Source organism: Delftia sp. WSY_10 (assembly GCF_043104705.1).
Taxonomy (GTDB): domain Bacteria; phylum Pseudomonadota; class Gammaproteobacteria; order Burkholderiales; family Burkholderiaceae_C; genus Comamonas; species Comamonas tsuruhatensis.
Window position 1 is genome coordinate 389,991 of sequence record NZ_JBICKY010000056.1, and the last position, 54,849, is coordinate 444,839.

Annotated in this window: 52 protein-coding genes (2 of these 52 running past the window's edge); 21 read left to right on the forward strand and 31 right to left on the reverse strand. The window is 68.0% G+C overall.

The genetic code is table 11. The features are described from left to right. Positions 1 to 832: the 3' portion of a class I SAM-dependent methyltransferase gene (locus ACF8ML_RS24395; protein WP_016446604.1), read on the forward strand. Its footprint begins 497 nt before the window's first position; the window shows 832 of its 1,329 coding nt (coding positions 498-1,329); the start codon falls outside the window, past its left edge; its stop codon occupies positions 830 to 832. Between the two features lie 33 nt (positions 833 to 865). Next, a complete protein-coding gene (locus tag ACF8ML_RS24400) occupies positions 866 to 1,195 on the forward strand; it encodes a DUF1840 domain-containing protein (protein ID WP_016446603.1) in 330 nt (109 codons plus the stop codon). A gap of 22 nt (positions 1,196 to 1,217) precedes the next feature. Here ACF8ML_RS24400 and ACF8ML_RS24405 read toward each other — a convergent pair whose 3' ends face one another. Further along, the gene (locus tag ACF8ML_RS24405) at positions 1,218 to 2,201 is read right to left on the reverse strand and encodes an aldo/keto reductase (RefSeq protein WP_392408210.1); all 984 of its coding nucleotides are present in this window, start codon (positions 2,199 to 2,201) and stop codon (positions 1,218 to 1,220) included. Between the two features lie 151 nt (positions 2,202 to 2,352). On the opposite strand from ACF8ML_RS24405, the gene ACF8ML_RS24410 reads away from it, so the two are divergent. Further along, positions 2,353 to 3,237, forward strand: a complete 885-nt coding sequence (locus ACF8ML_RS24410) for a LysR family transcriptional regulator (protein ID WP_392408212.1) — start codon at positions 2,353 to 2,355, stop codon at positions 3,235 to 3,237. Between the two features lie 64 nt (positions 3,238 to 3,301). After that, positions 3,302 to 3,817, forward strand: a complete 516-nt coding sequence (locus ACF8ML_RS24415) for a hypothetical protein (RefSeq protein WP_016446600.1) — start codon at positions 3,302 to 3,304, stop codon at positions 3,815 to 3,817. Between the two features lie 109 nt (positions 3,818 to 3,926). On the opposite strand, the gene ACF8ML_RS24420 is transcribed toward ACF8ML_RS24415, so the two are convergent. The 8 genes from ACF8ML_RS24420 to ACF8ML_RS24455 form a co-directional block, all read right to left on the reverse strand. Continuing rightward, a complete protein-coding gene (locus ACF8ML_RS24420; RefSeq protein ID WP_016446599.1) occupies positions 3,927 to 4,916 on the reverse strand; it encodes a tripartite tricarboxylate transporter substrate-binding protein in 990 nt (329 codons plus the stop codon). A gap of 241 nt (positions 4,917 to 5,157) precedes the next feature. Next, positions 5,158 to 6,405, reverse strand: a complete 1,248-nt coding sequence (locus tag ACF8ML_RS24425; RefSeq protein ID WP_016446598.1) for a phenylacetate--CoA ligase family protein — start codon at positions 6,403 to 6,405, stop codon at positions 5,158 to 5,160. A 198-nt stretch (positions 6,406 to 6,603) separates the two neighbouring features. Beyond that, entirely contained in the window at positions 6,604 to 7,437 is an 834-nt protein-coding gene (locus tag ACF8ML_RS24430) for an ABC transporter ATP-binding protein (RefSeq protein ID WP_016446597.1), read from the reverse strand. Between the two features lie 173 nt (positions 7,438 to 7,610). Further along, the gene (locus ACF8ML_RS24435) at positions 7,611 to 8,927 is read right to left on the reverse strand and encodes an ABC transporter substrate-binding protein (RefSeq protein WP_016446596.1); all 1,317 of its coding nucleotides are present in this window, start codon (positions 8,925 to 8,927) and stop codon (positions 7,611 to 7,613) included. A gap of 230 nt (positions 8,928 to 9,157) precedes the next feature. After that, a complete protein-coding gene (locus ACF8ML_RS24440; protein WP_016446595.1) occupies positions 9,158 to 10,222 on the reverse strand; it encodes a branched-chain amino acid ABC transporter permease in 1,065 nt (354 codons plus the stop codon). Positions 10,223 to 10,242: 20 nt separating this feature from the next. Next, complete coding sequence (locus ACF8ML_RS24445; RefSeq protein WP_016446594.1) at positions 10,243 to 11,172, reverse strand: branched-chain amino acid ABC transporter permease; 930 nt, start codon at positions 11,170 to 11,172, stop codon at positions 10,243 to 10,245. Between the two features lie 10 nt (positions 11,173 to 11,182). Further along, entirely contained in the window at positions 11,183 to 11,968 is a 786-nt protein-coding gene (locus tag ACF8ML_RS24450) for an ABC transporter ATP-binding protein (RefSeq protein ID WP_013804350.1), read from the reverse strand. A gap of 14 nt (positions 11,969 to 11,982) precedes the next feature. Beyond that, the gene (locus ACF8ML_RS24455) at positions 11,983 to 13,920 is read right to left on the reverse strand and encodes an AMP-dependent synthetase/ligase (protein ID WP_392408213.1); all 1,938 of its coding nucleotides are present in this window, start codon (positions 13,918 to 13,920) and stop codon (positions 11,983 to 11,985) included. A gap of 320 nt (positions 13,921 to 14,240) precedes the next feature. On the opposite strand from ACF8ML_RS24455, the gene ACF8ML_RS24460 reads away from it, so the two are divergent. The 3 genes from ACF8ML_RS24460 to ACF8ML_RS24470 all read left to right on the forward strand — a co-directional run bounded on the left by ACF8ML_RS24460 (position 14,241) and on the right by ACF8ML_RS24470 (position 16,778). Then, positions 14,241 to 14,969, forward strand: coding sequence for a Crp/Fnr family transcriptional regulator (locus ACF8ML_RS24460; protein ID WP_016446592.1), 729 nt, complete (start codon positions 14,241 to 14,243; stop codon positions 14,967 to 14,969). A gap of 160 nt (positions 14,970 to 15,129) precedes the next feature. Next, positions 15,130 to 15,867, forward strand: coding sequence for a type IV toxin-antitoxin system AbiEi family antitoxin (locus ACF8ML_RS24465; protein ID WP_016446591.1), 738 nt, complete (start codon positions 15,130 to 15,132; stop codon positions 15,865 to 15,867). Then, positions 15,864 to 16,778: a nucleotidyl transferase AbiEii/AbiGii toxin family protein gene (locus tag ACF8ML_RS24470; RefSeq protein WP_392408214.1), complete on the forward strand. Its 915-nt coding sequence runs from the start codon at positions 15,864 to 15,866 to the stop codon at positions 16,776 to 16,778. The genes ACF8ML_RS24465 and ACF8ML_RS24470 overlap by 4 nt, the downstream gene beginning before the upstream one ends. A gap of 18 nt (positions 16,779 to 16,796) precedes the next feature. On the opposite strand, the gene ACF8ML_RS24475 is transcribed toward ACF8ML_RS24470, so the two are convergent. The 3 genes from ACF8ML_RS24475 to ACF8ML_RS24485 are packed head-to-tail and all read right to left on the reverse strand — an operon-like array spanning position 16,797 to position 20,202. Beyond that, complete coding sequence (locus ACF8ML_RS24475) at positions 16,797 to 18,005, reverse strand: CaiB/BaiF CoA transferase family protein (RefSeq protein ID WP_392408215.1); 1,209 nt, start codon at positions 18,003 to 18,005, stop codon at positions 16,797 to 16,799. Then, complete coding sequence (locus ACF8ML_RS24480; RefSeq protein ID WP_392408216.1) at positions 18,005 to 19,012, reverse strand: Bug family tripartite tricarboxylate transporter substrate binding protein; 1,008 nt, start codon at positions 19,010 to 19,012, stop codon at positions 18,005 to 18,007. Before ACF8ML_RS24480 ends, ACF8ML_RS24475 begins: the two co-directional genes overlap by 1 nt. A 14-nt stretch (positions 19,013 to 19,026) precedes the next feature. Next, positions 19,027 to 20,202 carry an acyl-CoA dehydrogenase family protein gene (locus ACF8ML_RS24485; RefSeq protein ID WP_392408217.1) on the reverse strand — a complete coding sequence of 392 codons (1,176 nt, stop codon included), beginning with the start codon at positions 20,200 to 20,202 and terminating at the stop codon, positions 19,027 to 19,029. A gap of 99 nt (positions 20,203 to 20,301) precedes the next feature. Here ACF8ML_RS24485 and ACF8ML_RS24490 point away from each other — a divergent pair, with 99 nt between their 5' ends. Next, entirely contained in the window at positions 20,302 to 21,126 is an 825-nt protein-coding gene (locus tag ACF8ML_RS24490; protein ID WP_392408218.1) for an IclR family transcriptional regulator, read from the forward strand. Positions 21,127 to 21,143: 17 nt separating this feature from the next. Here ACF8ML_RS24490 and ACF8ML_RS24495 read toward each other — a convergent pair whose 3' ends face one another. Next, positions 21,144 to 21,683 (reverse strand): hypothetical protein, encoded by a 540-nt coding sequence (locus tag ACF8ML_RS24495; RefSeq protein ID WP_046238604.1) that lies wholly within the window; start codon positions 21,681 to 21,683, stop codon positions 21,144 to 21,146. 548 nt (positions 21,684 to 22,231) lie between these two features. Here ACF8ML_RS24495 and ACF8ML_RS24500 point away from each other — a divergent pair. From ACF8ML_RS24500 to ACF8ML_RS24515, 4 genes are all read left to right on the forward strand, one after another. Further along, positions 22,232 to 23,764, forward strand: coding sequence for a pseudouridine synthase (locus ACF8ML_RS24500; protein ID WP_392408219.1), 1,533 nt, complete (start codon positions 22,232 to 22,234; stop codon positions 23,762 to 23,764). 212 nt (positions 23,765 to 23,976) lie between these two features. After that, on the forward strand, positions 23,977 to 24,474 hold the full coding sequence (locus tag ACF8ML_RS24505; RefSeq protein ID WP_133074139.1) for a sigma-70 family RNA polymerase sigma factor: 498 nt from the start codon (positions 23,977 to 23,979) through the stop codon (positions 24,472 to 24,474). Continuing rightward, positions 24,474 to 25,544 (forward strand): FecR domain-containing protein, encoded by a 1,071-nt coding sequence (locus tag ACF8ML_RS24510; protein ID WP_392408220.1) that lies wholly within the window; start codon positions 24,474 to 24,476, stop codon positions 25,542 to 25,544. The genes ACF8ML_RS24505 and ACF8ML_RS24510 overlap by 1 nt, the downstream gene beginning before the upstream one ends. Before the next feature lie 119 nt (positions 25,545 to 25,663). Next, on the forward strand, positions 25,664 to 28,075 hold the full coding sequence (locus ACF8ML_RS24515; RefSeq protein ID WP_154835893.1) for a TonB-dependent receptor: 2,412 nt from the start codon (positions 25,664 to 25,666) through the stop codon (positions 28,073 to 28,075). A 24-nt stretch (positions 28,076 to 28,099) separates the two neighbouring features. Here ACF8ML_RS24515 and ACF8ML_RS24520 read toward each other — a convergent pair whose 3' ends face one another. The 3 genes from ACF8ML_RS24520 to aqpZ form a co-directional block, all read right to left on the reverse strand. Next, entirely contained in the window at positions 28,100 to 28,780 is a 681-nt protein-coding gene (locus tag ACF8ML_RS24520) for a Fe2+-dependent dioxygenase (RefSeq protein ID WP_392408221.1), read from the reverse strand. 130 nt (positions 28,781 to 28,910) lie between these two features. Continuing rightward, on the reverse strand, positions 28,911 to 31,136 hold the full coding sequence (locus ACF8ML_RS24525; protein ID WP_392408222.1) for a TonB-dependent receptor: 2,226 nt from the start codon (positions 31,134 to 31,136) through the stop codon (positions 28,911 to 28,913). Between the two features lie 238 nt (positions 31,137 to 31,374). Beyond that, positions 31,375 to 32,079, reverse strand: coding sequence for an aquaporin Z (gene aqpZ, locus ACF8ML_RS24530; protein WP_016446578.1), 705 nt, complete (start codon positions 32,077 to 32,079; stop codon positions 31,375 to 31,377). 243 nt (positions 32,080 to 32,322) lie between these two features. Between aqpZ and htpG the strand changes: the two genes are divergently transcribed. The 4 genes from htpG (at position 32,323) to ACF8ML_RS24550 (ending at position 39,710) form a co-directional block, all read left to right on the forward strand. After that, positions 32,323 to 34,269 (forward strand): molecular chaperone HtpG, encoded by a 1,947-nt coding sequence (gene htpG / locus ACF8ML_RS24535; protein WP_016446577.1) that lies wholly within the window; start codon positions 32,323 to 32,325, stop codon positions 34,267 to 34,269. A 365-nt stretch (positions 34,270 to 34,634) separates the two neighbouring features. Then, positions 34,635 to 38,243 carry an IPTL-CTERM sorting domain-containing protein gene (locus ACF8ML_RS24540; RefSeq protein WP_392408224.1) on the forward strand — a complete coding sequence of 1,203 codons (3,609 nt, stop codon included), beginning with the start codon at positions 34,635 to 34,637 and terminating at the stop codon, positions 38,241 to 38,243. A gap of 149 nt (positions 38,244 to 38,392) precedes the next feature. Next, entirely contained in the window at positions 38,393 to 38,944 is a 552-nt protein-coding gene (xrtH, locus tag ACF8ML_RS24545; RefSeq protein WP_034366861.1) for an exosortase H, read from the forward strand. Between the two features lie 10 nt (positions 38,945 to 38,954). Then, a complete protein-coding gene (locus tag ACF8ML_RS24550; protein ID WP_392408227.1) occupies positions 38,955 to 39,710 on the forward strand; it encodes an exosortase H-associated membrane protein in 756 nt (251 codons plus the stop codon). Positions 39,711 to 39,729: 19 nt separating this feature from the next. On the opposite strand, the gene ureG is transcribed toward ACF8ML_RS24550, so the two are convergent. Genes ureG through ureE form a run of 3 tightly spaced genes read right to left on the reverse strand, consistent with a single transcriptional unit; the run spans position 39,730 to position 41,757 of the window. After that, the gene (ureG, locus tag ACF8ML_RS24555) at positions 39,730 to 40,371 is read right to left on the reverse strand and encodes an urease accessory protein UreG (protein ID WP_016446573.1); all 642 of its coding nucleotides are present in this window, start codon (positions 40,369 to 40,371) and stop codon (positions 39,730 to 39,732) included. A 20-nt stretch (positions 40,372 to 40,391) separates the two neighbouring features. Beyond that, entirely contained in the window at positions 40,392 to 41,108 is a 717-nt protein-coding gene (locus ACF8ML_RS24560; protein WP_392408349.1) for an urease accessory protein UreF, read from the reverse strand. Further along, positions 41,101 to 41,757, reverse strand: a complete 657-nt coding sequence (gene ureE, locus ACF8ML_RS24565) for an urease accessory protein UreE (protein ID WP_016451908.1) — start codon at positions 41,755 to 41,757, stop codon at positions 41,101 to 41,103. The genes ACF8ML_RS24560 and ureE overlap by 8 nt, the downstream gene beginning before the upstream one ends. Before the next feature lie 65 nt (positions 41,758 to 41,822). Between ureE and ACF8ML_RS24570 the strand changes: the two genes are divergently transcribed. Further along, a complete protein-coding gene (locus tag ACF8ML_RS24570) occupies positions 41,823 to 42,050 on the forward strand; it encodes an AbrB/MazE/SpoVT family DNA-binding domain-containing protein (protein ID WP_016446570.1) in 228 nt (75 codons plus the stop codon). After that, the gene (locus ACF8ML_RS24575) at positions 42,047 to 42,451 is read left to right on the forward strand and encodes a type II toxin-antitoxin system death-on-curing family toxin (protein WP_034366858.1); all 405 of its coding nucleotides are present in this window, start codon (positions 42,047 to 42,049) and stop codon (positions 42,449 to 42,451) included. The genes ACF8ML_RS24570 and ACF8ML_RS24575 overlap by 4 nt, the downstream gene beginning before the upstream one ends. Positions 42,452 to 42,466: 15 nt before the next feature. Here ACF8ML_RS24575 and ureC read toward each other — a convergent pair whose 3' ends face one another. The 7 genes from ureC to ACF8ML_RS24610 all read right to left on the reverse strand — a co-directional run bounded on the left by ureC (position 42,467) and on the right by ACF8ML_RS24610 (position 48,540). Continuing rightward, on the reverse strand, positions 42,467 to 44,170 hold the full coding sequence (ureC, locus tag ACF8ML_RS24580; RefSeq protein WP_046239195.1) for an urease subunit alpha: 1,704 nt from the start codon (positions 44,168 to 44,170) through the stop codon (positions 42,467 to 42,469). A gap of 12 nt (positions 44,171 to 44,182) precedes the next feature. Beyond that, a complete protein-coding gene (locus ACF8ML_RS24585; protein WP_026062842.1) occupies positions 44,183 to 44,488 on the reverse strand; it encodes an urease subunit beta in 306 nt (101 codons plus the stop codon). Between the two features lie 27 nt (positions 44,489 to 44,515). Beyond that, complete coding sequence (locus ACF8ML_RS24590) at positions 44,516 to 45,139, reverse strand: HupE/UreJ family protein (protein ID WP_392408228.1); 624 nt, start codon at positions 45,137 to 45,139, stop codon at positions 44,516 to 44,518. A gap of 158 nt (positions 45,140 to 45,297) precedes the next feature. Continuing rightward, the gene (locus tag ACF8ML_RS24595; protein ID WP_017407199.1) at positions 45,298 to 45,600 is read right to left on the reverse strand and encodes an urease subunit gamma; all 303 of its coding nucleotides are present in this window, start codon (positions 45,598 to 45,600) and stop codon (positions 45,298 to 45,300) included. A gap of 17 nt (positions 45,601 to 45,617) precedes the next feature. Continuing rightward, positions 45,618 to 46,526 carry an urease accessory protein UreD gene (locus ACF8ML_RS24600; RefSeq protein WP_203400024.1) on the reverse strand — a complete coding sequence of 303 codons (909 nt, stop codon included), beginning with the start codon at positions 46,524 to 46,526 and terminating at the stop codon, positions 45,618 to 45,620. 201 nt (positions 46,527 to 46,727) lie between these two features. After that, on the reverse strand, positions 46,728 to 47,966 hold the full coding sequence (locus tag ACF8ML_RS24605) for an MFS transporter (protein WP_016446564.1): 1,239 nt from the start codon (positions 47,964 to 47,966) through the stop codon (positions 46,728 to 46,730). 46 nt (positions 47,967 to 48,012) lie between these two features. After that, positions 48,013 to 48,540, reverse strand: coding sequence for a RidA family protein (locus ACF8ML_RS24610; protein WP_074920623.1), 528 nt, complete (start codon positions 48,538 to 48,540; stop codon positions 48,013 to 48,015). 128 nt (positions 48,541 to 48,668) lie between these two features. On the opposite strand from ACF8ML_RS24610, the gene soxR reads away from it, so the two are divergent. Then, a complete protein-coding gene (soxR, locus tag ACF8ML_RS24615; protein WP_034400108.1) occupies positions 48,669 to 49,139 on the forward strand; it encodes a redox-sensitive transcriptional activator SoxR in 471 nt (156 codons plus the stop codon). Positions 49,140 to 49,167: 28 nt separating this feature from the next. Here the strand turns inward: soxR and ACF8ML_RS24620 are convergent, their stop codons facing one another. Then, entirely contained in the window at positions 49,168 to 50,337 is a 1,170-nt protein-coding gene (locus ACF8ML_RS24620) for an MFS transporter (protein ID WP_154836430.1), read from the reverse strand. 314 nt (positions 50,338 to 50,651) lie between these two features. Between ACF8ML_RS24620 and ACF8ML_RS24625 the strand changes: the two genes are divergently transcribed. Further along, positions 50,652 to 51,119, forward strand: a complete 468-nt coding sequence (locus tag ACF8ML_RS24625) for a hypothetical protein (protein WP_016451899.1) — start codon at positions 50,652 to 50,654, stop codon at positions 51,117 to 51,119. Positions 51,120 to 51,193: 74 nt separating this feature from the next. On the opposite strand, the gene ACF8ML_RS24630 is transcribed toward ACF8ML_RS24625, so the two are convergent. Beyond that, positions 51,194 to 52,144 (reverse strand): diguanylate cyclase, encoded by a 951-nt coding sequence (locus tag ACF8ML_RS24630; RefSeq protein ID WP_016446559.1) that lies wholly within the window; start codon positions 52,142 to 52,144, stop codon positions 51,194 to 51,196. 116 nt (positions 52,145 to 52,260) lie between these two features. After that, a complete protein-coding gene (locus tag ACF8ML_RS24635; protein WP_016446558.1) occupies positions 52,261 to 53,325 on the reverse strand; it encodes a serine/threonine protein kinase in 1,065 nt (354 codons plus the stop codon). Positions 53,326 to 53,355: 30 nt separating this feature from the next. Here ACF8ML_RS24635 and ACF8ML_RS24640 point away from each other — a divergent pair, with 30 nt between their 5' ends. After that, positions 53,356 to 54,108, forward strand: a complete 753-nt coding sequence (locus ACF8ML_RS24640; protein WP_392408229.1) for a 2'-5' RNA ligase family protein — start codon at positions 53,356 to 53,358, stop codon at positions 54,106 to 54,108. Here the strand turns inward: ACF8ML_RS24640 and ACF8ML_RS24645 are convergent, their stop codons facing one another. Together ACF8ML_RS24645 and ACF8ML_RS24650 are read right to left on the reverse strand one after the other, a co-directional pair. Then, positions 54,109 to 54,525 carry an organic hydroperoxide resistance protein gene (locus ACF8ML_RS24645; RefSeq protein ID WP_016451896.1) on the reverse strand — a complete coding sequence of 139 codons (417 nt, stop codon included), beginning with the start codon at positions 54,523 to 54,525 and terminating at the stop codon, positions 54,109 to 54,111. It abuts the gene before it with no gap. A gap of 67 nt (positions 54,526 to 54,592) precedes the next feature. Beyond that, on the reverse strand, positions 54,593 to 54,849 hold the 3' portion of the coding sequence (locus tag ACF8ML_RS24650; RefSeq protein WP_016451895.1) for a MarR family winged helix-turn-helix transcriptional regulator. It continues 214 nt past the right edge of the window; only the last 257 of its 471 coding nucleotides appear in the window; its start codon lies beyond the right edge, outside the window; its stop codon occupies positions 54,593 to 54,595.

Sequence of the window (54,849 nt, forward strand, 5' to 3'; positions counted from 1 at the left end):
CGATCCGCAGATGACGCTGGCCCAGGCCCAGGAGGCCAAGCTCGACCACATCTGCCGCAAGCTGGACCTGCGGCCCGGCGAGCGTTTCCTGGACATCGGCGCGGGCTGGGGCGCGCTGCTGCTGTGGGCGGCCGAGCATTACGGCGTCACCGCCACGGGCATCACGCTCTCGCACAACCAGCACCGCCATGTGCAGCAGCTGATTGCCGAGCGCGGCCTGCAGGGCAGGGTGGACATGCAACTGCTGGACTACCGCGCGCTGGCGCCCGGCCAGCCCTTCGACAAGATAGGCTCGGTGGGCATGTTCGAGCATGTGGGCCAGGCCCAGCTGCCCGAGTACTTCCAGACCGTGCACCGCCTGCTGCGCCCGGGCGGCATGGCGCTGATCCACGGCATCACCGCGGGCGGCGTGGACAACACCCAGCTGGGCGCGGGCATGGGCGAGTTCATCGACCGCTACATCTTCCCCGGCGGCGAGCTGATGCATGTGAGCCGCGTGCTGCACGACATGGGCCACAGCGGGCTGGAAATGGTGGACACGGAGAACCTGCGGCCCCACTACGCACGCACGCTGTGGAACTGGTCCGACGCACTGGAGGCCCAGCTGCCGCAGGCGCAGCGTATCCTTGAGCAGCATGCCGATGCCGAAGGTGCCGCCAAGGTGCTGCGCGCCTACCGGCTCTATCTGGCGGGTTGCGCCATGGGCTTCGAGCGCGGCTGGATCGCCCTGCACCAGATGCTGTGCACGCATCCCGACGGACGGCTGCAGTCGGGGTCCATGGTGGGAGCCCAATCGGACTATGCTTTCAACCGCGAGTACATGTACCGCTGAGTGCATGACACGCCACACAGAAAAAGGATAGCCATGCTCTACAAGTTCAAGTCCCGTGCCACGGCCGACGTCATCATGCTCGAATCCAACGGCCGCCAGGTCCTGGAGATCGTCGGCAAGACGCCCGGCGCCAGCGGCATCATCACCGTCCAGCAGATCCCGGCCGCCATCGATGCGCTGGAAGCCGCCGTGGCCGATGACGATGCCCGCCGCAAGGCCAACCAGGAAGAGGATGCGCAGGATGGCGACCAGGACAATGCCGCACCGGGCGCACGCGATGCCGTCAGCCTGCGCCAGCGCGCTGCGCCCATGATCGACATGCTGCGCCGCAGCGCCGCCGAGAACAGCGACGTCACCTGGTAAGCCGGCGGCCCCCGCTGGCCCGTCAGGCGTTGATGCCCTTCATGCCTTCCTCCGTATAGCGCTGCCCGGCCACGGGCAGCTCGTCGCTGGCGCGCCGCAGCTCGTCCAGCTCGCCGGGCGTCAGTGCCACGGACAGCGCGCCCAGGTTGTCCTGCAGATGGGCGATGCGCCGGGTGCCCGGAATGGGCACCACGTCCAGCCCCTGGGCCAGCAGCCAGGCCAGGGCGATCTGCGCAGGCGTGCTGCCCTTGCGCTGCGCCAGGGCCGATACGGCACCCACCAGGGCCTGGTTGGTGTCGATGTTGCCGGGCTGAAAGCGCGGCAGGCTGGCGCGGAAATCGCCCTGCTCGAAGGCCGTGCCGCCATGAAAGCGTCCCGTGAGAAAGCCGCGCCCCAGCGGCGAATAGGCCACCAGCCCCACGCCCAGCTCGCGGCAGGCGGGCAGCACCTCGTCCTCCACCTCGCGCGTCCACAGCGAATACTCGGTCTGCACCGCCGCCACCGGGTGCACGGCATGGGCGCGGCGCAGCGTGGCTGCGCTGACCTCGCACAGGCCGATGCGGGCGATCTTGCCTTCCTGCACCAGGCCCGCCAGGCCTTGCATGGTCTCTTCGATGGGCCGCGTGGCATCGACGCGGTGCACGTAGTACAGGTCGATGCGCTCCACGCCCAGGCGCCGCAGCGAGTCCTCGCAGCTTTGCCGCGCGTACTGCGCGCTGTTGTCGATGCTGCGCCGGTACTCCCCGGCCTTGCGCACGATGCCGAACTTGGTGGCGATCTTCACGCGCGGGCGGCGCGATGCCAGGAAGCGGCCGATCAGCTCCTCGTTGTGGTGCGGCCCGTAGACATCGGCCGTGTCCAGGAAGTCGATGCCGGCCTCCACGGCATGGTCCAGCGCCTGCAGCGCCAGGGCGTCGTCGCGCGGGCCATAGAACTCGCTCATGCCCATGCAGCCCAGGCCCAGGGCGGATACCTGCAGATCGTGGCCAAGTGTGCGTTGTTGCATTGCATATCCTCTTGCTGAAACAAGGGGCCAGTATGGTTTTCCGGGGTGGGCTTGCCTACTGAGAAAATCGCGCTTCGATCTTCCATTTCCGGAAAACATTTCCGCAAAGGCTCTGCGCAAGGGCTTTCCAGGAAAACCAAGGAGCACTTCATTGCAGTGGGACGACGCCCGCATCTTCCTGGCCATTGCCCGCGCCGGCAGCCTGAACGGCGCCTCGGCCGCGCTGGGGCTGGGCGTGGCCACGGTCTCGCGCCGGCTGGACCGGCTGGAGTCCGCGCTGGCCATGCCGCTGTTCAGCCGCCATCAGAGCGGCTATCGGCTCACGGCCGACGGCCAGGCGCTGCTGACCCCGGCCGAGACGCTGGAGCAGGCGGCCCAGGCCCTGGGCGATGCCGCGCACAGCCAGGCGCAGGTCGCGGGCGTGGTGCGGTTGGCCACGGCCGAGAACCTGGCCAACCCGCTGATCGTGCCCTCGCTGGCGCAGTTGTTCGCGCGCCATCCGGGGCTGCGCGTGCAGCTGGTCAGCGGCGTGCAGACGCTGAACCTGCACCGGCGCGATGCCGACCTGGCCGTGCGCATGACCCAGCCCGAGGCCGGCCACGTCACGATCCGGCGCCTGGGAACGCTGGGTTTCGGCTTGTACGGATCGGCCGGCCATGTTGCTGGCCGCGCTGGCCGGAGCGGCCCGGACCCCTTCGAAGGCGACGCCTTCATCGGCTGGGACGACAGCCAAGCCCACCTGCCCGCCGCACGCTGGATGGCGCGCGCCCTGCGCGGGCGTCCCTGCCGGCTGGAGACCAACACCCTGTCCGCGCAGATGGCCGCGGCCCAGGCGGGCCTGGGCCTGGCCGTGCTGCCGCATTTCCTGGCGCGGCAGGCGGGGCTGGTCTGCGTGGAGCCGCAGCTGGGCGTCGATCAGCCCATCTGGCTTGCCATGCATGCCGACCTTGCCCATTCGCGGCGGGTGCGGGCCGTGGCGGACCACCTCATTGAACTGTTCGAGCGGCGGCATGCCGAACTCGAAGGCCCGGCCTGAGCCGCAGCAGGGGCCGCGCGCCGTGTTAAACACGCACGCAGATTGCGAGAAAGAAAGGACTTCCATGCACCGCCTCCGTCATTCCTCCCGATTCCTGCCCTGGCTGGGCGCGCTGGCCGCCACGCTGGCGCTGGCCGCCTGCGCCGACAGGCCCAAGGCGCCCACCGGCCCGCAGGCGCCCCCGGGAGCGGCGGCGGCCGTGTATTCGCTGCTGTTTCTGGACAACGCCTCCAACCTCGGCCCCAAGGCGGCGGCCTACTGCATAGGCAACGGCCGTGGATGGGCGCTGCTGGACCCCGATGCCGGCACGCTGGCCCTGCTCAGCGGCCAGAGCCAGGTGCGGCCGGCTTCGGCCTGCGACGTGGGCAAGGGCGGCGAGCAGGTGCTGGACCGGGCCAGCGGCCGGCCGGCGCTGATGTTCGGCGTCGAGCTTGTGCACTGCACGGCCTCGGGATCGCAATGCCTGATGCGCGGCAGCTACTACGAAGGTCCCGGCAACACGCAGAGCAACCTCTACAACGCAAGCCAGCGCGGCGGCAGCTGGCAGGCCGTGATGGCGCTGCGCGGGCCGGCGCCCTGAACCCTGCATCGCCGCTGTCGCGCCGTCCCCGCCAACGAAAAAGCCCGGCCGAAGCCGGGCTTGATCGTGGTTGCAACTGGGCGATCCGTCGCGGTGGTGGTCCTCGGGATCAGTCGGCGTAGGTGCCGGCTGCCTTGATGACCTTGCCCCACTTCTCGATCTCGGCCTGGACGAACTTCTTGTGGCCTTCGGGTTCGATGCGGCCGTCGCTGGCGATCACGGCGCCCAGGGCTTCCTGGCGCTTGATGAACTCGGGGTCCTTGAGGGCAGCCTTCATGGCCTCGTTGACCTTCTTGACGACGTCGGCCGGCGTGCCCTTGGGCGCGTACAGGCCATGCCAGATGGTGACCTGGAAGTCAGGCACGCCCACTTCGGCCAGCGTCGGCAGGTCCTTCAGTGCGGGCATGACCAGGCGCTTGGGCGTGGTCACGGCATAGGCCTGGACCTTCTTGGCCGTGATCTGGCCCGTGGTATTGGTGGTCTGGTCGCACAGCAGGTCGACCTGGTTGCCGATCAGGTCGGCGATGGCCGGCGCGGCGCCCTTGTAGGGCACGGGCGTCATTTCGGTCTTCATGGCCGCCTGCAGCATCAGGCCGCACAGGTGGGAGGCGGAACCGATGCCGGCATTGGCCAGGTTGACCTTGCCCTGGTTCTTGCCGATCCAGTCCTTGACCTCGGCGAAGTTCTTGGCCGGCAGGCTGGGGCGGCCGATCAGGGTCATGGGCACGTCGTTGATGATGCCGGCGTACTCGAAGTCGTTGAGCACGTTGAACGACAGCTTGCGGTACAGCGACGGGATCGTGGACATGCCGATGTGGTTGATCAGCAGCGTGTAGCCGTCAGGGCGGGCACGTGCAGCCTTGGCCGTGCCGATGGTGCTGCCGGCGCCGTCGGCGTTGTCCACCACGATGGTGGCATTGTTCAGATGCTTGCGCATGGACTCGGCCAGATCGCGGGCCACCTTGTCGGTCGGGCCGCCTGCGGTGAACGGCACGATGAGGGTGATCGTCTTGCCTGCGGCAGGATAGTCCTGCGCATGAGCGCCAATGGCTGCGCCGGCTGCCAGGGCGATGGCTGCGATCTTGAACAATGCTTTCATAGTGTCTCCAGGTGAATGGCGTGCAAATGATAGGGGGCGATGCGTTTTCGCCCTAAAGGGCAAACACGCAAAAGAAACCGAATGCACGAGGAGACGAATTTTAAGAATTGTTTCTATTGCGCCGCAGCAGATTCCCTTGCCATTGATCTAGTGCAAACCCTTGGAGGCTTGACAGGCGTCATGTTTTCAGGGATTGCGCCGGCTGCGCGGCGGCGCGGCCACCGTCCCCGCGCCTCGGTGGCTACTTGTACGACCTCGCGTCTTCGATCACCTTGCCGTCATTGGGCAGGGTGCCCGGCAGCACCATCTGCACGTCGCCGCGCAGCTTGGTCACTTCGCGCACCGCGTCGGACAACTGCTGGGCCAGGCCCGGCGAGGTCTCGCGGGTTTCGACCAGCAACTGCATCTGGTCATTGGCCATCTCGCCCGTGACCACCAGCCTTGCGCGCCCCACCTGCGGAAAGCGGCGCACGACGTCGGCAATCTGGCCCGGGTGCACGAACATGCCGCGCACCTTGGTGGTCTGGTCGGCGCGTCCCATCCAGCCCTTGATGCGTGCGTTGGTGCGGCCCGTGGGGCACTGGCCGGGCAGCACGGCAGAGAGGTCGCCCGTGCCGAAGCGGATCAGCGGGTAGTCGGGGTTGAAGGTGGTGATCACCAGTTCGCCCACCTCGCCGGGCGCCACGGGGTCGCCCGTGCCGGGGCGCACGATCTCGACGATGACCTGCTCGTCCAGCACCAGGCCTTCGCGCGCCTCGGTCTCGTAGGCGATCAGGCCCAGGTCGGCCGTGGCGTAGCACTGGTAGCCCGCGATGCCGCGCTCGGCCAGCCAGTCGCGCAGCGAGGGCGGAAAGGCCTCTCCGGAGACCATGGCCTTGGTCACGGACGGGATGGGCAGGCCCATCTCCACGGACTTTTCCACAATGATCTTGAGGAAGCTGGGCGTGCCCACGTAGCCGGCGGGACGCAGGTCGGCCATGGCCTGCACCTGCTGCTCGGTCTGGCCCGTGCCGCCTGCGAACACCGTGCAGCCCAGCGCATGGGCGCCGCTTTCCATCATCGAGCCCGCGGGCACGAAGTGGTAGCTGAAGCAGTTGTGCACCAGCTCGCCGGGCCGAAAGCCAGAGGCATGCAGCGCGCGCGCCATGCGCCAGTAGTCGGGGCGGCGGCTCTCGGGCTCGTAGATGGGGCCGGGGCTGCAGAACAGGCGCGGCATGGGCTGGCCCAGGCCGATGGCGTTGAAGCCGCCGAAGATCTGCGCGGGCCGCTGCTCGGCCTGGCGCTGCAGCAGCTCGTACTTGCGCGTCACCGGCAGGCGGGCCAGGGCCTCGCGGCTGGTGATCTGCGCGGCGTCGACGCCGTCCAGGATCCGGGCGAAGGCAGCCGACTGTTGCTGCGCATGGGCGATCTGTCGGGGCAGGGCGGCCAGCAGCGCTGCTTCGCGTTCGTCAGGGGTGCGCGTCTCCAGCGCGTCGTAGAAGGCACTCATGGCTAGTCCTGTATGTGGAAAAGGGCAGATGGAGTCCGGCCAGTGATAGTGGTTTATTCCAGAAATTCAGCAACGCCGTTGCCTGCGAAACCGGCGCGGCCCCAGGCGAGAGACACCGAGGAAGGGCCGCCCCGCACCGAGGGTGTCGTCCCCCCCGCGACGCGAGAGGGGGAAGGCGCGAAGCGACTCAGGGGGTATTCATGCAAGCCAGCGTTTTCTGCGCTTGTAGCTTTTCACGTCCTTGAAACTCTTGCGCTCGCCGCCGCCCACGCCCAGGTAGAACTCCTTGACATCCTCGTTGCTGGCCAGGTCCGAGGCTGCGCCGTCCATGACGATGCGGCCGCTTTCCATGATGTAGCCGTAGTCCGAGTACTTGAGCGCCATGTTGGTGTTCTGCTCGGCCAGCAGGAAGGTGACCTTTTCCTTGCTGTTGAGGTCGCGGACGATGTTGAACACCTCCTCGACGATCTGCGGGGCCAGGCCCATCGAGGGTTCGTCCAGGAGCACCATGCGCGGATTGGCCATCAGCGCGCGGCCGATGGCGCACATCTGCTGCTCGCCGCCCGAGGTGTAGGCGGCCTGCGAGGTGCGGCGCGTCTTCAGGCGCGGAAAGTAGTTGTAGACCTTCTCGAGGTTGGCCGCTATCTCGCCCTTGTCAGTGCGCGTGTAGCTGCCGGTCATGAGGTTTTCCTCGATGGTCAGGTGGGCGAAGCAGTGCCGCCCCTCCATGACCTGGACCACGCCGCGCTGCACCAGCTCGGAGGGCGTGAGGCTTTCGATACGTTCGCCCTCCAGCTCGATCGTGCCCTTGGTCACCTCGCCGCGCTCGCCCTTGAGCAGGTTGGAGATGGCGCGCAGCGTCGTGGTCTTGCCCGCGCCGTTGCCGCCCAGGATGGCCACGATGCTCTCGCGCGGCACCTGGAGCGAAACGCCCTTGAGCACCAGGATCACATGGTTGTAGATGACTTCGATGCCATTGACCACGAGCAGCGGATCGCTGGCGGCCGGGGCGGAGGTGGGTGCGGTGGTCATGGCGTCGTCCATGGGCGTTGATACGAAAGCGGAGTGCGGGGCCGCAACTCTCGAAGCATCTCTGCGCGGGGCATGCCCCAACTCAGGGACACCGAGGAAGGGCCGCCCCGCACCGAGGGTGTCGTCCCCCTCCCCCGCGAAGCGGGTAGAGAGGGCGAAGGCGCGCAAGCGCCTCAGGGGGTGCAAGTTCTAGCTTTTACGTTCTTTTCCTTGGCGTACTTGTCCGCGTACTCCTTGACCAGCGGTTCGACCATGGACTTGTCGGCCTGGTACCAGTCGGAGACCACCTTCCACTTGGCGCCATCCCACTGGGCGATGCGCGACCAGTCGGTGCCCAGGTGGTTGTCGCAGCTGGTCTTGACGGGGCGGATGATCTTGCCGAAGCCCAGCTCGTTGAGGCGCTCCTGCGTGAGGTTCAGGTTCTCCAGGCCCCAGCGCACCTGCTCGGAGGTCATGACCTTGCCCTTGCCGTATTTTTCCTGTGCCGTGCGGATGGCCTCCACCTGCAGCATGGAGATCACCATGCCGCGCGTATGGGCCATGGCGCCCAGTTCCTTGGCGTCGGTGGCCGTGCCCTGGCCCTTGTCGTAGACCATGGCCTTGACCTCGTCGTGCACCTTGTCGTGCTCGGCCGTGTTGTGGATGGTCACGGTGTTGTAGCCCTTGGCGCCGGCGCCGATGTCCTTCACGTCATGGTCCGAGCCGGCCCACCAGATGGAGTACATCTTCTCGCGCGGGTAGCCGGTGGCCTGCGCCTCGCGCACGGCCGTGGGCGTCATCACGCCGGCCGACCACAGCAGCACGTAATCGGGGCGCTGCTGGCGGATCTGCAGCCAGGTGGACTTCTGCTCCACGCCGGGCGCCGTCACGGGCAGCAGCGTCAGGTCGAAGCCTTCCTTGGCAGCGCGCTTTTGCAGCAGCGGAATGGGTTCCTTGCCATAGGGCGAGTCGTGGTAGACCAGGGCGATCTTCTTGCCCTTGAGGCTGCCCTTTTCCTTCTTGAGGATGTCCTGGATGATGGAGTCGGCCGCCGTCCAGTAGTTGCCCAGCAGCGGGAAGTTCCACTCGAAGACCTTGCCGTCGGCCGACTGCGACAGGCCGTAGCCCGTGGTGATGATGGGCATCTTGTCGCCGGGCGCCTTGTCCGTCACGGCGAACGTGATGCCGGTGGACTGCGGATCGAAGCCCGCCGCGCCGCCGCCCTTGCCCTTCAGGCGCTCATAGCACTCCACGCCCTTGGCCGTGTCGTAGGCCGTCTCGCATTCCTCGTAGGCGATCTTCACGCCATTGATGCCGCCCTTGGCGTTGACCAGCTTGATGTAGTCCTGCTTGCCATCGGCCCATGGAATGCCCAGCGGAGCGAACTGGCCCGTGCGGTAGACCAGCAGCGGCACGAACTGGTCCTGGGCCTGGACGGCGGGGGCGGCCACGAGGCCGCCGATTCCGGCTGCGACGGTGGCGGCGGCGATGGCGACTTTCTTGAACATCATGACGTTGTCTCCTAGTTGGCTGGGGAAGATTCCCCGGTTATCCGGCACTCTGTGGCGCCCTGTCTCGATCAGAATCAAACATTCCATGTTTCCTGGCGCCATCTGTGGAACTGGCGAGCCCCAGGTCAGGGACACCGAGGAAGGGCCGCCCCGCACCGAGGGTGTCGTCCCCCTCCCTCGCGTAGCGAGTAGAGAGGGGGAATGCGCGAAGCGACTCAGGGGGTGTCATATCAATGCGGGAAGGGCCAGACGCGAAGCTTTTGCCTTGCCGTTGCCCACAGCTTCGCGAGTCCGTGCGGCTCCACGATCAGGAAGAACACGATCAGCGCACCGAAGATCATGTGCTCCAGGTAGGTCGCCGTGGCCGTGGACAGCGGCAGGCCCAGCCAGTGAGGCACCTGGGTGAGCAGCAGCGGCAGCAGCACGAAGAAGGCCGCGCCGAAGATGCTGCCGACCACCGAACCCAGGCCGCCGATGATGATCATGAACAGCAGCTGCAGCGAGCGGTCCAGGCTGAAGGCCGCAGGCTCCCAGGCACCCAGGTGTACGAAGCCCCACAGCGCGCCGGCCACGCCGACGATGAAGCTGCTCACGGCAAAGGCGCTGAGCTTGGCGTAGGTCGGGCGGATGCCGATCACGCTGGCGGCCACGTCCATGTCGCGCATGGCCATCCATTCGCGGCCGATGGCGCCCCGCACCAGGTTCTTGGCGGCCAGGCCCAGCAGGCACAGGATGCCCAGGCACAGCAGGTACTTCTCCATGGGCGTGTCGATCTTCCAGCCCATGATGGACAGCGGGCCCGCGCTCACCGAGCCCGAGGAGGAGTTGTTCGTCACCCAGGCGGCGCGGCTGGTCAGCCAGTCCACGAAGAACTGGGCGGCCAGCGTGGCCACGGCCAGGTACAGGCCGCGGATGCGCAGGCTGGGCAGGCCGAAGATCACGCCGAAGACCATGGCCAGCACGCCGCCGCCGATCAGGGCCACCAGCAGCGGCATGCCCTCGAAGCGCACCTGCAGGTTGTAGGCCGCGTAGGCGCCCACGGCCATGAAGGCGCCGGTGCCCAGCGAGATCTGGCCGCAGTAGCCGACCAGGATGTTCAGCCCCAGCGCCGCCAGCGACATGATCAGGAAGGGGATCAGCACGGCCTGGAAGGTGTAGTCGCTGACGCTGAAGGGAATCACCAGGAAGGCGACGGCCAGCAGCGCCACGATGGCCCAGCGGTCCTGGGCGACGCCGAAGATCTGCTGGTCGGATGCGTAGGTCGTCTTGAATTGACCGTTCTCACGATAAAACATGTGCAGGTTCTCCGTAACGGTCAAACGCGATCAATGATTTTGTCGCCGAACAGCCCCTGGGGCCGCACGAGCAGGAAGCACAGGGCCAGGCCGTAGGCGAACCAGGTCTCGATGCCGCCGCCGACCATGGGGCCCAGGTAGACCTCGGAGAGCTTCTCGCCCACGCCGATGATCAGGCCGCCGATGATGGCGCCGGGCAGCGAGGTCAGGCCGCCCAGGATCACCACGGGCAGGGCCTTCAGGGCCACCAGCGACAGCGAGTACTGCACGCCCAGCTTGGAGCCCCAGATGATGCCCACCACCAGGGCCACGCCGCCGGCCACCGACCAGACGATGACCCAGATGCGCGACAGCGGGATGCCGATGGACTGCGCCGCCTGGTGGTCGTCGGCCACGGCGCGCAGCGCGCGGCCGGTCTTGGTCTTCTGGAAGAACACGCTGAGCGCGGCCACCAGCAGCGCGGCGATGCAGGCCGCATACAGGTCTTCCTGGCTCAGCAGCACGCCGCCCTCGAACAGGCCGTCGAGGATGAACATGGGGTCCTTGGGCATGCCCACGTTGATGCTGTAGACGGCGCTGCCGAAGATCATCGGGCCCAGTCCGTCGAGCAGGTAGGCGATGCCCAGCGTGGCCATCAAGAGCGTGATGGGCTCCTGGTTGACCAGGTGGCGCAGCGCCAGCCGCTCGATCACCCAGGCCACGACCACCATGATGGCCAGCGACACGCAGATGGCCAGCAGGTTGGTGAACCAGCCCGGCTCCATGCCGATCCACTTCGGGATCCACTCGGAAAAGCGCGCCATGGCCAGGGCCGAGAACAGCACCATCGCGCCCTGGGCGAAGTTGAACACGCCCGAGGCCTTGAAGATCAGCACGAAGCCGATGGCGATCAGCGCGTACAGCGTGCCTACCATGAGGCCGCCGAACAAGGTTTCCAGAAAAAATCCCATGTCAGTCCCCTCAGTGGCTGGTGCCAAGGTAAGCGCGGATCACGTCTTCGTTCTGGCGCACCTCGTCGGGTGCGCCGTCGCCGATCTTCTTGCCGTAGTCCAGCACCACGACGCGGTCGCTGATGTCCATGACCACGCCCATGTCGTGCTCGATCAGCACGATGGTGGAGCCGAACTCGTCGTTCACATCGAGGATGAAGCGGCACATGTCCTGCTTTTCCTCCACGTTCATGCCGGCCATGGGCTCGTCCAGCAGCAGCACCTGCGGCTGCATGGCCAGGGCGCGGCCCAGGTCCACGCGCTTTTGCAGGCCGTAGGGCAGCTGGCCCACGGGGGTCTTGCGGTAGGCCTGGATCTCCAGGAAGTCGATGATGTGCTCGACGAACTCGCGGTGGCGGATCTCCTCGCGCTGGGCCGGGCCCAGGCGCAGGGCCTGCATCAGGATGCCGCTTTTGATCTGCAGGTTGCGGCCGGTCATGATGTTGTCGATCACGCTCATGCCCTTGAACAGCGCCAGGTTCTGGAAGGTGCGCGCCACGCCCATCTCGGCCACCTGGCGGCTGTTCATGTGGCTGAAGGTCTTGCCCCGGAAGGTGATCGATCCCTCGGACGGGGTGTACACGCCGTTGATGCAGTTGAGCATCGAACTCTTGCCTGCGCCGTTGGGGCCGATGATGGAGCGGATCTCGTGCTCGCGCACATCGAACGAGATGTCCGTCAGCGCCTTCACCCCGCCGAAGCGCAGGCTGATGTTCTTGATGTCGAGGATGACATCGCCGATCTTCTTGTGGGTCATGTCAGCGGCTCCGGTCAGGCCCTGGCGGTGGCAGCCACCGAATGGGTTTTGGCATCGATGATGGACAGCGTGGCGCTGACGCTGCCCGTGCGGCCGTCCTCGAACTTGACCTGGGTCTCGATGAACTGCTCACGCTTGCCCGTGTACAGCGCATCGACCAGCACGCCGTACTTGTCGGCAATGAAGCCGCGGCGCACCTTGCGCGTGCGGGTCAGCTCGTCGTCGTCGGGGTCCAGCTCCTTGTGCAGCACCAGGAAGCGCGCCACCTGCGTGTCGGCCATACCGGCTTCGGCGGCCAGGTCGGCGTTCACCTGGGCCACGCAGTCGGCCACCATCTCCAGCACCTTGGCCTTCGATGCCAGGTCCACATAGCCGCCGTAGGGCAGGCCCTGGCGCTCGGCCCAGTTGCCCACGGCCTCGTAGTCGATGTTGATGAAGGCGCAGACCTGGTCGCGACCGTGGCCGAAGCACACGGCCTCCTTGATCTGGGGGAAGAACTTGAGCTTGTTCTCGATGTAGTTGGGCGCGAACATGGCGCCCCGGCTGGTCTTGCCCACGTCCTTGGCGCGGTCGATGATGCGCAGCTGGCCGCTGGCGTCGATCACGCCGGCATCGCCCGTATGGAACCAGCCGTCAGCATCCACCACTTCGGCCGTGGCATCGGGGCGCTTGTAGTACTCCTTGAGCACGGACACGCCCTTGAGCAGCACCTCGCCGTTGTCGGCGATCTTCAGCTCGATGCCCGGTGCGGCCTGGCCCACGCTGCTCAGTTCCACCTGCCCGTCGCGCTGTATGCACACATAGGCGCAGGTCTCGGTCTGGCCGTAGAGCTGCTTGAGATTGATGCCGATGGAGCGGAAGAAGCGGAACAGCTCGGGCCCGATGGCCGCACCTGCCGTATAGGCCACGCGGATGCGCGACAGGCCCATGGCATTGCGCAGCGGGCCGTAGATGCACAGGTCGCCCAGCGCGTACTTCAGGCGGTCCAGCGCGCCCACCTTCTTGCCGTCCAGGATGTCCGATCCCACGCGCCGCGCCACGGCCATGGCGCGGCCGTACATCCACTGCTTGAACGGCGCGGCATCCTCCATGCGGATGGACACCGAGGTCAGCATGCCCTCGAAGATGCGCGGCGGCGCGAAGTAGTAGCTGGGGCCGATCTCGCGCAGGTCAATGGACACGGTCGAGGCCGACTCCGGGCAGTTGATGGTGAAGCCCGCCACCAGCCACTGCGCGAAGGAAAACAGGTGGTCGCCCACCCAGGCCGGAGGCAGGTAGGAGATCACGTTGTCGCCAGGGCCCAGGCGGTCCACCTGCACACCGCCGCGTGCCGACTCGCCAAAGCTGCGGTGGGTCTGGCACACGCCCTTGGGCTTGCCCGTCGTGCCCGAGGTGTAGAGGATGACGGACACGTTGTCGGGCGACAGCGCCGCCAGCATGGCATCCCAGGCGCCCGGGTGGGCGGCCTCCCATTCCTTGCCCTTTTGCAGCAGCGCCTCGGTGCTGATCAGCCCCGGCTGGTCGTAGTGGCGCAGGCCGCGCGGGTCGTCATAGATGATGTGGCCCAGGCCGCGGACGCTCTCGCGCACCTCCAGCAGCTTGTCCACCTGCTCCTGGTTCTCGGCGAAGGCGAAGTCGATCTCGGCATCCTCGATGACGAAGCGCATCTCGGCCGCCACCGCGTCCTGGTACAGCGGGATCGGCACGGCGCCCAGCGCCTGCACGGCCAGGAAGCCCATGTAGACATGGGGCCGGTTGTCGCTGATGAAGGCCAGATTCTGGCCGCGTGCCAGGCCCAGCGCCGCCAGGCCGCAGGCCATGTGGCGCACGGTCTGCGCGGCCTCGCTCCAGCTCCAGGTCTGCCAGATGCCGTATTCCTTCTCGCGCAGCGCCGGTGCCTGTGGGCGCTGGGCAGCATGCTGGAGCAGCAGGTGCGGGAACGTGGTCGTCATTCCATGTCCTTGGTTGTTCGTGGATGGTGGCCGCGTGGTGCAAATGCCCAGGCTGAGACCCACCGGCTTGGACTGCATCGTAGGACTGGCTTTGACGCCGTGGTGTCTGTTTGACGACAATCTTCGGGAAACTCATCATCGGGAAAACGCGCCGTAACAAATGGTGCCAAAACGGTCTCATTGCCCGTTGGGGGGCTTGCGCTCCAGCCCGTTCGCAGCGGGTCGCCGTCCTTCTGGAAATCCCGCTCACGCCAGCCACTGGCCTCGGGCAATGCTTGGGTGGTTTTGTTGATTCATCCGCGCACCCTCGCCGCGACTCCATGAGCCAAGAACTGTCACTGCACCAGCGCCGCCGTGCGCCCCGACCCGAGGAACTCGATGGCATTCCCTGGCTGGCCCTGCTCCAGCCCGCCGAGCGCGAGCGCGCGCACAAGGCGCTGGTCGTCGGCGACGCACAGTCCGGCGACTACGTCTGCCGCACCGGCCGCGCACCCACCTACTGGTTCGGTGTGGTCGAAGGCCTGCTCAAGATGAACACCGATGGCGCCGATGGCGCCAGCATGACGCTGGCCGGCCTGCCTCCGGGCGGCTGGTTCGGCGAGGGCACGGCCGTCAAGCGCGAGCCCTACCGCTACAACGTGCAGGCCATCCGCAAAAGCGTGGTCGCCGGCCTGCCCATCGACACCTTCCACTGGCTGCTGGACCACTCCATCGGCTTCAACCGCTTCGTCATGAGCCAGCTCAACGAGCGCCTGGGCCAGTTCATCTCGGCCCGCGAAATCGACCGCCTCACCAACCCCGACCTGCGCGTGGCCCGCAGCCTGGCGGCGCTCTTTCACCCGCTGCTGTATCCCGGCGTCGGCGAGGTGCTGCGCATCACCCAGCAGGAGCTGGCCTACCTGGTGGGCCTGTCACGCCAGCGCGTCAACGAGGCGCTGTCCGTGCTGCAGCGCGAAAACGCCATCGTCGTGGAGTACGGCGGCCTGCGCGTGCTCGACCTGGAAGCGCTGCGCAGCGGGCTGTTTGCGACGGCGCGGCGGGCGGCCTGAGCATGCGCGGCGTCCGCTTTGGCGCCGTACCCATCGGCATGGACCAGTACCGATGCATGTCACCATGAAATTTTGAAAAGTATTGAAAATCGTAGTAGAACTACGATTGGAAGGAAATATCAAAGTTGCCCGTGTTTGGAATAGGTGCTTGAATCGCAGCATGACTACGACCGGGGCAAGCAAATTAAACGCGCTCTACACGCAGCTGCCTGCGGGCACACCCATCACCTCGCAGGATCTGGCAGGGCTGGGCATCTCCGCAGACCTGGCTGTCCATTACGTGCGCGCGGGCTGGCTGAAGCGCCTGATGCGGGGGGTCTTCTGCCGGCCCAACGACAGTCTGGCCCTGCATCCGAGCCTGGGCGTGCTGCAGCGCCGCCTGGAGGGCCTGCATGTGGGGGGCAAGTCGGCGCTGGACTGGTACGGCATGCGCCAGTATGTGGCGCAGCAGCCGGTGCTGCAGCTGTATGGCTGGGCCGCCGGGCAGCTGCCGCCATGGTTCACCGAGCGTTTTCCCGCTGAATACCACCGCAAGAGGCTGTTCGACGAGCAACCCGGTGCCTTGCTGCATGTCGGGCCCTTCGAACAACGCAGCGGTGCCGCCCAGGTCTCGGCGCCGGAGCGTGCACTGCTGGAGCTTCTGAGCGATGTGGGCGTGCGCCAGCCGCTGCAGGAAGCCAGGGAGCTGGTGGAGAGCGCGTACAGCCTGCGCGCCGATGTGCTGCGTGAACTTCTGCAGCGCTGCACCAGCGTCAAGACCGTGCGCCTGTGCCTTCAACTCGGGCGCGAGGGGGCGCTGCCCTGGGTCGCCAGGCTGGAGACGGCCTCGCTGCCGACGGGAAGCGACAGGCCCTGGGTGTCCCGGTCGGCCGAGGGCCTGTTGGTGCTCAAGCCATGAACCAGACCTATCTCGATACCGCGCGCATGTTGACACAGGTCGCGCCGCTGGTGTTTGTGGATGACACGTTCGCGCTGAAGGGCGGAACCGCGATCAACCTGTTCGTGCGCGATATGCCGCGTCTGTCCGTTGATCTGGACCTGGTGTTTCCCGACCACAGGCCGTCGCGCGACGAGGCGCTGCAACGGATCAATGAGGCCATCCGGCAAGCGGCTATACGCCTGACGAAGCGGGGCTTCCAGACCCATGCGCCGGTGGCTGCAGCGGGCCAGACCAAGCTGCTGGTGCGCCGCGGTCCCGTGCAGGTCAAGATCGAAGTGAACTATGTCATGCGGGGCACGGTGCTGCCGGTGCGGCAGGCCTCGCTCACGCCAACTGCGCGCGATGTGCTGATGGCCGACCTGGAGATTCCCGTGGTCTCGGCAGAGGACGTGTACGGCGGCAAGCTTGTGGCCGCCCTGGACCGGCAGCACCCGCGTGATCTGTTCGATGTGATGCAGCTGTTCGCGCACGGCGGCATCACTCCTGGCATCCGGCGCGCGTTCGTGGTCTATCTGGCCTGCAGCAACCGGCCGTTGCACGAAGTGCTGTTTCCTCCCTTGCGTGATGTCCGGCACGATTTCGAAAACAACTTCCGGGGCATGACGGCCGAGCCTGTGTCGCTGCAATCTCTGCTCGCAGCACGCGAGCGGTTGCTGCGGGAGCTCCAGCAAGGGCTGGATGCCAGTGAGCGGCGCTTTTTGCTGTCGCTGGCCGCAGGAGTCCCCGATTGGCCGGCGCTGGACATCGCCCATCTCGAACACCTGCCCGGCGTGCGATGGAAGGTGCAGAACCTGGCGCAGCTGCGCACGTCCCATCCCCGCAAGTTCGCCGAGCAGGCGGACCTGCTGGCCGCACGGCTGGCCATCTGACGCCAGCACTGCACATTTTCAGATCACGCCCTCGCGCCGCAGCCTCTCCTGCTGCTGCGCATCCAGCCCCAATGCCGCATAGATGCGTGCATTGTCCTGGCCGGTGGCCGGGCCGCTGCGGGGCGAAGGGGCCTGGCGGCCGGTGAAGCGTGGCACGGGCGCGGGGGCGGTGAGGGGGCCCAGGTCGGGGTCGGGCAGCGCGATGAAGCTGCCGCGTGCCGCGAAATGCGGGTCCTGCAGCGCGTCCTCGGCCGAACAGACCTTGCTGAACGGGATGTCGTGCGCGGCCAGCGCGGCCATGGCCTGGGTGCAGTCCAGGCCTGCGCACCATTGCACGATCAGCGCATCCAGCGCCTGCAGGTGGCGGATGCGCGCGGCGTTGTCCGCAAAGCGCGGGTCGGCGGCCAGGTCGGCGCGGTCCATGGCCTGGCACAGGCGCGCGAAGATGGCATCGCCCGTGGCGACCACGGTGAGCCAGGCGCCGTCGCGCGTGCGGTAGACGTTGGAGGGCGCCGTGTAGCCCGCGCACGATCCCGTGCGGCTGCGTGCCTGTCCGCCCAGCTGGTACTCGGCCGCCAGCGGGTCCAGCAGGCGCAGCATGGCTTCGGTGGCCGACAGGTCGATCTCCAGGCCGCGCCGTTCGCCTGGAGGCTGTGCATTGCGCTCGGCCAGTGCGGCCGCGATGGAGAAGGCGCCGAACAGACCGGCCACGGCATCGCCCAGCGGGTAGTTCATGTGCTGGGGCGGGCCGCCCGCCTCGCCCGTGAGGTGGGCGAAGCCGCTCATGGCCTCGAAGATGCGCGCAAAGCCCGGCCGGCGCGCATAGGGGCCGGTCTGGCCGAAGCCCGTCAGGCGCAGCACGATGAGGCGCGGGTTGCGGGCATGCAAGGTGGCCAGGTCCAGCCCCCAGCGGTCCAGCGTGCCGGTGCGGAAGTTCTCCACCAGTACGTCGAAATCCTCGATCAGCCGCAGGAACAGCGTGCGGCCCTCGGCCTTGCGCACGTCCAGCGAGATGCCCTGCTTGCCCCGGTTGGCGGTTTTCCAGAACACGGCGTGGCCGTCGTGCACGGGGGCCAGGCTGCGCAGCGTGTCGCCGCCGCCGGGCAGCTCCAGCTTGACGACGTCGGCGCCCAGGTCGCCGCACAGCGTGGCCGAGAAGGGCGCGGCCAGCACCGTGGCCATGTCGAGGATGCGCACACCCTCCAGCGGATAGCCTTGGCGCTGCATCAGTTGCCTTTCAGGTCCACGTTCTTCAGCACGGGCTCCCAGGCGCGGCGGTCTTCGGCCACGCGCTGGTGGAAGTCCGCCGCCTGCGTGGGCAGCGGCGTGGCGCCCAGGCGCGCCAGCTTGTCGCGTGTCTCGGGCAAGGCCATGGCCTTGGCCAGCGCCTGGTTGAACGTGGCCACGATCTGCTGCGGCGTGCCCTTGGGCGCGGCCAGGCCCACCCACAGGCCGGTGTCCAGCCCGGCCACGCCCAGCTCGGCAAAGGTGGGAATGTCGGGCGCGGCGGGCGAGCGGCTCTTGCCGGTCTGCGCCAGGATGCGGATCTGCCCGCCCTGCATGTAGGGCAGGGTGCCGCCCAGGTTGTTGCACATCACCGGGATGTGGCCGGCCATGAGGTCGTTGACGGCCGGGGCGTTGCCCTTGTAGGGCAGGTGCTGCATCTTGGTGCCGAGCCGGTGGTTGACCATCTCGCAGACCAGGTGCGAGGGCGTGGCCGTGCCGGCCGAGCCGAAGGACAGCGTGCCGGGCCTGGCCTTGTCGGCCGCCACCAGTTCGGCCAGCGTGCGGTAGGGGGTCTTGGCGTTGACGGCGATGACGTTGGGCAGGTCGGCCACCAGGCCGATGTACTCGTAGTCGGTCAGCGGATTCCACTTGAGGTTGGCGTGCACATGGGGCAGGAAGACATTGCTCAGGCCTGCCATGAGCAGGGTGTAGCCGTCGGGCGCGGCGCGGGCCACGAGTTCCGAGCCGACCAGGCTGCCCGCGCCCGGCTTGTTCTCCACCACCACGGGCTGTCCCAGGGCCTTGCCCAGTTCCACCGACAGCGCTCGGGCCACGAGGTCGGTGCTGCCGCCTGCGGGAAAGGGAACGATCACGCGCACGGGCCGATCGGGAAAAGTCGCTTGGGCCGTCTGTGCCGCTTGGGCCGCCTGGGTAGCCTGCGCGCAGGCACACAGCGCGGCCAGCAGGCCCAGGGTGGCCAGGTGCTTCGAGGTGAGGGGGCGTTTCATGGGGGCCTCCGGTGTCAGGCGCTCTCGCGCAGCATGAGCTTGGCGATGTTGAGCTGGTGGATCTGGCTGGTGCCTTCGTAGAGGCGGAACAGGCGCACGTCGCGGAAGTAGCGCTCGATGGGGCTGAAGTCGGCCACATAGCCCGCGCCGCCGAACATCTGCACGGCGCGGTCGGCCACGCGGCCGCACATCTCGGAGGCGAAGTACTTGCACATGGAGGCGGACAGCGCCACGTCCTCGCCCCGGTCGCGGGCGCGGGCGGCCTCCAGGATCATGGATTGGGCCGCGAAGATCTCGGTGCGGCTGTCGGCCAGCATGGCCTGCACCAGCTGGAAGTTCGCCACCGGCTGGCCGAACTGCTCGCGCTGGCGCACATGGGCCAGCGCCAGGTCCAGCATGCGGATCGCCGGCCCCGTGCACAGCGCGGCCAGGTGCAGGCGCTGCTTGTTGAGCACCTTCATCACGGTCTTGAAGCCCTGGCCCTCGCGTCCGCCGATGATCTGGTCCGCCGGCACGCGGCAGTCCTGGAAATGCACGTCGGACACGGGCGAGCCCGCCTGGCCCATCTTGCGATAGGGCTGGCCCGTCACCAGGCCCGGCGAGCGCTCCACGAAGAAGGCCGTCAGCCCCTCGCTGCCCGTGCTGCCTTCGCCGGTGCGGGCGATGACGGTGAACACATCGGCCAGCGGCGCATTGGTGATGAAGCGCTTGCTGCCGTTGAGCACATAGTGGTCGCCCTCGCGGCGGGCCGTAGTCTGGATGTTGCTCGCCTCCGAGCCCGCGTCCGGCTCGGTCAGCGCCAGGCAACCCGTGAGCTCGCCGCGCGCCATGCGCGGCAGCCAGCGCTGCTTTTGCGCCTCGGTGCCGTCGGCCACCAGGGCTTCGGAGCCAATGCCGGTGTTGGTGCCCACGCGGGCCCGCAGCGCCACCGAGGCCTGGGACAGCTCGAAGGCGCAGCGCACCAGTTCCTCGGTGCTCAGGCCCAGGCCGCCATGGGCCTGGGGAATGCTCCAGCCGAAATAGCCCTTGTCGCGCAGTTCCTGGACCACGGCGGGCGGGATCTCGTCATCGCGCTCGATCTGATCCTCCAGCGGATGCCAGCGGTGGCGCACGAAATGGCGGATGTCTGCAATCAACGCCTGCAGGCGGGCGTCGGCGGGCTGGGGGGTGAAGGTTGGGGCGTGGTTCATGGGCCGCACTGTAGGAAGCGCGGCCGGGAAGGCGGCAATGCTGTTTCAATTATTGAAACGCAGTTGCGGCCTTGTGGCCGCAGTCCGCACAATGGCGCCGTGCCCCACGCCCCCATTGCCCACCAACCCAGGGACTCGCAGGATGTCTGCCGCATCCGCGAGCAGGACCCGTATTTCGCGGGCACGCTGGCCAAGGGGCTGATGATCCTGCAGTGCTTCGTCAGCGACCCGCGCCCGCATGCCAACAGCGAGCTGGCCCGCCGCCTGGGCCTGCCGCGCCCCACCGTGTCCAGGCTGTGCCGCAGCCTGCAGACCATGGGCTACCTGGACCATGACGAGCGGCTGGACCGCTACTTCGTCGGCCCGGCCGCCGTCGCCCTGGGCTACCCCTATGTGATCAACACGCCGCTGCTGGGGCCTTTGCGCCTGCCCATGCAGGCCCTGGCCGACCGCGTGAAGGGGGCGGTATCGGTGGGCGTGGTCATGGACCTGGATGTGGTCTACCTGGATACCTGCGCCTGGGAAGGCGGCACGCTCAAGCGCCCCGGCGTGGGCGCGGTTCGCGGCGTGCTGGAAACGGCCATGGGCCGGGCAGGGCTTGCCCAGCTCGATGCCGGGGAACTGCAGCGCTTTCTGGAGCGCGTGCGCAGCCAGCGGCCCGAGGAATACGCGCGCTGCAGGGACAACGCCAGCGAAAGCCTGGCGCACTATGCCGCCCGGGGCTTCGCGGTCAACATGGGCGACTCCGGCCTGGGCGTGTGCGCAGTGGGCGCGGCCTCCCGCATCCGCTACGGGTCGCGCCGGCTGCTGTTCAACTGCGCCGTGCCGGGCCTGCGCATGCCGGCCCGCACGCTGATCCGGGATGTGGGCCCCCAGTTGGCGCAGTTGGTGGCCCTGTGCGACCGGCTGCCCGTGGACCGCTGATCTGCGGGCCTGGCGCTTCAGAAGGCGGCCAGCACGATGCCGATGGCCAGCAGCACGCCGAAGGAGATCCAGCCGTTCTTCTGGTCCAGGCCACCGATCTGGCGCAGCGCCTCTTCGCGCGCAGCGCCCACCAGGCCCCTCTGGTTGATCTGCTGTATGCGCGTGACCAGCCATTGCAGGTAGGTGCGCTTGACCGTGAACGAGATGGCCACCGCGATGCCGAGCACGCGCCCGGCGCCGCCCGTGCCGGGCATCAGCAGGTTGATGATCAACAGGGTGATGAAGGCCACCACGGCATAGGCGTAGACGCGGCGCGCAATGGCCCAGGATACGCCCATGAAGGGAATGGCCGTCCAGCAGGGACTGAGTGCGGCGAAAAATCCCTTTTTCCCGCTGACCATGCGCTCCCACAGCGGACGGTATTTGTCGGCATTCGGGCCGATGGCGGTCTCCATATCGGACCACTCGATTCCCGTCAAGTCCATTTTGGTGATGAGCAGCGCCTTGAATTGTTCTTTCAAGGGCATGGAATTCAATAGGTTGGGTGTATCGCTCATGGTTTTCCTTGTTGAATGAGGCGGGATTCCGGGCGTGATGGTCTGGATGCCGCAGCGGGCGCTGCGCGCAGGGCTGTTGTCTCGAAAGAGGGCCCCTGTCTCTGGACGGGCGCCATTCTATGGGGAGATACATGGGAAATGGCAAGCCCAATGGATTGGTTTGCAATGGAAAATGAATGAATGCGCTCGTGAGAAATACAGTTTTTTACATATTCAATGCCATGGGCTGTTATTTCCTCATTGGCCGGATGGCGAATTTTCGTGGCGAGTTGATTCAACCTGATCCATCTTTCATTGGGGATTCATATGAATATGCATATCGCGCCGGATGCAGCGAATGGGATGGGCCTGGGGGCCAGGTGCATTGCCATGGACGGGAATCGGGCTCGCACAACGGGTGTGCCGTCCTTCGTGCAGGCGCTTCGCTGCGGGGCCGCGCAGGGGGCCCGGCAGGCCGGGGCAGCGCGGGGCCGATAGCCGAGCGCAATGCCCGTATTGGCCGCAGGGCGCTGCCGCTGCAGGCCGTGCCGCGCGACAATGGCGGCCTAATGTCATCCCCTACTTCTTCCAAACCGTCCCGGCCCGGCGCCGACGAGGCGGCCGCGCCCTCCGCGCGCCCTGTGCTGCGCCGCCCCGAAAAGCCACAGGCCGAGCCGGCTGGCGATGCCCGCCGCCCCTCTGGTGGCGCAGGCAGATCTGCGGGCGCACGCGGCCCGCGCAACGACCGCAACGACCGCAACGACCGCAAAGACCGCAATGAACGCGGCGGGCGCAATGAACGCTACGAGCGCTCCGACCGCCGTGACGCAGGCCCTCGCGGCGATGCCCGTGATGCGGCGCCCCGCGGCGACGCCCGTGATCAGCGCCCGCGCAGCAGCGGTTTCGGCCGTGCCGAGGACCTGGACCGTTCCCAGCCGCGTGGCGACTGGCGTGGCCATGGCGGCGGCGAAAACCGTGCCCCGCGCGAGCAGCGCGATCCCCGTGATGCGCGTGACACGCGCCATGCGGGCGACATGCGCGACTCCCGTCCCCCGCGTCCGCCCCGCCCGGATGATCGCCGCGACCGGCCCTATGGCCAGCGCGACGAGCGTCCGCGTGATGGGCAACGTGACGGCCCCCGGGAGGGCGGCTTCCGTGATCGCCCCCGTGACGACGCCCGGGGTCCCCGCCGTGATGACGCCCGCGGCCCGCGCCGCGATGCGCCGGCCCAGGCCGAACCCGCCTACCGTCCGCTCAGCGGCATCCGCACCTACCGTCCCGCCGACGGTGGCGCCAGCCGCGAGATTCCCGTCAAGCGTGCCCCCGCGCCCGTGCAGGAGCAGGTTCCGGGCGCCGTGCGCATCAACAAGCGCCTGGCCGACATGGGCCTGTGCTCGCGCCGCGAGGCCGACGAGTGGGTGGACAAGGGCTGGGTCCGCGTCAACGGCGAACTCGCCGTCATGGGCCAGAACGTGGTGGCCGCCGACCGCATCACGGTCGAGCGCGAGGCACGTGACCGCCAGGACCAGCAGGTCACCATCCTGATCCACAAGCCCATGGGCTACGTCAGCGGACAGGCCGAGGATGGCCACGAGCCCGCCGTGGTCCTGGTCACTCCCCAGAACCACTGGAACCAGGACACCAGCCGCACGCGCTTCAACTTCGCGCAGCTCAAGGGCCTGGCGCCCTGCGGCCGGCTGGACATCGATTCCGTGGGCCTGCTGGTCATGACCCAGGATGGCCGCGTGGCGCGCCAGATCATTGGCGAAGACTCGGAGATGGACAAGGAGTACCTGGTACGCGTGACCTACGGCGACCGCGACATCGACGTGCAATCCGTGTTCCCGGCCGAGCAGCTGGCACGCCTGTGCCATGGCCTGTCGCTGGACGGCGAGGAACTCAAGCCCGCCAAGGTGGACTGGCAGAACCCCGAGCAGCTGCGCTTCGTGCTGACCGAAGGCAAGAAACGCCAGATCCGCCGCATGTGCGAACTGGTGGGCCTGCGCGTGGTGGGCCTCAAGCGCATCCGCATCGGCCGCGTGACGCTGGGCAATCTGCCTGTGGGCCAGTGGCGCTATCTGGGTGCACACGAAGGCTTTTAGCACCCCCTGAGCGGCTTGCGCCGCTTCCCCCTCTCTACCCGCTTCGCGGGGGAGGGGGACGACACCCTCGCGGCGGGGCGGCCCTTGCTTGGTGTCTCTGGTCTTGGGCCGCGCCGGTTTCAGTGAGCGCACAGCTCGTGTTTAGAATGCGAACCATTCTCAAACGAGCTTCAGCGCTGCGGCACGCCAGTCCGGGGCGCGTCCGTCTTTTCATGCGCGCACCGGCCGATCCTGTACACACCCTCTATGTCGAACACCACGGCTGGCTGCAAGGCTGGCTGCGCCACAGGCTGGGCAATGTGTTCGAGGCTTCCGATATCGCGCACGACACTTTCGTCAACGTGATCACCTCGGGCATGGCCGGCCGCATCGAGCAGCCGCGCCCCTTTCTGGCCACCGTGGCCCGCCATCTTGTGATCCGCCAGCACCGGCGCCGGCTGCTGGAGCGCGCCTATCTCGACACCCTGGCCCTGCTGCCGGCCGAGCTGGCTCCCTCGCCCGAGGAGCGGCTGATCGCGCTCGAATCACTGCAGGCCGTGGACCAGGCGCTGGACGCGCTGGCGCCCAAGGTGCGCGAGGCCTTCCTGCTGGCCAACCTCGAAGGCCTGAGCTATGCGGACATCGCCACGCGCCTGGGCGTGTCCATGACCAGCGTCAAGCGCTACCTGGCCCAGGGCTATGAGCGCTGCTTCGTGCTGGCGCTGTCCTGATGGCGCCGGTGCCTCCTTCCGATCCTCGGCGCCTGTCCAGCGCCACGCCGCTACCCGGCAGCAGTATCCAGGCGCCCCAGGCGCTGGGCCGGCCCTTGCCGGCCGGCGTGGCGCGGGCGGCTGCCGGCTGGTTTGCGCTGCTGCAATCGGGCCAGGCCTCGGCCGCCGACCGGGCGCGCTGGCAGCGCTGGCTCGATGAAGACGCCGACCATGGTCGCGCCTGGGCCCATCTGCAGGCCGTCACGGGCGCGCTGACGGGGCTCAATGCTGGTGGCGCGGGCTATCGCGGCCTGTCCGCCGCTCCCCGGGCTGCGCGGCGGCGCCTGCTGGGCCTGTTCGCGGGCCTGGGCACGGCGGCGGGCGCGGGCTGGCTGGCCAGCCGCACGCCGCAGTGGCAGCAGATGGCGGCCGACTACTCCACCGGCACGCAGCGCCGCCGCTGGAGCCTGCCCGACGGTACGGACATGCTGCTGGGCCCCGGCAGCGCCGTGGCCTTGCAGTTCGACGGCAGCGAGCGCCGGCTGCGCCTGCTGGCCGGCGAGGCGCTGTTCACCACCGGTCATCCCACAGGTGCGCTGGGCGATCTGCCCTTTGTGGTGGAGACCGCCCACGGCCGCGTGCGCGCCCTGGGCACGCGCTTCATGGTGCGCAGCAGCCAGGCAGGTGCGCGCGTGGCGGTGTTCGAGGGCGCCGTGGAGCTGCGCCCGGCCGGTACAGGCGCAACCGCACGGCGCCTGCAGGCGGGCGAGGCCATGGACTTCACGCGCACGGGCTGGGGCACGGTGCAGCCGGCCGGCCCTGCGGATGACGCCTGGAGCCGGGGCCAATTGTGGGTGGACAACCAGCGCCTGGACGACTTCCTGGCCGAGCTCAACCGCTACCGCCCCGGCTGGCTGCATGCCGATCCGGCCGTGGCCGGGCTGCGGTTCTCAGGCGTGTTCCCGCTAGACGAAGGCGGCATCGACGGCACGGACGCCGTGCTGGCCATGCTGCCCGGTGCGCTGCCCGTGCAACTGCGCTGGCGCACGCGCTGGTGGGTGGTGGTGGAGCCTGCGCAGGTGCGCGGCTGAGGCTTTTTTCTTCCTTTTCGCTTTTTTTGCGCCGGGTGTGACCCGATTTCCCGCGCCGCGCTTCCTTGTTTCCGAGAGCTTTGATTTTCGATATCGGAACACAGGGAGAACCCAGGACCATGCAACCCCTTTTCATGCCCCGCCCCGCGCTGGCGCTGGCCATCGCGCTCATGCCCGCCGCCGTTCTGGCCCAGGCCCAGCGCAGCTATGACGTCGCTGCCGGCCCGCTGGATGCCGCTTTGCGCAGCACGGCCGCCCAGGCCGGCGTGGCCCTGATCTTCACGGCCGAGCAGACGGCCGGACAGCGCAGCGCGGGCCTGCGCGGCAGCTATACGGTGGAGGCCGCCTTCGAGGCGCTGCTGGCCGGCACCGCCTGGCAGGCCGTGCGCCAGGCCGGCGGCGGCTATGCGCTGCGGCGCGTGGAGCAGGTGGCGCCCGTGGCGGCCGCCGGTGCCACGCTGGCCACGGTCAACGTGACGGCCGCTGCCGAGCGCAGCGCGGTCTCCGAAGGCACGGGCTCCTACGCCACGCGCCAGTCCAGCACGGCCACACGGCTGGGCCTGTCGCAGCGCGAGACGCCGCAGTCGGTCAGCGTGGTCACGCGCCAGTTGATGGACGACCAGGGCCTGACCAGCCTGCCGGAGGTGCTGGAGAAGACGCCCGGCATCACCGTGGGCCGCAACGACAGCGAGCGCACCACCTTCTACTCGCGCGGCTATGCCATCGAGAATTTCCAGTTCGACGGCGTGCCCAACACCATGGACTCGGCCAACCAGTACACGACCTCGCTGGCCGACAGCGCCATCTATGACCGCGTGGAGGTGGTCAAGGGCGCCACAGGCCTGCTCACGGGCGCGGGCTATCCGTCGGCCGTGGTCAATCTGGTGCGCAAGCGGCCCACCAAGACCTTCCAGGCCTCGGCCGAGGCGGCCATCGGCAGCCATGACCGGTTGCGCGGCGTGGGCGACATCTCCGCGCCGCTGACCGAAGACGGCCGCGTGCGCGCCCGCGTGGTGGCCGTGGCGCAGAACGCCAGGTCCCATGTGGACGACTACAGCCGCAACGTGCGCAGCCTGTACGGCATCATCGAGGCCGACCTGGGCCCGGGCACCGTGGCCAGCCTGGGCATTGACCACATGCAGACGCGCGCCGACGGGGCCAGCTTCGGCCACATCCCGCTGTTCTTCAAGGATGGCAGCCGCACGCACTTCCCCACCTCGCTCAACCCTGCGGCGCGCTGGTCGTACTGGGACAACGACAGCACCAACGTGTTTGCCGAACTCAAGCACAGCTTCGGCAATGGCTGGAAGATGGACCTGTCTGCCAGCCGGCTGCGCCAGTCGCGCGACGTGGAGGTCGGCGTGGCAGCCCATGGCATGGTGGACCCGGTCAGCGGCCTGGGCATCAACATGCTGTCCAACAAGATTCCCACCGATGCCACCACGCAGGCCGTGAATGCGGCGCTGTCCGGGCCGTTGCAGCTGTTCGGGCGCGAGCATGAGCTGTCGTTCGGCGCCAGCTGGTCGCGCCAGCGCCGCCATGCGCCCGGCTACAGCAATGCCTACGGCCCCGTGGGCAACTACTTCGAGTGGGACGGCCAGGTGCCCCGGCCCGATTTCCAGCTGCGCAACCACCGCATGACGCGCATCGTGGAAAAGGGTGTCTTCGGCGCCGCGCGCCTGCGGCCCACGGACGACCTGTCGGTGATCCTGGGTGCGCGCGTGAGCTGGTACGACATGCTGGACGACACCACGGGCCTGAACGGCAGCTACGTCGTGAACAACGCGCTGCGCGTGGCGCACAAGACCGTGCCCTATGCGGGCGTGGTGTATGACCTGAACCGCCAGCTGTCGCTGTACGCCAGCCAGACCGATATCTTCAATCCGCAGACCTACTACAAGGACGCTGCCGGCAGCCCGCTTCCGCCGCTCACGGGCCGCAGCCGCGAAGTGGGCGTCAAGGGCGAGTTCCTGGACGGCCGGCTCAACGCCTCGCTGGCGCTGTTCCACATCCAGCAGCGCAATGCCGCGCAGTACGTCAGCGCCAACCCGCAATCCGGGGAAGAGGTCTATGCGGCCATCGACGGCGTGACCAGCAAGGGCGTGGAGATGGAGGTGTCGGGCAGCATCACGCCGGCCTGGAACATCTACGGCGGCTACACCTACCGCACTTCGCGTGCGCCGGCCCAGCCCGACGTGATCCTCAGCGCGGTCAACACCAACCAGCCGCGCCACCTGTTCAAGCTCAGCACCAGCTACCGTCTCAACCCGCAGTGGACCGTGGGTGGGTCGCTGGCCTGGCAGAGCCTGACCTACTACCAGCAGTCCGCCGCTCCCTACGCGCGCGCCGACCAGCGTGCCTATGCGCTGGTGGGCCTGATGGCGCGCTACGACGTGGACCGCCAGTGGTCGGTGACGCTGAACGTCAACAACCTGTTCGACAAGACCTATATGCCGGGCCTGGGTTCCTATGGCACGGGTGTGTATGGCGATCCGCGCAATGTGCTGGTCACGGCCCGCTACAGGTTCTGATGCGGCTGCCTGGCGGCTGTGCCACTAGGCCTGCGACCACATCCGCAACAGGTTGTGGTACGTGCCGGACAGCGCGGATAGGGCGGGGTCGCCCGGGTGGCGCAGCGTCAACTGCTGGATCTGCTGGTCCAGGTCGAACAGGAGGCGGCGCTTCTCGTCCGAGGCCACGAGGCTGTGGGTCCAGAAGAAGCTGGCGTAGCGCGTGCCGCGCGTGACGGGGTTGACGCGGTGCAGGCTGGTGCCGGGGTAGACGATGGCGTCGCCTGCGGCCAGCTTCACGCTCTGGTGGCCGAAGGTGTCTTCCACGACCAGCTCGCCGCCTTCGTATTCATCGGGCTCGCTGAGGAATACGGTGGTGGAGACATCGCTGCGCACCTTGATGGCCGTGCCGGGGATGGTGAAGATGGCATTGTCTATGTGGTTGCCGTAGGTGCCGCCGCCTTCGTAGCGGTTGAAGCGCGGCGGCAGCACCTTCAGCGGCAGCGTGGCCGACATGAACAGCGCGCTGGCCCCCAGCCTGTCGAGGATGAGGTTGCCTATCGCCTGGCCGGCCTGGCTGTCCAGCGGCAGCTGCAGGTTGGCCTTGACCTGGGCCGCCAGGGGGCCGGCCGTGGCGCGGCCGTCCTGCCACGGGGCCAGCGCCAGCGCCTGGCGGCACTGGCGCACTTCGTCGGGGCTGAGCAGGGCGGGTATGCGGAGCATCATGGCAGGCGGTCCTCAGGGGCGGAATCAATGAGTGTCCCGCAAAGCCCCGCAGGCGGCGATGGCCTGCGGGGCTTTGCGGTGATCTGCGCAGCGTCAAGCCGCTGCGCGTTCGCCCGGGGCGATCAGCAGATCAGTACGTCCACTTGAGCGAGGCCACGGCCGAGCGGCCTGCCGCCATGGTCGCGTAGTGGGGCGAACGCACGCCGCTGTAGTAGACCTTGTCGCCCAGGTTGTACAGGTTCAGCTGCACGGTCAGGTTGCGGTCGATCTGGTAGGCCACCATGGCGTCGTAGCGCGCATAGCCGCTGGCGCCCTTGGTGACGATGCCGCCATCCACGGTGGAGCGGATGTAGCTCTGGTTCACGCTGCTCTGGGCATAGATGCCCAGGCCCACGGTCAGCTTGGCCATGGGCTTGTAGCTGGTCCACAGGCTGAAGCTGTGCTTGGGCGTGTTGGGGAAGGGCTGGCCGTTGGCCACGTTGCCTGCGCCTGCGTTCTTCTGCTCGCTGTCCATGTAGGTGTAGCCGCCGAAGACGCTCAGGCCCGGCAGCACGCTGCCCGTGAAGCCCAGCTCCACGCCGTTGACCACCTTGTTGCCGCCCATGTAGGTGACGCCGTTTTCGGTGATGCGCGCATTGGTCACGTCGTTGCGGAACAGCGCGGCGGTCAGCGCCAGGCGCTTTTCCATCAGGTCCCACTTGGTGCCCAGCTCGAGCGAGCGGGTCTTCTCGGGCGCCAGGTTGGCCAGCTGGTCGGTGGAGATGCCCAGGTCCTCGTTGCCGTTGCCCAGCATGGAGCCGCCGGGGCGCGAGGAGGTGCCGAGGCTGGCGTAGATGCTGCCGTTGGTGGCCGGCTTGTAGACCAGGCCCAGCTGGTAGTTGAAAAGCGTGTCCGAGCGGCTCAGGTCATAGGCCGGCGTGTTGCGGCCGGCGGGGCCGGAGGCGCTGAGCTTGTAGTGGTCCATGCGCAGGCCGGCGTTGAGCAGCCACCGGTCGTTGAACTTGAGCGTGTCGAAACCGTACAGCGCCACGGTGTCGATCTTGTTGTGGCTGGGGTCGCCCAGGGTCACGGGCAGGTTCCACTGCGGGCTGCTGTCCGGGTTGTTCAGCGAGGCGCACCACAGGCTGGCGGCCGTGCACGTGGTGTTGGTGGTCTGCAGCGCGGCGGTGCGGGACTCGGCCTTTTCCTTGGACAGCTCCAGGCCGAAGGCGTAGCTGTGGCCCACGCTGCCGGTCTGTGCCTTGCCCGTGAATTCCGACAGGTTCTGCAGCGTCTTGATGTCGGCCACGCGTGCATTGCCACGGCGGAACACATAGCCATTGACGACATTGCCCTTGCTGTCGTCGGGCTGGGTCCACAGGTAGTCCTGTTCGGTCTTGCTGTAGCGCAGGCTGTTGCGGAACTTGTTCGTGTCGGTGAACTTGTGCTCGACGGTGGCCGTGAACAGGTCGCTCTTTTCCTTTTCGTAGTCGCGGCTGGTCAGGCCGTACCAGTTGTCGCGGTTGCTGCCGTAGGTGGGACGCACCACGCTGCCGCCGGGCAGGCCGGCGGCCGCCGTGCTGGTGTACAGGTAGGGCACGCCGCCATCGGGAATGTTGTCGGTCTGCAGGTGCTGCCAGGACAGCGAGACCTCGGTGGGCGTGCCCATGCCGAAGGTCACTGTGGGGGCGATGCCCCAGCGCTTGTTCTCGGGGCCGCTGCGGCCGGGAACGTCGGCGTCGTGCACCATGGCGTTCAGGCGCAGGCCCACGCCTTCGCCCAGCACGCGGTTGGCGTCGATGGTGGCGCGCCGGTAGCTGTCCGTGCCCAGGCCCACGTCGCCGCTGATGAAGTTCTCGTTCCTGGCCTTCTTGGTCACCAGGTTGATGGAGCCGCCAGCGCCGCCGCGGCCGGCATAGGCCGAATCGGCACCCTTGATGACCTCCACCGATTCCAGGTTGAACACTTCGCGCGTACCGGCCGCGATGTCGCGCATGCCGTCCACGAAGGTGCTGGCCTGGGCATCCATGCCGCGGATGAAGGGCTGGTCACCCGAGGGGTTGCCGCCTTCGCCGTTGCCGAAGGTGATGCCGGGCGTGGACCGCAGGGCTTCCTGCAGGCTGGTCGCGCCGGTCTGCTTGATGATTTCCTCGTTGATGACCTGCACCGTCTTGGGCGTGTCCACCAGCGGGGCCGTGAACTTGGCCGAGGAGGCGTTGTCGGTCTTGACGGGCGCTTCGGTCGAAGACGTCACGTTCACGGTGCCCAGCGTGGTGCTGGCCTGCGCAAAGGCCGGGGTGCCAGCAAGGCACAGGGCAGCGGCAAGGGCCAGCTGGGTGAGGTTCGCGGGGGGGAGGATTTGTTGGATTTTGCTCATGTTCACTCCGATGAAAGCCCGCGGATTGTTATTGCGAATCACTAGTGTTCGGTTTCTGCTTCGTAAAGTTGGCCTGTTTGCCCTGGGTAAAAGTCCTTCGCGTTGCCGCCATGCAACAAACGAAAACCGTGTTTCACCACAGGTCCAATGAAAACGCGGCTGCTGCCGGACGAAAAAAAGCGGCTGTCGCCAGCCGCCGGGGTTTGCTGCGGGGCGCCTGCTGCGCCTGTGCCTGGCCTTACTCGTCGGCCGGATTGGACAGCAGGGCCTTGTAGATCACGGCGCCGATCAGCGCGCCCACGATGGGGGCCACCCAGAACAGCCACAGTTGCGAGACGGCGATCTCGGGACCGAACAGGGCCGGGCCCGTGCTGCGCGCGGGATTGACCGAGGTGTTGGTCACGGGAATCGAGATCAGGTGGATCAGCGTCAGGCACAGGCCGATGGCCAGCCCGCCAAAGCCGGCTGCCGCGCGCTTGGCCGTGGCGCCCAGGATGACCAGGATGAAGAAGGCCGTCATCACCACCTCGGTGACCAGGGCAGCCGTCATGCCGTAGCCGCCCGGCGAATGCGTGCCGAAGCCGTTGGTGGCAAAGCCGCCGATGTCGGCACCGGCCTTGCCCGTGGCGATCACGTAGAGAATGCCTGCGCCCGTGATGGCGCCCAGCACCTGGGACACGACGTAGCCCGGCAGCTCGCTCCAGGCAAAGCGCCCGCCCATGGCCAGGCCCACGGAGACGGCAGGGTTGAAGTGCCCGCCCGAGATGGGGCCGAAGGCATAGGCGCCGGTGACCACCGTCAGGCCGAAGGCCAGCGAGACGCCGACCAGGCCGATGCCCACCTGCGGGAAGGCGGCGGCCAGCACGGCCGCACCGCAGCCGCCCAGGGTCAGCCACAGGGTTCCGAGGAATTCTGCGGACCATTTTTGAACAGAGCTGTGCATGGGAAATCTCCTGAAACAGGCCCGCCGCTGCGCCCGGGCCCTGCGCGCACTGCCCGCCGAATGGCGGAAAGTGGCGCAGTTATAGCGCTGCGCCTGGCCTGCCGAGAGGGCAAGAAAGTGAACAATCGTCCAGAGCCTGCGTCGCCACAGGGGCGGCGGGCTCTTGAAATTGCATCCGCCGACCCGAGATGAGGGCTGATTTTTTCCCTGTTGTGAACCCATAGGACATAGGACACTGTCTGCATGAGCAAGCAAACCCATTCTTTTCAGGCCGAAGTTGCACAGCTGCTGCACCTGGTCACGCATTCGCTGTATTCCAACCCCGAGATCTTCCTGCGCGAGCTGGTCTCCAACGCATCGGACGCCTGCGACAAGCTGCGCTTCGAGGCGCTGAACAACGCCGCGCTGTATGAAGACCAGCCCAACCTGGAAGTGCGCGTGTCCTTCGACGCCGCCGCCAAGACGCTGACCATTGCCGACACCGGCATCGGCATGAGCGAGCAGGAAGCCATCGACAACCTGGGCACCATCGCCAAGAGCGGCACCAAGGCCTTCATGGAAAAGCTGTCGGGCGACCAGAAGTCGGACTCGCAACTGATCGGCCAGTTCGGCGTGGGCTTTTACTCGGGCTACATCGTGGCCGACAAGATCACCGTGGAAACACGCCGCGCGGGCCTGCCGGCCTCCGAAGGCGTGCGCTGGACCAGCGGCGGCACGGGCGAGTTCGAGGTCGAGCAGATCGAGCGCCCCCAGCGCGGCACCAGCATCACGCTGCACCTGCGCCCCGAGGCCGAGGAGTTCCTCAATGCCTGGAAGATCAAGCAGGTCATCGGCAAGTACTCCGACCACATCAGCCTGCCCATCCTCATGGAGAAGGAGGAATGGAAGGACGGCGAGAACGACCAGCCCGGCGCCATGGTCAAGACCGGCGAGTGGGAGACCATCAACAAGGCCAGCGCGCTGTGGACGCGTCCCAAGAAGGACATCACGGCCGAGCAGTACCAGGACTTCTACAAGGCCATCAGCCACGACTTCGAGAACCCGCTGACCTGGAGCCACAATCGCGTGGAGGGCAACACCGAGTACACGCAGCTGCTGTTCATTCCGGCCAAGGCACCGTTCGATCTCTACAACCGCGACAAGAAGGCCGGCGTCAAGCTCTACGTCAAGCGCGTCTTCATCATGGATGACGCCGAGGCGCTGATGCCCGGCTACCTGCGCTTCGTCAAGGGCGTGATCGACTCGGCCGACCTGCCGCTGAACGTCAGCCGCGAGCTGCTGCAGGAAAGCCGCGACGTGCGCCTGATCCGCGACGGCTCCACCAAGCGCGTGCTGTCCATGCTGGAAGACCTGGCCAAGCACGATCGCCACGAGGCCGGCGAAGGCACGGACGGCGTCACCGACGTGGTCAGCGAAGAGGACAAGGCCAAGGAAGGCAAGTACAGCCAGTTCTACGCCGAGTTCGGCGCCGTGCTCAAGGAAGGCCTGGGCGAGGACTTCGCCAACAAGGAACGCATCGCCAAGCTGCTGCGCTTTGCCTCCACCAGCCAGGAAGACGCCATGGTCTCGCTGGCCGACTACAAGGCCCGCATGAAGGAAGGCCAGGACGCGATCTACTACATCACGGCCGACTCCCTGACGGCAGCGCGCAACAGCCCGCAGCTCGAAGTCTTCCGCAAGAAGGGCATCGAAGTGCTGCTGATGGCCGACCGCGTGGACGAATGGGCCATGGGCTACCTGACCGACTTCGACGGCACGCCGCTGCAGTCCGTGGCCAAGGGCGCCGTGGACCTGGGCAAGCTGCAGGACGAAGAGGAAAAGAAGGCCGCCGAGGAAGCGGCCGAAGCCTTCAAGCCCCTGCTGGCCAAGCTCAAGGAGGCGCTCAAGGACAAGGCCGAGGACGTGCGCGTGTCCACGCGCCTGGTCGACTCGCCGGCCTGCCTGGTGGTGCAGGACGGCGGCATGAGCCTGCAGCTGGCGCGCCTGCTCAAGCAGGCCGGCCAGCAGGCGCCGGACGCCCGCCCCGTGCTGGAGGTCAACCCCGAGCATCCGCTGGTCAAGAAGCTGGACGGATCGGTGCATTTCCATGACCTGGCCAACATCCTGTTCGACCAGGCCGTGCTGGCCGAAGGCGGCATGCCCGAGGACCCGGCCGCCTACGTCAAGCGCGTGAACGCTCTTCTCGCGTGAGTTCCTCACAAGGATCGCCCAGGCGCATTCCATAGGCCTCAGTGCCTGCTCACTGTCGTGCCAGCGCACGGCAGACAAGCCTTCCAAGCCGGTGCCAGCCAAGCTGCCACCGGCTTTTTCACGTCTGCAATCCGTGAGGAAAACCGGTAGTCGTCGGTGGACTCACGGAAAACTCACAAATTCTTCTAAATACTCACTTTTGTCAAAAATTCCATATCATATTTACTTTTGGTAATAAAGAACCATCATGCCTCCCTTTGGTGCGTCCGGTTGTCGGCTTTTTGACAGAGCTGTTCCAGCCGGGCACCCCGTGCGTCCGTGCCTGCGGCATTCGGCGCTGTCAACGAAGCAAAAGAGAGGTTTGTATGGCTTTCACGAGAAAGGGCTGGCTGGCGCGTGCGCTGCTGTCCGGCGGCTTGCTGGCAACAGCGGCTGCCGTGGCGGCGCCGGCCGATACCGACATCCTGGTCAACCAGGATGGTCTCTATGACGGACAGGACGCATCGGCAGGGCCTGCCGGCGGCACCTTCACCTATGTGGCCAAGGTCAGGCACAACAACATCGGTCCCGACGCCGTAGGCGTCACCCTGACCGAGGTGCTGCCCGTGGGCGCCGTGTTCCAGGGCTACAGCAGCAGCCCGGGCGGCATCACCTGCACGGCACCGGCTGCCGGCACGGTGCTCACCGCAGGCAACAACACGCTGGTCTGCAACATCGGCAACCTGGCGCCCGCCGATGGCTTCAAGTCCGTGGGCTTCGAGGTCATCCTGCCGACCGTCGGCACCAACTGGCGCGCCGTGGCCAGCGCGCGCATGGCATCGCCCGACTACGACAACGACCAGAACAACACGCAGCTGGACCGCAACTTCACCACCACCGAGGCCGCCGATCTGGCCATCGCGATGGCGGCTCCCGCCAGCGTCGCCAACGGCGGCGCCTTCCAGTACGTCATCGACGTGCAGAACAAGGGCCCGTCCGAGGTCCCCGCCGGTGGCCGTACCGTGGTGCGTTTCCCCGTGCCCAACGGCGCCGTGGTCACGGGCGTGCCCTCAGGCAGCGGCTGGAGCTGCACGCCGGCCTCGGGCTATCCGCTGATCTCGGGCGAGCTCAACTGCACGCGCGGCGGCCCGGTGCTGCCAGGCGCCGTGCTGCCAGCCATCACCGTGCCGGCCATCGCCAACATGAGCGGCACCATTGCCGGCGCTGCCAGCGTCAAGGGCTACAAGGACGCCAGCACGGAGATGCCCGACGGCCAGTCCGGCAACAACACCGCCAGCGCCGCCGTGGTCTCCAGCGGCAGCGAGTTCGTGGATGTCTCGCTGCGCAAGCAGGTGGCGCCTACAGTGCTGGATGCGCTGCAGGCAACCGAGGTCACCTACACGCTGCAGCCGCGCCGCGAAGGCGGCTCCCTCGTGCCGCGCGATCTCACCATCACCGACACCCTGCCGGCCGGCGTGACCTTCACGGGCTTCGACGGCAGCACGGCGCCCTGGCTCTGCGGCCACAACAGCGGCACCATCACCTGCACCCATGCGGGCGAGTACCCGGTGGCCGGCTACGCCAACATGCAGGCCATCCGCTTCAAGGCCGTCGTGGCTGCGGGCGGGACACCCGGCACGCAGCTGGTGAACCAGGGCGTGATCGGGGTGGCACCCGGCCTCAACGAGCCCAATACGACCAACAACACGGCCAGCGCGGCCGTGGACTTCAGCAACGATGCGCGGCTGAGGCTGGCCAAGGCCGGCCCTGGCCGCCCGGTGCTGGCAGGCCAGGAGTTCGAGTACACGATCACGGTGACCAACACCGGCCCCATGCCCGTGCTGCCGAATCAGCAGATCACCGTGACCGACAATCCCGCAGACGGCCGCATGGCCATCGTCAGCATGTCCGGTGCGGGCACCGGCGCGGGGGAATGGACCTGCACCACCCCGAGCTGCACCTCGACCGCGGGCCTGGCCGTGGGCGCCAGCCGCCAGATCAAGGTCAGGGCCAAGGTCACGCTGGCTTCGGGCCATCTGGACTTCACCAATAACGCCTCCGCTGGCGTGATCGGCCGGGACAATGCATCGGCCACCACCTCCGCGACCGTCACCGTGTCTGCCGACAAGGTGGATGTGGGCATCGTCAAGAGCGTGGTCAGCCCCGTGCCGCCGGCTGCCATCAAGAGCGGTGAGGAGGTCACCTACCAGCTGGTGGTGAAGAACCACTCGGCCAGCACGACGGTGACGAATGTCCGCGTGCGCGACGCGCTGCAGTCCCTGGTCAAGCAGACCGACGGCGTGCGCATCGTGGGCGGCAACCCGGTGGACGAGGCCGGCAATCCCGTGCCGTACACCTACCCGGGCGGCGGCTTTGTCTCCAGCCGCATCGTCTCCGGGGCCAACGCCAGCTGCGGCACTCCTTCGGGCGGCGTCAACAGCGAGACGCGCGATCTGACCTGCGACATCACCTCCATGGCCCCGGAGGCCGAGGTGGTGATCGAGGTCAAGATCCGCCCCAAGCGCGCCACCACCGGCACCTATGCCAACGCGGCCTCGGCCCAGTCCCTGGACATCCATGACGCCGATCCCGGCAACGATTCCTCGACGGCCAGCATCACCGTGCAGGCCATCGCGGAAATCGCCGCGCAAAAGCAGGTCTCGCCCAAGGTGGCGGCTGCGGGAGAGCCGCTGACCTATACGGTCACGGTGCCCAACTACGGCCCCTCGTCGGCCGCCAATGTCACGCTCAAGGACGTGCTGCCTGCAGACGCCATCTTCATCGGCACGCCCACGGTCTCCGGCGGCGGCACCTGCACTCCGGCTGCCACCGATGGCGTGCAGGGCGGAACGCTGGAGTGCGCCTGGGCCAATCCGCTGCCCACAGGCGCGCAGTACACCGTGACCTACAAGATGCGCTCGCGCGGCGATCTGGCGGCTGACACGGAGATCCTCAACACGGTCGCCGTGGACACCGCCACCGAGGAACTGACCAAGGCCAACAACCAGGCCGAGGCCAAGGCCCGGCTCAAGCGTGCCGAGCTGGATGTGAACATCAGCATGCGCCACACGGCGGACGGCCTGGTGCTGGGTGAGGACACCGAATACACCATCACGGTGACCAACTCCGGCCCCTCCTACGCCACCCAGGTGGTCGTGACCGACAAGTTCCCCGCATCGGGCTCCACGGCCACCTTCAGCTACCAGAACGGCCTGGCGCTGGCCGGCATTCCCGGCGCCTCCGCATCCTGGTGCGGCGTGCAGCCGGCGCTGAACGCGACCAGCGGGCCTCTGCAGTGCACCATCCCCTCGCTGGCGCCGGGCCAGAGCATGACCATCAAGTTCAAGATGCGTGCACAGACCCTGCCCGACAAGGCATCGGGCGGCACCATCTACCACGAGGCCTCGGTCAAGCCCTTCGAGACGGAATGGCTGAGCAATGGCGGCGATGTGATCGTCAACAACACCACCACCGACCGGACCTCCACCAGCCGCCAGGGCAATGCCGTGGACCTGGGGATCGGCAAGCAGGGCCCCGCCGGCCCGCTGGACGATGGCGACACGGCCAGCTACACGCTGACCGTCACCAACTACGGCCGCGATCCGCAGTCGCCCGCGGGCGGCTCGGTGACCGACGTGCTGCCCGCCGGGCTGGAGTTCGTCTCGGCCTCGGCAGGCTGCAGCTACGCCAGCGGCACGCGCACCGTGACCTGCAGCGTGCCGCAGCTGGCCCAGGGCGGCACGGCGGTCTTCACGCTGGAGACAAAGCTGGACAAGCCCTACAAGGGCGCCCGCCCGCTGGTCAACTCGGCCACGGTCTCGGTACCCGGTGATGGCAATCCCGACAACGACAAGAGCACGACCACCACGCCGCTCAAGCCGGGGCCGGGTGGCACGGCCAGCATTCCCACGCTGTCGCAGTGGGGCCTGATGCTGATGTCGTCCCTGCTGGCGCTGATGGCGCTGGGGACCATGCGCAGGCGCGAGCGTCGGTGATGCGCCCGTGACGACAAGGGCCGGTGGCGTGATTCACGCACCGGCCTTTGTCGTCTTTGAGCGGTCCGAAGATAATGCGAGCCTATAGAGGGACACTGTTTCGCAACCGCCAGGTCGCAAGCCCGGCAACCAACACTCCAAGACCTGCCATGCTGCGTTTCTTTCTGATCTTTCTGGCCATCCAGCTGACGATGTTCGGGCTGAACTTGCTCAGTTGGGTGCAGCAGCACATCGTGCTGCCCTGGACGGCCTTCCTGGCGCACATCTGCGCCTCGCTGGTGACCTGGTTCGACAGCACGGCCTCGGCCACGGGCAAGGTGCTGTGGAACACGGCCACGGGCTTCGGCGTCTCCATCGAGGCCGGCTGCAACGGCCTGGAGGCCTACATCGTGCTGTTTGCCGCCGTGATGGCCTTCCCCTCGTCATGGCGCCAGAAGCTGGTGGGCCTGCTGGCCGGCTTCGTGGCCGTGCAGGCCATCAATGTGCTGCGCGTCATCAGCCTGTTCTACCTGGGCCAGTGGAGCACCACGGCCTTCAACTTCGCGCATGAGTACCTCTGGCAGGCGCTGATCATGCTGGACGTGCTGGTGTTCTGGCTGCTGTGGGTGCGCTGGAGCGGCCGCAAGGCGCCGTCGCACGATGATGGCGGCCAGCCGCCGCTGCCGCCTGCCGCTGCAGCTTCCGCCGCCGTGGCCGCCTGAGGAGCAGGCCATGATCGGACGCAATCCCATCTCGCGCTTCGCGGGCCTGGCCATGAGCGGCATCGTGGTGCTGACCCTGGCCTGGACGCTGGCGGCTGGCTGGCTGGCCGTGCCGGTGTCCGGCATGAGCAAGTGGGTGCTGGAGAACGCCGCCAACGGCTGGGTGCAGCGCGTGGACCTGGAGACGCCCCGCAACCTGGTCGTCAATTCCTCGGTCCAGGTCTCCAACGAGCAGACCGGCTGGCGCCGCGCCGAGGCCATCGTCGAGGTCGATCCCGCCCGCTACGGCTACGGCCTGCCCGTGCTGGTGGCCATGCTGCTGGCGGCCTGGGGGCCGGGCCGGTGGTGGCGCATCCTGGTGGGGTATGTGGCGCTGCTGCCCTTGCAGACCTTCAGCGTGGTCTCGCAGGTGCTGATGCAGCTGTGCCTTGCGGCGCGGCTTGACCTCAACGTGCTGGGCATACAGACATGGCAGCTGGAGGCCATCGTCTACGCCTACCAGATGGGCGGGCTGATGGTGCCCACGCTGTGCCCGGTGCTGCTGTGGCTGGCGCTGGACATGGGCTTTGTGCGCCGCGTGCTGCTGCCGGCCTGGAACCGCAGCCGGGCGCCTGCCGCCGCGCCCCAGCCCATGGTGGCGCCCAAGCCCTCGGCCTGGCGCCAGACCGATGGCGCCGCCACCTCCACCGGCCACCCGCTGGTGTCTTCCAGCAGCGCGGCCACCCTGCCCAAGGCCAAGGCCACCAGCGGCACGCCGCAGCGCTGAAGGCCGTGCGCGGCCGTCTTCAGGCCTGAGCGGGCATGGGCGGCAGCAGGCCGCGCTCGGTGATGAAGTCGATCACCTCGCGCAGGCCCTTGCCGCTTTTCACGCTGCCCATCACATAGGGCTTGTGGGCGCGCATGCGCTGCGTGTCGGCTTCCATGATGGACAGATTGGCGCCCACGTAGGGCGCCAGGTCGGTCTTGTTGACCACCAGCAGATCGCTCTTGGTGATGCCGGGGCCGCCCTTGCGCGGAATTTTCTCGCCGCCGGCCACGTCGATCACGTAGATGGTCAGGTCCGACAGCTCGGGGCTGAAGGTGGCGGCCAGGTTGTCGCCGCCGCTTTCGATGAAGACGATGTCCGCCTCGGGGAACTGGCGCAGCATGCGGTCCACGGCCTCGAGGTTGATGGAGGCGTCCTCGCGGATGGCCGTGTGCGGGCAGCCGCCGGTCTCCACGCCCATGATGCGCTCGGGCGGCAGGGCCTCGGCCACCGTCAGCAGGCGCTGGTCTTCCTTGGTGTAGATGTCGTTGGTGATGACCACCAGGTCGTAGTGGGCGCGCATGGCCTTGCACAGCATCTCCAGCAGCGTGGTCTTGCCGGAGCCGACCGGGCCGCCGATGCCGACGCGCAGCGGGGGGAGTTTCTTGGTGCGGGTGTTCATGGTGGACTTGGGGTGAGTGATCAGGACCGGAAGAGCCGGGAGTACTGGTGTTCGTGCCGCGCCTGCAGCACGCTCCATTGGGGCAGCATGGTGTCCAGCCGGGGCGGCTGCGCGTCGGCGCGGCGGCGGGCCTCGCCCACGGCCTGCTCCAGCAGCGGATGCAGGGCCAGCAGCAGGCTCTGGCCCGCCACCTGGCCCAGCGGCACGGCCTTGATGGCGGCGGCCACCTGGTTCTCCAGCCAGGCAAAGCCATAGGCCAGCAGGGCATGGTCCTCGTCGGCATCCACGGCGGCGCAGGCGCAGGCAAAGGCCGTGGGATAGGCCAGGCCAGGGTTGTCCACAAGGGCGCCCAGTTGTGCGATGCGGGGCGCAAAGGCCTCGCCGCCCCAGGGCACGGAGCGCAGCAGGCTGTGCAGCGACCAGCCCATCTGCAGCGTCTCGGCACGGGCCTCGCGGCTGTCGCGGCTGGCAATGAACCACTGGTTCCATTCGCGCACCGCCCCCTCGTCGCCTGCGCTCCAGGCCCGGCGCAGCAGCAGCCACAGCGGCGCCTCGCAGCGTGCAAAGCCGTGGACCAGCGCATCGGCAATCCAGGTGCGCGCCGTGCCGGCGTCCGTGACCAGGCCGTGCTCGATGGCGGCCTCCAGCCCCTGCGAATAGCTGAAGCCGCCCACGGGCAGCTGGGGCGATGCCAGGTGCAGCAGGGCGCACAGGCCCTGTATCGACAGGTCAGCCATGCGGATGGTCGTGGCCGTGCCCGTGTCCGCAGCAGCCTTTGTGATCATGGTCATGGCTGTGGTCGTGGCCATGTTCATGCCCGTGGGAATGATCGTGTGAATGGTCGTGTGAATGGCCGTGTGCGTGCCCATGGTCATGCAGCGCATACACGCTCTGCGCCAGCGCCTGGTCTTCGGCAAAGCTGGCGTCATGGCCGTGGCGGTGGCCGCCGCCATAGGCGCCGGCCTCGGGCTCGAAGGGCGCATCCACCAGGGCCACCTGCGCGCCCAGGCGCAGCAGCATGTCGTGCAGCACAGGGTCGTTTTCCAGGTGCAGGTGGGTGGGGGTGACCTCCACCGGGATATGCCGGTTGCCCAGGTGGTAGGCCGCACGCAGCAGGCCCAGCGGCGTGGCCGCCGTCACGCGCAACACCGCCTGGGGCGCGGCGCGCACGGCGACCAGGCTGCCATCCTCTGCCACCAGCACATCGCCGCCGCGCAGCACGCTGCCGCGCGCCAGCACCACGGCAAGCTCGCGCCCCGTGGAGTCGATGGCCGCAAAGCGGCTCTTCTGGCGCATGTCCCAGTCCAGTTCCAGCGTGGCGGCGCGCCTGACCAGCACGGCGGCAAGGCCGCCGCCCTGGGGCATGTGTTTGTTGACGGTGAGCATGAATTGTTTCGTATTAACGTTCGTTATAACATTGCGAGGTCAATGACTTCCCTGGAGATTCCATCATGACCACTCTCAAACTCACCCAGGTCGGCAATTCCGTGGGCTTGATCCTGCCCAAGGAGATTCTGGCGAAGCTGAACCTGGGCAAAGGCGACACGGTGTATCTGACCGAGGTTGCCGACGGTGGCATCAAGCTTTCTCCGTATGACGAGGACTTCGGGCAGCAGATGGATGCAGCGCGCCTGATCATGAAAAAGCGGCGTGGTGTTTTGCGTGAGCTGGCGAAATGACCGGGAACATGCAGGTTTGGGTCTGGCTCAGCGAGGCCGTCATGCTGGCTGTTCACGAAGAGCAACTGACCGAGCATGGTGGCCCGGCGGGCGTGCGTGATGCCGGGTTGCTGGCATCCGCCCTGGCCAGGCCACGCCATCTGGCCGCTTATGGGGCGCCTGATGCGGCCGAGCTGGCAGCCAGCTATGGCTTTGGCATCGCGCGCAACCATCCCTTTGCGGATGGCAATAAACGCACAGCCTTTGTGGCGACCGAGCTGTTTCTCCATCTCAATGGCTGGGAATTGACGGCGGGTGACGAGTCCTGTGTGCTGACCATGGTGGCCTTGGCCGCAGGCGAACTGGACGAGGCCGGGTTCGCCCTCTGGATACGTGAGCACAGTGCGCCCTTGCCCCGCTGACCCCATTGCTCCCCCTTAAAAAAGAAAATACCGCTGCGCCATCGGCAGCTCGGTGGCGGGCTCGCAGGTCAGCAGCTGGCCGTCGGCCACGACCTGGTAGGTCTCGGGATCGACGCTGATGTCGGGCTGCCAGTCGTTGTGCACCATGTCGCGCTTGCTGACGCTGCGGCAGTTTTCCACGGCCACGGTGCGCTTGCGCAGGCCGTAGCGGTCGGCCACGCCGGCCTGCTGGGCGGCCTGCGAGATGAAGGTGAGGCTGGCCGCCGCCACGCCGCTGCCCTGGCCCGCGAACATGGGGCGGTAGTGCACGGGCTGGGGCGTGGGGATGCTGGCGTTGGGGTCGCCCATGGCGGCGCTGGCGATGCTGCCACCCTTGAGGATGAGGCTGGGCTTGACGCCGAAGAACGCAGGCCGCCACAGCACCAGGTCGGCCAGCTTGCCGACCTCGACCGAGCCCACGACATGGGCGATGCCATGCGTGCGTGCGGGGTTGATGGTGTACTTGGCCACGTAGCGCTTGACACGGAAGTTGTCGTGGCGCGCGTTGTCGCCCGGCAGGCTGCCGCGCTGGACCTTCATCTTGTGCGCGGTCTGCCAGGTGCGCAGCACGACCTCGCCCACGCGGCCCATGGCCTGGCTGTCGCTGGAGATCATGGAGAAGGCGCCCAGGTCGTGCAGCACGTCCTCGGCGGCGATGGTCTCGCGGCGGATGCGGCTTTCGGCGAAGGCGATGTCCTCGGCAATCGAGGCGTCCAGGTGGTGGCAGACCATGAGCATGTCCAGGTGCTCGTCCAGCGTGTTCACCGTGTAGGGCCGCGTGGGGTTGGTGGACGAGGGCAGCACGTTGGCCTCGCCGCAGACCTTGATGATGTCGGGCGCGTGGCCGCCGCCCGCGCCTTCGGTGTGGTAGGTGTGGATGGTGCGGCCCTTGAAGGCGGCCACCGTGGCCTCGACGAAGCCGCCCTCGTTGAGCGTGTCGGTGTGGATGGCGACCTGGGTGTCGGTCTCGTCGGCCACGCCCAGGCAGCAGTCGATGGCGGCGGGCGTCGATCCCCAGTCCTCGTGCAGCTTCAGGCCGATGGCGCCTGCCGCGATCTGCTCGCGCAGCGGCGCGGCCTGGCTGGCGTTGCCCTTGCCCAGCAGGCCGATGTTCATGGGGTAGCCGTCCACGGCCTGCAGCATGCGCTCCATGTGCCAGGGACCGGGCGTGACCGTGGTGGCGAAGGTGCCCGTGGCCGGGCCCGTGCCGCCGCCGATCATGGTGGTCACGCCGCTGGTCAGCGCCTCGTCGATCTGCTGCGGGCAGATGAAGTGGATGTGCGTGTCGATGCCGCCGGCCGTGACGATCATGCCCTCGCCCGCAATGATTTCCGTGCCGGGGCCGATGACGATGGTCACGCCCGGCTGCATGTCCGGGTTGCCGGCCTTGCCTATGCCGGCGATCAGCCCGTTCTTGATGGCGATGTCGGCCTTGACGATGCCCCAGTGGTCGATGATCACGGCATTGGTGATGACGGTGTCGGCGCAGTCGGCGGCCATGCGCTGGCTCTGGCCCATGCCGTCGCGGATGACCTTGCCGCCGCCGAACTTGACCTCTTCGCCGTAGATCGTGTGGTCCTTCTCGATCTCGATGACCAGGGCCGTGTCGGCCAGCCGCAGGCGGTCGCCCACGGTGGGGCCGAACATCTCGGCATAGGCCTGACGCGTGATGCTTGCCATGAATGTTCCCTTTCAGAGAGGTCCCATCACCTTGGCGTTGAAGCCATAGATGATGCGGTCGCCGGAGATTTCCACCAGTTCCACTGTGCGTTCCTGGCCCGGCTCGAAGCGCACGGCCGTGCCGGCCGCGATGTTCAGCCGCCAGCCGCGTGCGGCGGCGCGGTCGAAGTGCAGGGCCTCGTTGACCTCGAAGAAATGAAAGTGCGAGCCCACCTGCACGGGCCGGTCGCCGGTGTTGGTGACCGTGAGGGTCTGCACGGGCCGGCCTGCGTTCAGCAGGATCTCGCCGGGCTCGGCCAGCAGTTCGCCGGGGGTGATGCGCTCGGTCATGTGCGGCTCCCGCGCTCAGCCTGCCAGCGCCACGGCACCGTAGCCCATGGCGGCCACACCTGCCAGGCGTGCGGCCCAGGCCGAAGCCGTGCCGCCGCGCATGGCCCGGCCAAAGGCCACGCCCAGCGCATGCAGCACCAGCGTGGTGGCGACCATGCCCGCCATGTAGGCCCAGAACACGGCTGCGGGCAGCGCGTGGGGGAAGACCTCGCCATGCGCGTATCCGTGGAACAGCGCGAAGGCGCCGGCCAGCACCATGGCCAGGGCCACGGGCAGGCGGCGCTGGGCCACCAGCAGCAGGCCGAAGGCCAGCAGCGATGCAGCCACCATGGGCTCGACGGCCGGCAGCTCCAGCGGGGTCTGCGTCAGCGCCAGGCCCAGCGCCATGCATGCGGCAAAGGCCACGGGCGGCAGCCACTGGCGCTTGAGCATCAGCCCGCACCACAGGCCCAGCGCCAGCATGGCCAGCAGATGGTCCAGGCCCGCGATGGGATGGGACAGCCCGGCCATCAGGGCCTGCATGGCGCCGTCGCCGGCATGCAGGTGGGCGCCGGCCCCCGTATGGGCGCTGGCGGCCGTGGCGGCGGCCAGCAGGGCCGGGGCGAGCAGGTAGTTGAAAGTGTTGCGGAATCTGAACATGGAGATCTCCTTGATCGCTATCGAGACTGGATCTGCCCACGGCACAAGCGGATGCAGCGGGCTGGTTGGGGGTGCCCAGCAAGGGCCTAAGCTGGCCGCGCCGCCCCGCAGCGATGGCGCCGTCCCCCTTGGGGGAAGCGGCGTAGCCGCTCAGGGGGTCAAACTATTGGATGATGAACGGTGACCAGCTTGGTGCCGTCCGGGAAAGTGGCTTCGACCTGGATGTCCGGGATCATTTCTGGGATGCCCTCCATCACATCGGCGCGCGTCAGCACCGTGGTGCCCAGGTGCATGAGCTCGGCCACGGTCTTGCCGTCGCGCGCCCACTCCAGCACGGCAGCGCTGATCAGCGCCACGGCCTCGGGGTAGTTGAGCTTCAGGCCGCGCGCCTTGCGCCGCTCGGCCACCAGGGCTGCGGTGAACAGCAGCAGCTTGTCTTTTTCACGCGGGGTGAGTTCCATGGATGAGTCTCCGTTGATCAGGTGGCCCAGAGGCGGGGAGGGCGGGCAGGCATGTCCAGCAGTGCGGGGCGCAGCAGGCGCCAGCCTTCATGCAGCACGGCCCGTGCCGCCTCCATGCGCCGCGCCAGCACGCGCAGCAGCAGCACCGAGGGCGCGCCGCCCTGGCCGGCCAGCAGGCTGGCGCCGGCGCGCACTTCGTCGCTCCAGGGCAGGCTGGCGGCCAGTTGCTCGCTCAATGGCTCCATGGCCGCCAGGGGTTCCGGGGCCACGGCCCAGAGGCTGGCCTGTATGGGCAAGCCTGCCCAGGCAACCGGGCTGGACAGCAGGGCATGGCCGCAGTGCAGCTCGCCCTGTTCCAGCCACAGTGGCAGGCCCGCATGGGTCAGCCGGTTGTGAAGCTGCAGCCGCGCAGGCGGTGCGTCGGCATGGTTCCAGTGCTCGCCTGCGCCATAGCGGCCCAGCACCGTGGCGTCCCAGCCGATGGCGCGCGCGCCCGGCGCAAGATCCAGGTCCAGCGCCATGGTGGCGTCGGCACCGGCAAACAGCATGTTTTCCTGCGGCAGCCATTCCAGGATGGCGCCTTCTTCCACGCGCAGCCGCACGCGCTGCGCGGCCGGGCGGCCCTGGGACTTGTACCAGCGCGTGGCGCCTGGCGTGGTCAGCAGGGCGTGGGCGCCGGGCTCCACGGTCACATCGATCTGCAACTGGTCGCCGCCGGCCACGCCGCCGGGCGGGTGCAGCAGCACGGCATGGCAGATGCCGGGGCCTTCGGGGTGCAGCGGTTTTTGCACGCGCAGCGGGCCGCTGTGGCGTGCGTGGGAAAGCACGCTGCCCTGGCCGGCACGGTGCCCGAAGCGCAGCTCCAGCATGGCCTGCCAGCCCGAGGCGGACGTGGGCACGGCGGTGATCGGTAGCGCTGCGGACATGGGCGGGGCGGACGGTACAGGGCGTGTGGGTGGTAACGGCCTTCCGTCATGCATTTAGCGTGCCAATCCGGTGCAGTGGCGGCTGCGCCCTGCTGGTGCGCTGGCGCATCGGATTGGTGCGTGCGCTGCCATGCGCGGGGCGGAATGCGGCACGCTTGCGGTGCATTCCTGCGCCGCCGTGCCGCAGGTTGGTGCGATGCCCTACGCCCGTGCCTTGGCCTGGCGCGCCAGGCTTCTGTCCCAGGCGACCACGGCCAGCGTGCACAGGCTCAGGGCCAGGCCTGCAACGCCGGCACCCGTCCATCCCCAGTGCAGCCACACCGTCGAGCCCACGGCCGAGCCCAGCGAGGCGCCGATGAAGTACCCCGTCATGTAGACCGCATTGATGCGCGATCGCGCCGAAGGCGCCAGCGCGTAGATCACGTTCTGGTTGCTGATGTGCAGGGCCTGCAGCGCAGCATCGACGATGAGCAGCCCCGCCAGGAACCACCACAGGCTGGTGCCGCCCAGCCACAGCGCCCCCCAGCCCGCCAGCATGAGCAGGCCGCCGGCCAGCGTGGTGCGCTGCTCCAGCCCCCGGTCGGCCAGCCGGCCGGCCATGTTGGCCATGAGGGCGCCGGCCACGCCGACCAGGCCGATGAGGCCGATCTGCGCATCGCCGAACCCGTAGCCCGGCCCGGCCAGCAGCAGTGCCATGGTGGAGAACAGCACGCTCACCGTGGCAAAGCCCATGCCGCCGATCAGCGCCCGGCTGCGCAGGCGCGGCTGCTCACGCGCCAGCGTGAGCAGGGAGCGCATCACCGCGCCATAGCCGATGCGCTGGGCCGGCTGCGCAAGCGGCAGCGCGCGCCGCAGCAGCAGGGCCACGCCGGCCGTGGCCAGGGCACCGACCCAGTACACGGCATTCCAGCCGCCCAGGTCCGAGAGCACGCCGGCCACGCTGCGCGAGGCCAGGATGCCGATCAGCAGCCCGCTCATGACCAGGCCCACGGCGCGCCCGCTGGCGCCGGGCGCCGCAAAGCTGGCCGCCATGGGCACCAGCACCTGGGCCGCGACCGAGAACAGCCCCGTCATCAGCGTGCCCGCCGCCAGCAGCGCAAAGCTGTGCGCCATGCCGCTGGCCAGCATGCCCAGCGCGGCCAGCAGCATCAGGCCCAGCACCAGGCGGCGGCGTTCCAGCATGTCGCCCAGCGGCACGAGCAGCAGCAGTCCCAGCGCATAGGAGACCTGGGCCATGGTCACTGTCAGTGAGGCACGCGCCTCGCTGATGCCCAGGTCGATGGCGATGGAGTGCAGCAGCGGCTGGTTGAAGTAATTGGCGCCCGCGCACAGGCCGCAGGCCGTGGCCATGAGCAGCAGGGTGCTCTGGGGCAGCACGGGCGCGGCGGTGGCCTGCATGGGCGGCGAGGGCAGGGCGGGGGCCGGGGAGGATCTGTTCATCGGACGAATGCCTGTGGTATCTGCTGATGGGTGGCAAGCGGATGGCTCAGACCCACAGCGGCGGCCGCGCCGGCTGGGCGGTGGCGGGCAGTGCGGCCACGGCATCGACCTCGATCAGCATGCCGGGCAGGGCCAGCCGGGGCACGGGGATCAGGGTGCAGGCCGGAAAGCGCGGCAGGGTATTGCTGGGGGCGCCATCGCCGGGGGAACCATCTCCCCAATGCAGGCGCACGGCGGCCTGCCAGTCGTTGAAGCGGGCCTCCGAGTGGTCGACGATGAGCAGGGTCAGCTTGACCACCTGGCCCATGTCCGCGCCCGCCGCCTGCAGCGCCAGCTTGAGGTTGGACAGCGCCTGCTGCGCCTGGGCCGCGAAGCTGTCGGGCAAGTCGCCCGCCTGGTTCTCGCCGCCCTGGCCCGAGACGAAGGCCCATTGCGCCGGCCCGTGCACGGTGACCACATGGGTGTAGCCGTTGGGCGTGGCGTCGTAGAGGCCGGCGGGCTGCAGATGGTGCAGTTGCGGGGCCGTGGAAGCGGCGGGCTGTGCCGAGGCGGCTGGAAGTGCGTCGTGTTGCATGGTGGGCCTGGAGTCCGAAAGTGCGCCGGCTGGACCGGTGAGGCTTGCCAGTGTGAAACCTCAACCAAAGTTGAGGTCAAATGCAGGCCTGCTTGGACCTATTTTTCCTGCGCCTATTTTCTGCTGCCATGAATCTGTCTTCTGCCGGTGTCACCGCGTCCGACCATGACGGGCCGGCCATCCTCTCCGTGGGCGAAGTGGCCCGGCGCAGTGGCATCACCGTCTCGGCCCTGCATTTCTACGAGCGCCAGGGGCTGATCGAGAGCCTGCGCACGCCCGGCAACCAGCGCCGCTATGCGCGTGCCGTGCTGCGGCGCGTGGCCGTCATCAGGGTGGCCCAGCGCATGGGCGTGCCGCTGGCCGAGATTGCCGAGGCGCTGCAGGAGCTGCCCAGCGGCCGCACGCCCACGCAGGCCGACTGGAGCGCGCTGTCCGCGCGCTGGCGCCATGCGCTGGATGCGCGCATCCAGGGGCTGACCCAGCTGCGCGACCAGATCGACGGCTGCATTGGCTGCGGCTGCCTGTCCCTCAAGGTCTGCCCGCTGCGCAATGACGGCGATTGCCTGGCCAAGGACGGGCCGGGGCCGCACTTTCGCTGAATAGCATGCGCGTGGGCGCGAACAGGCCCTAGTGCTTGGGCATGGGCAGCGTGGGCGTGCGCGTGCACATCCAGCACAGCCAGCCGGCCAGCGCGCCCATGACGATGCAGTAGGCGACCAGGGCCTCGGTGATGCCGATGTGGTCCGAGAGCCAGCCCAGGCCGAGGATGGGCACGATGGTGCCCAGGTAGCCGACCACCAGGTACGTGGACAGCAGGCCCGTGCGCGTGGCCGGTGTCGAGACCTTGTTGACGATGGACATGCCCGCCAGGTTGCACAGGCCGTGGCCCGCCGCCGTGGCGATCACGCTGAGCGCGAACAGCAAGGCCGAGCCCGCAAAGCTGTTGACCAGCAGCAGGAGGTTGCAGGCCACCAGGCAGGCAAAGCCCAGAATGGCCGAGCCCTTGGTCGGGCGCGGGCGCGCCAGGTACTGGAAGCCCGCCGAGAGGAACAGGATCACGCCGATGGACAGGCCAGAAACGGCCGGCCCATGCCAGGGCACCATGCGCTGCATGAAGCTGGGCGCCAGCGATGCGAACAGGCTGAACATGCCGAAGGCGCAGAACGCACACATGCCGCCCAGCGCGTAGTGGCGCGCAAAGCGGCGCTCGGGCAGGGTGATGGTGGGCATGAAATCACGCCAGTGCAGCGCGCGTGCCTGGGTGGAGGCCAGCTCCGCCGGCTCGGCGATGCGCACCTGGTACAGCGCATAGACGGCCAGCAGGCCCAGCCCCAGCGAGGGGATATAGGCCGTGACCAGCGGCCAGGGCAGCCACTGCGCGATCAGCCCGCCCACCACGGGGCCCAGCCCGAAGCCGAAGGCAATGGTCAGGCTGGTCGTGGCCGCGGCGCGCTGCAGGTCGCCCCGGTTGTTGAGCCGGGTCATGCCCACCGAGGCCGAGGTGGTGATCAGCCCCGAAGCCACGCCGATCACCACGCGGCCCAGCGCAAAGCTGGGCACGTTCCAGGCCACGGTGGAGGCCAGCACGCCCAGCGTCATCAGGATCAGGCCTGCGCGCAGCACGGCGACAAAGCCGAAGCGGTCGGTCAGCCGGCCCAGGAACAGCAGGCTGGCCAGCGCGCCGAACATGTAGGCCACGAAGATCTGCGTGATGTGGCTGGGCTGCAGCCCCCAGGCCTGCTGGTACAGCGGGTACAGCGGGCTGGCCAGGGCCGTGCCCATGACACCCACGCACATGGAAAAACACACCCACGCATAGGGCGGCCAACGGGTTTGCATAGAAAAAGGGAACGCGAAGAAGACGAAAGCGAGGGAAAGAGGCGCCGCGCAGGCCTTGCGCCCCGAGGCGCCGCGGCACTGTCCGGGAGCGCATGGAATCTGGAATGACCCGCAGGCCAATGGGTGAATTCTAAGAAACCCGCGTGTCCTGGGTGTTGCGCCGCCTCCGAGCCCCTGGCATGCACCCGGGCATACCGCTGGCATCGTGCGCCAGGCGGGCGGGTGTACCCTGTGGCCGTCCCTGTGTTTTCCCCTTGTCCTGAGAGTCCGGCATGCCAGTTCCACCCACCGCCTTCATCACCTGCCCGCCATCGCGCAAGGCGGCTGGTGCCGCGCTTGCCGCCTGTGCGCTGCTGCTGGCCGGTTGCGGCTCGGTAGGCGGCGGCGTGGGCATAGGCATTCCCGTCGGCCCGGTATCGGTGGGCGTCGGGCTGGGCAGCGGCGGGCTGAGCGCCGGTGTCGGCACGGGCGTGGGGCCGCTGGGCGTTGGGGTGGGCGTCAACCAGAGTGGCCAGGTCCTGGGCAGCGCCGGCGTGGGCGCCTCCACGGGCGTGGGCGGCGCGCGGGTGGGTGTGGGCGTGGGCTCGTCCACCGTGCTGCACGACCCGCAGCGCTCCGCCACCCAAACACCGCAGGAGCCCGCACCTGCAGCGCCCTCCCAGACCCCCGCCGGCCAGCTGCAATGGCGCGACGCCAGCGGTCAGGTCGTACCGGCCTGCCGCGTCGACGGGCGTTGCTAACGCTTAAGCGTATGCGTCGCCCTGTAAGGTGCGCCTGGCCCAGCCTAGGGCAGCCGCTCAGGGGGTACTTCGGTTCACCCCGCCCAGACGATACGGTCCCGGCCCGCGTTCTTGGCGAGGTACAGGCGCCGGTCGGCATCGGCCAGCAATTGGTCGGCGCTGTTGTCGGGCGAAGGCGCCATGCTGGCCACACCCAGGCTGACGGTCAGCGCATGGCCCAGGGGCGAGGCGGCGTGGGGCAGGTCCAGCGCCCTGAGCGCATCGACGATGCCCTGCGCAACCAGCACCGCGCCGTCCAGCGCCGTATGGGGCAGCAGGCAGACGAATTCCTCGCCGCCATAGCGCGCCAGCAGGTCGCCAGGCCGGTGCAGCGCGCCCTGTATGGCCTGGGACAGCTGGCTCAGGCATTCATCGCCGACCAGATGGCCGTAGTGGTCGTTGTAGGCCTTGAAGTGGTCCACATCGATCATCACCAGCGACAGCGGCTCGCCCAGCCGCTGCAGGCGCATGAACTCGCGCTCCAGCTGGGCGCCGAAAAAGCGCCGGTTGGCCGTGCCCGTCAGCCCGTCGCTGTGCGAGAGCAGCTGCAGCATCTTGCGCTGCTGTGCAATCTCCAGATGCGTGCGCACACGCGCCTTGAGCACGGGCGGGCGAAAGGGCTTGGTCACGAAATCCACCGCGCCCAGGTTCAGTCCCAGTTCCTCGCAATGGGGCTCGGTCAGCGCCGTGAGAAAGATGACGGGGATGTGGGCGGTTTCCAGGTCCGCCTTCAGGCGCCGGCAGACCTCGAAGCCGTCCATCTCGGGCATGCGGATGTCCAGCAGGATGAGGTCGGGCAGGTACTGGCGGGCCAGGGTCAGCGCGTCCTCGCCCGTGTGGGCCATGAGCACGCTGCACAGATCCTTGATCACCTGGCAGATGATGGCGGCGTTGTCCGGGACGTCGTCCACCACAAGCACCTTCTGCCCGGCAGGCAAGGGCTGTAGCGGGTTGGGCAGCGTAGGGGGGAAGGCGGAGTAGGGCATGGCCGGTGGGATTTCGGGCCGAGAATACCCCGGAACCCGCAGCCCTGGATAGGGCGCAGGGGGTGTGGACAATTTGTAAAGATCTCTGTCTTCGGCAGGCAGGCGGCCCGGTGGCCTCAGGCGTATAGAGGCTCTTCCTGCATCGCCTCGATCTGCTCGTTGAGCATGTCCACCTGCCCGCGCCAGTAGTCGGGCGTGCCGAACCAGGGGAAGTTGATGGCAAAGATCGGGTCGTCCTGGCGCCGCGCCAGCCAGGCGCTGTAGTGGATGAGACGCAGCGTGCGCAGCGGCTCGATCAGGGCCAGCTCGCGTCGGTCGAAGGGGCGGAACTGTTCATAGCCATCCAGCAGGGCCCCCAGCTGGCGCGTGCGCTGGCTGCGGTCGCCCGACAGCAGCATCCACAGGTCCTGCACGGCCGGGCCCGTGCGCGCATCGTCCAGGTCCACGAAATGCGGGCCGCCATGGCCTTCGTCGTCCAGCGGCGTCCACAGCACGTTGCCGGGATGGCAGTCGCCGTGCAGGCGCAGCGTGCGCGCGCTGTGCAGGCCGAAGTGGCCGGCTGCGCTCAGGCCGTCGGCAGCGGGTGCCATCAGCTCAAGGGCGCGCTGGCAGGCGGCTTTCCAGGTGGATTCCACCTCCAGCGGAATCATTTTCCGGTCCAGCAGCCATTGCATGGAGTCGTGGCCGAAGGTGGCCAGGTCCAGCGCGGGCCGGTGCACAAACGGGCGGGCTTCGCCCACGGTGTGGATGCGGGCCAGGAAGCGCCCGGTCCACTCCAGCACCTCGAAATCGTCCAGCTCGGGCGGGCGGCCACCGCGCCAGGGGCTGACCGAGAAATCAAAGCCCGCGTAGCTGTGCAGCGTGGCACCTGCCAGCACCAGCGGGGGCACGGCAGGCACTTCGGCGGCCGTCAGCTCGGCGCTGAAGGCGTGCTCCTCCAGGATCTGATCGCGGCTCCAGCGGCCCGGGCGGTAGAACTTCAGCACCACGCGTTCGCCGTCCTCCAGCACGGCCTGGTAGACGCGGTTTTCGTAGGAGGCCAGGGCCGTGAGCCGGCCATCGCCCCACAGGCCGACCGAGGCCAGTGCGTCGAGCACGGCGTCGGGCGTGAGCCGGGCATAGGCGTGCGAACCGGCATCGGGGACGGCACTCAGATCAGGATCGTATGGTGTGGCAGACATGGGGCGATTGTCGCCGGGCTGGCTTAAGCTTTGCGTCCGCCCGACAACGCCGATCCGCCCGCCGTGCCGCTGCTGCCCCACTTCCTGCAATCCCATGCCATCGCCAGTGCGGCCGGGCCATCCGACGACTGGAGCGCCTGGCACCTCGGCCGTGGCCGCTATGCGGTCTGGGTGGTGACGATGCAGGCGCTGGCCCCGCCTGTGCGCGACGCAGTGCAAGCCGCCTGTGCGCAGGCACGCCACTGGCTGGGCGCGGCGCTGGTCCCGCACTGCCAGCGGCAACTGCACGTGACCCTGGCCACCGCGGGCTTTCTGGATGGCGGTGCGCAACTGCCGCAGGCCTACGGCGCGGCGCAACTGTCGCGCGACCTGCTCGCGCTGCAGCACCTGCCGGCCGCGCCGCTGCAGCTGGAGTTCGGTGGCTGGGGAAGTTTCGAGATGGCGCCCTACCTTCAGGTGCGCGACGGCAGGCCGGAAGGCTGCACGCTGCACGGACTGCATGGCGTGCTCGCGCAGACAGGGCCAGGGCTGGCGCTGACCGAGGCGATGCGCCCCTACGTGCCCCATGTGACGCTGGGCGCCTGGAGCGCTGCCTGGCCCCGTGACCAGGTGCTGCAATGGATGAGCGGCCTGCCAATGCAGGAGCACTGGCAGGCCGCCGTGGGCGAGATCGCGCTGGTCAGCTATGCAGCCGATGTGCTGCACGGGCCGTTGACCTGCCACGCCCGCTACGACCTCCTGGGCCGCAGGCTGCACTGGCTGCAGAGGCCGGACTGGGCCTGATCAGGCCAGAGTGATCTGCACGTCGATGTTGCCGCGCGTGGCGTTGGAGTAGGGGCAGACCTGGTGGGCCGCGTCCACCAGGGCCTGGGCGGCGGCCCTGTCCATGCCGGGCAGGCTGACCTTCAGGCGCGCGGCGATGCCGTAGGCGTTGGGGATGGTGCCTAGGTCCACTTCGGCGTCGATGGCCAGGTCCTGGGGCAGGCTGATCTTCTGCTTCCCGGCCACTGCCTTGATGGCGCCGATGAAGCAGGCCGAGTAGCCGGCGGCGAACAGTTGCTCGGGGTTGGTGCCCGTGCCGCTGGTGCCTGGCGAGGACAGGGTCACATCCAGGCGTCCGTCATCGGTGCGCGAGGCGCCGTCGCGGCCGCCGGTGGTGTGGGCACGTGCGGTGTAGAGGACTTTTTCGAGCTGGGCCATGGTGTCTTCCTTTTGCAAAGTTGTCCGGCGGTGCGGACGGGTGGAGGAAATCGTCTGCGGGTGGTCGTCAATCGCTGCGGCGCGGCACCAGCCGCTGGCGCAGTGCGCCCAGTTGCTGCGTCAGCGCCTGCAACTCGGGCAGCGTGCACTGCGTGCTCTGCAGCACGCAGGCGGGAATCTTTTCAGCCGCATCGCGCAGTGCCCGGCCTTGCGGGGTGAGCGTGATGCGCACGCGCCTTTCGTCCTGCGCATCGCGCACCCGCTCCAGCAGGCCTGCGCCTTCCAGGCGCTTGAGCAACGGGGTCAGCGTGCCCGAATCCAGAT

Bases quoted from the DNA above. Each gene is read 5' to 3' on its own strand.
- ACF8ML_RS24400 (WP_016446603.1), top strand. From the start codon at position 866: ATGCTCTACAAGTTCAAGTCCCGTGCCACGGCCGACGTCATCATGCTC.
- ACF8ML_RS24405 (WP_392408210.1), bottom strand. From the start codon at position 2,201: ATGCAACAACGCACACTTGGCCACGATCTGCAGGTATCCGCCCTGGGC.
- ACF8ML_RS24415 (WP_016446600.1), top strand. From the start codon at position 3,302: ATGCACCGCCTCCGTCATTCCTCCCGATTCCTGCCCTGGCTGGGCGCG.
- ACF8ML_RS24420 (WP_016446599.1), bottom strand. From the start codon at position 4,916: ATGAAAGCATTGTTCAAGATCGCAGCCATCGCCCTGGCAGCCGGCGCA.
- ACF8ML_RS24425 (WP_016446598.1), bottom strand. From the start codon at position 6,405: ATGAGTGCCTTCTACGACGCGCTGGAGACGCGCACCCCTGACGAACGC.
- ACF8ML_RS24430 (WP_016446597.1), bottom strand. From the start codon at position 7,437: ATGACCACCGCACCCACCTCCGCCCCGGCCGCCAGCGATCCGCTGCTC.
- ACF8ML_RS24435 (WP_016446596.1), bottom strand. From the start codon at position 8,927: ATGATGTTCAAGAAAGTCGCCATCGCCGCCGCCACCGTCGCAGCCGGA.
- ACF8ML_RS24440 (WP_016446595.1), bottom strand. From the start codon at position 10,222: ATGTTTTATCGTGAGAACGGTCAATTCAAGACGACCTACGCATCCGAC.
- ACF8ML_RS24445 (WP_016446594.1), bottom strand. From the start codon at position 11,172: ATGGGATTTTTTCTGGAAACCTTGTTCGGCGGCCTCATGGTAGGCACG.
- ACF8ML_RS24450 (WP_013804350.1), bottom strand. From the start codon at position 11,968: ATGACCCACAAGAAGATCGGCGATGTCATCCTCGACATCAAGAACATC.
- ACF8ML_RS24455 (WP_392408213.1), bottom strand. From the start codon at position 13,920: ATGACGACCACGTTCCCGCACCTGCTGCTCCAGCATGCTGCCCAGCGC.
- ACF8ML_RS24460 (WP_016446592.1), top strand. From the start codon at position 14,241: ATGAGCCAAGAACTGTCACTGCACCAGCGCCGCCGTGCGCCCCGACCC.
- ACF8ML_RS24465 (WP_016446591.1), top strand. From the start codon at position 15,130: ATGACTACGACCGGGGCAAGCAAATTAAACGCGCTCTACACGCAGCTG.
- ACF8ML_RS24470 (WP_392408214.1), top strand. From the start codon at position 15,864: ATGAACCAGACCTATCTCGATACCGCGCGCATGTTGACACAGGTCGCG.
- ACF8ML_RS24475 (WP_392408215.1), bottom strand. From the start codon at position 18,005: ATGCAGCGCCAAGGCTATCCGCTGGAGGGTGTGCGCATCCTCGACATG.
- ACF8ML_RS24480 (WP_392408216.1), bottom strand. From the start codon at position 19,012: ATGAAACGCCCCCTCACCTCGAAGCACCTGGCCACCCTGGGCCTGCTG.
- ACF8ML_RS24485 (WP_392408217.1), bottom strand. From the start codon at position 20,202: ATGAACCACGCCCCAACCTTCACCCCCCAGCCCGCCGACGCCCGCCTG.
- ACF8ML_RS24495 (WP_046238604.1), bottom strand. From the start codon at position 21,683: ATGAGCGATACACCCAACCTATTGAATTCCATGCCCTTGAAAGAACAA.
- ACF8ML_RS24500 (WP_392408219.1), top strand. From the start codon at position 22,232: ATGTCATCCCCTACTTCTTCCAAACCGTCCCGGCCCGGCGCCGACGAG.
- ACF8ML_RS24505 (WP_133074139.1), top strand. From the start codon at position 23,977: ATGCGCGCACCGGCCGATCCTGTACACACCCTCTATGTCGAACACCAC.
- ACF8ML_RS24510 (WP_392408220.1), top strand. From the start codon at position 24,474: ATGGCGCCGGTGCCTCCTTCCGATCCTCGGCGCCTGTCCAGCGCCACG.
- ACF8ML_RS24515 (WP_154835893.1), top strand. From the start codon at position 25,664: ATGCAACCCCTTTTCATGCCCCGCCCCGCGCTGGCGCTGGCCATCGCG.
- ACF8ML_RS24520 (WP_392408221.1), bottom strand. From the start codon at position 28,780: ATGATGCTCCGCATACCCGCCCTGCTCAGCCCCGACGAAGTGCGCCAG.
- ACF8ML_RS24525 (WP_392408222.1), bottom strand. From the start codon at position 31,136: ATGAGCAAAATCCAACAAATCCTCCCCCCCGCGAACCTCACCCAGCTG.
- aqpZ (WP_016446578.1), bottom strand. From the start codon at position 32,079: ATGCACAGCTCTGTTCAAAAATGGTCCGCAGAATTCCTCGGAACCCTG.
- htpG (WP_016446577.1), top strand. From the start codon at position 32,323: ATGAGCAAGCAAACCCATTCTTTTCAGGCCGAAGTTGCACAGCTGCTG.
- ACF8ML_RS24540 (WP_392408224.1), top strand. From the start codon at position 34,635: ATGGCTTTCACGAGAAAGGGCTGGCTGGCGCGTGCGCTGCTGTCCGGC.
- xrtH (WP_034366861.1), top strand. From the start codon at position 38,393: ATGCTGCGTTTCTTTCTGATCTTTCTGGCCATCCAGCTGACGATGTTC.
- ACF8ML_RS24550 (WP_392408227.1), top strand. From the start codon at position 38,955: ATGATCGGACGCAATCCCATCTCGCGCTTCGCGGGCCTGGCCATGAGC.
- ureG (WP_016446573.1), bottom strand. From the start codon at position 40,371: ATGAACACCCGCACCAAGAAACTCCCCCCGCTGCGCGTCGGCATCGGC.
- ACF8ML_RS24560 (WP_392408349.1), bottom strand. From the start codon at position 41,108: ATGGCTGACCTGTCGATACAGGGCCTGTGCGCCCTGCTGCACCTGGCA.
- ureE (WP_016451908.1), bottom strand. From the start codon at position 41,757: ATGCTCACCGTCAACAAACACATGCCCCAGGGCGGCGGCCTTGCCGCC.
- ACF8ML_RS24570 (WP_016446570.1), top strand. From the start codon at position 41,823: ATGACCACTCTCAAACTCACCCAGGTCGGCAATTCCGTGGGCTTGATC.
- ACF8ML_RS24575 (WP_034366858.1), top strand. From the start codon at position 42,047: ATGACCGGGAACATGCAGGTTTGGGTCTGGCTCAGCGAGGCCGTCATG.
- ureC (WP_046239195.1), bottom strand. From the start codon at position 44,170: ATGGCAAGCATCACGCGTCAGGCCTATGCCGAGATGTTCGGCCCCACC.
- ACF8ML_RS24590 (WP_392408228.1), bottom strand. From the start codon at position 45,139: ATGTTCAGATTCCGCAACACTTTCAACTACCTGCTCGCCCCGGCCCTG.
- ACF8ML_RS24595 (WP_017407199.1), bottom strand. From the start codon at position 45,600: ATGGAACTCACCCCGCGTGAAAAAGACAAGCTGCTGCTGTTCACCGCA.
- ACF8ML_RS24600 (WP_203400024.1), bottom strand. From the start codon at position 46,526: ATGTCCGCAGCGCTACCGATCACCGCCGTGCCCACGTCCGCCTCGGGC.
- ACF8ML_RS24605 (WP_016446564.1), bottom strand. From the start codon at position 47,966: ATGAACAGATCCTCCCCGGCCCCCGCCCTGCCCTCGCCGCCCATGCAG.
- ACF8ML_RS24610 (WP_074920623.1), bottom strand. From the start codon at position 48,540: ATGCAACACGACGCACTTCCAGCCGCCTCGGCACAGCCCGCCGCTTCC.
- soxR (WP_034400108.1), top strand. From the start codon at position 48,669: ATGAATCTGTCTTCTGCCGGTGTCACCGCGTCCGACCATGACGGGCCG.
- ACF8ML_RS24620 (WP_154836430.1), bottom strand. From the start codon at position 50,337: ATGTGCGTGGGTGTCATGGGCACGGCCCTGGCCAGCCCGCTGTACCCG.
- ACF8ML_RS24625 (WP_016451899.1), top strand. From the start codon at position 50,652: ATGCCAGTTCCACCCACCGCCTTCATCACCTGCCCGCCATCGCGCAAG.
- ACF8ML_RS24630 (WP_016446559.1), bottom strand. From the start codon at position 52,144: ATGCCCTACTCCGCCTTCCCCCCTACGCTGCCCAACCCGCTACAGCCC.
- ACF8ML_RS24635 (WP_016446558.1), bottom strand. From the start codon at position 53,325: ATGTCTGCCACACCATACGATCCTGATCTGAGTGCCGTCCCCGATGCC.
- ACF8ML_RS24645 (WP_016451896.1), bottom strand. From the start codon at position 54,525: ATGGCCCAGCTCGAAAAAGTCCTCTACACCGCACGTGCCCACACCACC.